This is a genomic window from Diaminobutyricimonas sp. LJ205 (assembly GCF_009755725.1).
Taxonomy (GTDB): Bacteria; Actinomycetota; Actinomycetes; order Actinomycetales; family Microbacteriaceae; genus Ruicaihuangia.
Genome location: NZ_CP046619.1, coordinates 2,166,797 through 2,220,944 on the forward strand (window position 1 = coordinate 2,166,797; position 54,148 = coordinate 2,220,944).

The 54,148-nt window shown below is 67.3% G+C and carries 64 protein-coding genes (1 of these 64 only partly in view); 20 read left to right on the forward strand and 44 right to left on the reverse strand.

What is annotated here, in order from left to right:
* Positions 1-23 precede the first annotated feature (23 nt).
* Genes GO591_RS10510 through GO591_RS10520 form a run of 3 tightly spaced genes read right to left on the reverse strand, consistent with a single transcriptional unit; the run spans position 24 to position 2,803 of the window.
* The gene (locus GO591_RS10510) at positions 24-1,556 is read right to left on the reverse strand and encodes a CoA-acylating methylmalonate-semialdehyde dehydrogenase (RefSeq protein WP_157156777.1); all 1,533 of its coding nucleotides are present in this window, start codon (positions 1,554-1,556) and stop codon (positions 24-26) included.
* 57 nt (positions 1,557-1,613) lie between these two features.
* Complete coding sequence (locus GO591_RS10515) at positions 1,614-1,835, reverse strand: hypothetical protein (protein ID WP_157156778.1); 222 nt, start codon at positions 1,833-1,835, stop codon at positions 1,614-1,616.
* Positions 1,836-1,891: 56 nt separating this feature from the next.
* The gene (locus GO591_RS10520; protein WP_157157875.1) at positions 1,892-2,803 is read right to left on the reverse strand and encodes a 5'-3' exonuclease; all 912 of its coding nucleotides are present in this window, start codon (positions 2,801-2,803) and stop codon (positions 1,892-1,894) included.
* 116 nt (positions 2,804-2,919) lie between these two features.
* Between GO591_RS10520 and GO591_RS10525 the strand changes: the two genes are divergently transcribed.
* Together GO591_RS10525 and GO591_RS10530 are read left to right on the forward strand one after the other, a co-directional pair.
* Entirely contained in the window at positions 2,920-3,477 is a 558-nt protein-coding gene (locus tag GO591_RS10525; RefSeq protein ID WP_157156779.1) for a P-loop nucleotide/nucleoside kinase family protein, read from the forward strand.
* A complete protein-coding gene (locus GO591_RS10530; protein ID WP_157156780.1) occupies positions 3,478-4,467 on the forward strand; it encodes a serine hydrolase domain-containing protein in 990 nt (329 codons plus the stop codon).
* Here GO591_RS10530 and GO591_RS10535 read toward each other — a convergent pair whose 3' ends face one another.
* Positions 4,468-4,866, reverse strand: a complete 399-nt coding sequence (locus GO591_RS10535) for a hypothetical protein (RefSeq protein ID WP_157156781.1) — start codon at positions 4,864-4,866, stop codon at positions 4,468-4,470.
* Positions 4,867-4,938: 72 nt separating this feature from the next.
* Between GO591_RS10535 and GO591_RS10540 the strand changes: the two genes are divergently transcribed.
* On the forward strand, positions 4,939-6,258 hold the full coding sequence (locus tag GO591_RS10540) for a DNA recombination protein RmuC (RefSeq protein WP_157156782.1): 1,320 nt from the start codon (positions 4,939-4,941) through the stop codon (positions 6,256-6,258).
* A gap of 97 nt (positions 6,259-6,355) precedes the next feature.
* On the opposite strand, the gene glpX is transcribed toward GO591_RS10540, so the two are convergent.
* Together glpX and GO591_RS10550 are read right to left on the reverse strand one after the other, a co-directional pair.
* The gene (glpX, locus tag GO591_RS10545; protein ID WP_157157876.1) at positions 6,356-7,294 is read right to left on the reverse strand and encodes a class II fructose-bisphosphatase; all 939 of its coding nucleotides are present in this window, start codon (positions 7,292-7,294) and stop codon (positions 6,356-6,358) included.
* Positions 7,295-7,453: 159 nt separating this feature from the next.
* Positions 7,454-7,771, reverse strand: coding sequence for a putative quinol monooxygenase (locus GO591_RS10550; RefSeq protein WP_157156783.1), 318 nt, complete (start codon positions 7,769-7,771; stop codon positions 7,454-7,456).
* Positions 7,772-7,944: 173 nt separating this feature from the next.
* On the opposite strand from GO591_RS10550, the gene fbaA reads away from it, so the two are divergent.
* A complete protein-coding gene (gene fbaA / locus GO591_RS10555) occupies positions 7,945-8,970 on the forward strand; it encodes a class II fructose-bisphosphate aldolase (RefSeq protein ID WP_157156784.1) in 1,026 nt (341 codons plus the stop codon).
* 80 nt (positions 8,971-9,050) lie between these two features.
* On the opposite strand, the gene GO591_RS10560 is transcribed toward fbaA, so the two are convergent.
* The 4 genes from GO591_RS10560 to GO591_RS10575 are packed head-to-tail and all read right to left on the reverse strand — an operon-like array spanning position 9,051 to position 12,964.
* Positions 9,051-10,193 carry a hypothetical protein gene (locus GO591_RS10560; protein ID WP_157156785.1) on the reverse strand — a complete coding sequence of 381 codons (1,143 nt, stop codon included), beginning with the start codon at positions 10,191-10,193 and terminating at the stop codon, positions 9,051-9,053.
* Complete coding sequence (locus GO591_RS10565) at positions 10,183-11,376, reverse strand: sensor histidine kinase (protein ID WP_157156786.1); 1,194 nt, start codon at positions 11,374-11,376, stop codon at positions 10,183-10,185. Before GO591_RS10565 ends, GO591_RS10560 begins: the two co-directional genes overlap by 11 nt.
* A 35-nt stretch (positions 11,377-11,411) precedes the next feature.
* A complete protein-coding gene (locus GO591_RS10570; protein WP_157156787.1) occupies positions 11,412-11,915 on the reverse strand; it encodes a DUF6264 family protein in 504 nt (167 codons plus the stop codon).
* Entirely contained in the window at positions 11,912-12,964 is a 1,053-nt protein-coding gene (locus GO591_RS10575) for a 4-hydroxy-3-methylbut-2-enyl diphosphate reductase (RefSeq protein WP_157157877.1), read from the reverse strand. Before GO591_RS10575 ends, GO591_RS10570 begins: the two co-directional genes overlap by 4 nt.
* A 127-nt stretch (positions 12,965-13,091) precedes the next feature.
* Between GO591_RS10575 and xseA the strand changes: the two genes are divergently transcribed.
* The 6 genes from xseA (at position 13,092) to GO591_RS10605 (ending at position 17,832) form a co-directional block, all read left to right on the forward strand.
* On the forward strand, positions 13,092-14,327 hold the full coding sequence (gene xseA, locus GO591_RS10580; RefSeq protein ID WP_157156788.1) for an exodeoxyribonuclease VII large subunit: 1,236 nt from the start codon (positions 13,092-13,094) through the stop codon (positions 14,325-14,327).
* A complete protein-coding gene (locus GO591_RS10585; RefSeq protein WP_157156789.1) occupies positions 14,324-14,536 on the forward strand; it encodes an exodeoxyribonuclease VII small subunit in 213 nt (70 codons plus the stop codon). The genes xseA and GO591_RS10585 overlap by 4 nt, the downstream gene beginning before the upstream one ends.
* Positions 14,537-14,549: 13 nt before the next feature.
* Positions 14,550-15,203 carry a DUF4245 domain-containing protein gene (locus tag GO591_RS10590; RefSeq protein ID WP_157156790.1) on the forward strand — a complete coding sequence of 218 codons (654 nt, stop codon included), beginning with the start codon at positions 14,550-14,552 and terminating at the stop codon, positions 15,201-15,203.
* Positions 15,200-15,883: a carbonic anhydrase gene (locus tag GO591_RS10595; protein ID WP_157156791.1), complete on the forward strand. Its 684-nt coding sequence runs from the start codon at positions 15,200-15,202 to the stop codon at positions 15,881-15,883. The genes GO591_RS10590 and GO591_RS10595 overlap by 4 nt, the downstream gene beginning before the upstream one ends.
* On the forward strand, positions 15,880-17,283 hold the full coding sequence (locus tag GO591_RS10600) for a class II fumarate hydratase (RefSeq protein ID WP_255446906.1): 1,404 nt from the start codon (positions 15,880-15,882) through the stop codon (positions 17,281-17,283). Before GO591_RS10595 ends, GO591_RS10600 begins: the two co-directional genes overlap by 4 nt.
* A 186-nt stretch (positions 17,284-17,469) precedes the next feature.
* The gene (locus tag GO591_RS10605; RefSeq protein WP_198295459.1) at positions 17,470-17,832 is read left to right on the forward strand and encodes an RNA-binding S4 domain-containing protein; all 363 of its coding nucleotides are present in this window, start codon (positions 17,470-17,472) and stop codon (positions 17,830-17,832) included.
* Positions 17,833-17,902: 70 nt separating this feature from the next.
* On the opposite strand, the gene GO591_RS10610 is transcribed toward GO591_RS10605, so the two are convergent.
* The 3 genes from GO591_RS10610 to GO591_RS10620 all read right to left on the reverse strand — a co-directional run bounded on the left by GO591_RS10610 (position 17,903) and on the right by GO591_RS10620 (position 21,337).
* The gene (locus tag GO591_RS10610) at positions 17,903-19,255 is read right to left on the reverse strand and encodes a PhoH family protein (RefSeq protein ID WP_232466140.1); all 1,353 of its coding nucleotides are present in this window, start codon (positions 19,253-19,255) and stop codon (positions 17,903-17,905) included.
* A gap of 175 nt (positions 19,256-19,430) precedes the next feature.
* A complete protein-coding gene (locus tag GO591_RS10615; RefSeq protein WP_157156794.1) occupies positions 19,431-20,555 on the reverse strand; it encodes an aminotransferase class V-fold PLP-dependent enzyme in 1,125 nt (374 codons plus the stop codon).
* A complete protein-coding gene (locus GO591_RS10620) occupies positions 20,552-21,337 on the reverse strand; it encodes an isoprenyl transferase (RefSeq protein WP_157156795.1) in 786 nt (261 codons plus the stop codon). Before GO591_RS10620 ends, GO591_RS10615 begins: the two co-directional genes overlap by 4 nt.
* A 116-nt stretch (positions 21,338-21,453) precedes the next feature.
* Here GO591_RS10620 and trhA point away from each other — a divergent pair, with 116 nt between their 5' ends.
* A complete protein-coding gene (gene trhA / locus GO591_RS10625) occupies positions 21,454-22,140 on the forward strand; it encodes a PAQR family membrane homeostasis protein TrhA (RefSeq protein WP_157157879.1) in 687 nt (228 codons plus the stop codon).
* 31 nt (positions 22,141-22,171) lie between these two features.
* Here trhA and GO591_RS10630 read toward each other — a convergent pair whose 3' ends face one another.
* Positions 22,172-22,441 carry a hypothetical protein gene (locus GO591_RS10630; RefSeq protein WP_157156796.1) on the reverse strand — a complete coding sequence of 90 codons (270 nt, stop codon included), beginning with the start codon at positions 22,439-22,441 and terminating at the stop codon, positions 22,172-22,174.
* A complete protein-coding gene (gene mca / locus GO591_RS10635) occupies positions 22,438-23,313 on the reverse strand; it encodes a mycothiol conjugate amidase Mca (protein ID WP_157156797.1) in 876 nt (291 codons plus the stop codon). Before mca ends, GO591_RS10630 begins: the two co-directional genes overlap by 4 nt.
* A 70-nt stretch (positions 23,314-23,383) precedes the next feature.
* Here mca and GO591_RS10640 point away from each other — a divergent pair, with 70 nt between their 5' ends.
* Positions 23,384-23,791 carry a DUF4307 domain-containing protein gene (locus GO591_RS10640; protein ID WP_157156798.1) on the forward strand — a complete coding sequence of 136 codons (408 nt, stop codon included), beginning with the start codon at positions 23,384-23,386 and terminating at the stop codon, positions 23,789-23,791.
* 62 nt (positions 23,792-23,853) lie between these two features.
* Positions 23,854-24,339: a transcription elongation factor GreA gene (greA, locus tag GO591_RS10645; protein ID WP_157156799.1), complete on the forward strand. Its 486-nt coding sequence runs from the start codon at positions 23,854-23,856 to the stop codon at positions 24,337-24,339.
* A 517-nt stretch (positions 24,340-24,856) separates the two neighbouring features.
* Here the strand turns inward: greA and ilvA are convergent.
* From ilvA to GO591_RS10675, 6 genes are read right to left on the reverse strand one after another with little or no spacing between them, the layout of a single operon-like run.
* Positions 24,857-26,092, reverse strand: coding sequence for a threonine ammonia-lyase (gene ilvA, locus GO591_RS10650; protein WP_157156800.1), 1,236 nt, complete (start codon positions 26,090-26,092; stop codon positions 24,857-24,859).
* On the reverse strand, positions 26,085-27,218 hold the full coding sequence (locus GO591_RS10655) for an AI-2E family transporter (RefSeq protein ID WP_157156801.1): 1,134 nt from the start codon (positions 27,216-27,218) through the stop codon (positions 26,085-26,087). Before GO591_RS10655 ends, ilvA begins: the two co-directional genes overlap by 8 nt.
* A 19-nt stretch (positions 27,219-27,237) precedes the next feature.
* Positions 27,238-28,269, reverse strand: coding sequence for an ABC transporter ATP-binding protein (locus tag GO591_RS10660; protein WP_157156802.1), 1,032 nt, complete (start codon positions 28,267-28,269; stop codon positions 27,238-27,240).
* Complete coding sequence (locus GO591_RS10665) at positions 28,266-29,072, reverse strand: ABC transporter permease subunit (RefSeq protein ID WP_157156803.1); 807 nt, start codon at positions 29,070-29,072, stop codon at positions 28,266-28,268. Before GO591_RS10665 ends, GO591_RS10660 begins: the two co-directional genes overlap by 4 nt.
* Positions 29,069-29,935, reverse strand: coding sequence for an ABC transporter permease (locus tag GO591_RS10670; protein ID WP_157156804.1), 867 nt, complete (start codon positions 29,933-29,935; stop codon positions 29,069-29,071). Before GO591_RS10670 ends, GO591_RS10665 begins: the two co-directional genes overlap by 4 nt.
* The gene (locus GO591_RS10675; RefSeq protein ID WP_157156805.1) at positions 29,935-31,062 is read right to left on the reverse strand and encodes an ABC transporter substrate-binding protein; all 1,128 of its coding nucleotides are present in this window, start codon (positions 31,060-31,062) and stop codon (positions 29,935-29,937) included. Before GO591_RS10675 ends, GO591_RS10670 begins: the two co-directional genes overlap by 1 nt.
* 220 nt (positions 31,063-31,282) lie before the next feature.
* Between GO591_RS10675 and GO591_RS10680 the strand changes: the two genes are divergently transcribed.
* Positions 31,283-32,482 carry a winged helix-turn-helix domain-containing protein gene (locus tag GO591_RS10680; protein ID WP_157156806.1) on the forward strand — a complete coding sequence of 400 codons (1,200 nt, stop codon included), beginning with the start codon at positions 31,283-31,285 and terminating at the stop codon, positions 32,480-32,482.
* Between the two features lie 61 nt (positions 32,483-32,543).
* Here the strand turns inward: GO591_RS10680 and GO591_RS10685 are convergent, their stop codons facing one another.
* Positions 32,544-32,849 (reverse strand): transcriptional regulator, encoded by a 306-nt coding sequence (locus GO591_RS10685; protein ID WP_157156807.1) that lies wholly within the window; start codon positions 32,847-32,849, stop codon positions 32,544-32,546.
* A complete protein-coding gene (locus GO591_RS10690; protein WP_232466141.1) occupies positions 32,842-33,198 on the reverse strand; it encodes a hypothetical protein in 357 nt (118 codons plus the stop codon). The genes GO591_RS10685 and GO591_RS10690 overlap by 8 nt, the downstream gene beginning before the upstream one ends.
* Before the next feature lie 201 nt (positions 33,199-33,399).
* On the opposite strand from GO591_RS10690, the gene GO591_RS10695 reads away from it, so the two are divergent.
* Positions 33,400-33,615 (forward strand): SCO4848 family membrane protein, encoded by a 216-nt coding sequence (locus tag GO591_RS10695; protein ID WP_157156809.1) that lies wholly within the window; start codon positions 33,400-33,402, stop codon positions 33,613-33,615.
* Between the two features lie 100 nt (positions 33,616-33,715).
* Here GO591_RS10695 and csrA read toward each other — a convergent pair whose 3' ends face one another.
* From csrA to GO591_RS10800, 21 genes are all read right to left on the reverse strand, one after another.
* The gene (csrA, locus tag GO591_RS10700; RefSeq protein ID WP_157156810.1) at positions 33,716-33,997 is read right to left on the reverse strand and encodes a carbon storage regulator CsrA; all 282 of its coding nucleotides are present in this window, start codon (positions 33,995-33,997) and stop codon (positions 33,716-33,718) included.
* 4 nt (positions 33,998-34,001) lie between these two features.
* Complete coding sequence (locus tag GO591_RS10705; protein ID WP_157156811.1) at positions 34,002-34,811, reverse strand: OmpA/MotB family protein; 810 nt, start codon at positions 34,809-34,811, stop codon at positions 34,002-34,004.
* Entirely contained in the window at positions 34,808-35,593 is a 786-nt protein-coding gene (locus GO591_RS10710) for a motility protein A (protein ID WP_157156812.1), read from the reverse strand. Before GO591_RS10710 ends, GO591_RS10705 begins: the two co-directional genes overlap by 4 nt.
* Positions 35,593-35,874, reverse strand: a complete 282-nt coding sequence (locus tag GO591_RS10715; RefSeq protein ID WP_157156813.1) for a flagellar FlbD family protein — start codon at positions 35,872-35,874, stop codon at positions 35,593-35,595. The genes GO591_RS10710 and GO591_RS10715 overlap by 1 nt, the downstream gene beginning before the upstream one ends.
* A 186-nt stretch (positions 35,875-36,060) precedes the next feature.
* Complete coding sequence (locus GO591_RS10720; protein ID WP_157156814.1) at positions 36,061-37,254, reverse strand: flagellar hook protein FlgE; 1,194 nt, start codon at positions 37,252-37,254, stop codon at positions 36,061-36,063.
* A gap of 31 nt (positions 37,255-37,285) precedes the next feature.
* Positions 37,286-37,711, reverse strand: a complete 426-nt coding sequence (locus GO591_RS10725) for a flagellar hook assembly protein FlgD (protein WP_157156815.1) — start codon at positions 37,709-37,711, stop codon at positions 37,286-37,288.
* Positions 37,712-37,725: 14 nt separating this feature from the next.
* Complete coding sequence (locus tag GO591_RS10730; protein ID WP_157156816.1) at positions 37,726-39,165, reverse strand: flagellar hook-length control protein FliK; 1,440 nt, start codon at positions 39,163-39,165, stop codon at positions 37,726-37,728.
* Complete coding sequence (locus GO591_RS10735) at positions 39,162-39,872, reverse strand: C40 family peptidase (RefSeq protein WP_157156817.1); 711 nt, start codon at positions 39,870-39,872, stop codon at positions 39,162-39,164. The genes GO591_RS10730 and GO591_RS10735 overlap by 4 nt, the downstream gene beginning before the upstream one ends.
* The gene (locus GO591_RS10740) at positions 39,869-40,294 is read right to left on the reverse strand and encodes a flagellar export protein FliJ (RefSeq protein WP_157156818.1); all 426 of its coding nucleotides are present in this window, start codon (positions 40,292-40,294) and stop codon (positions 39,869-39,871) included. The genes GO591_RS10735 and GO591_RS10740 overlap by 4 nt, the downstream gene beginning before the upstream one ends.
* Positions 40,294-41,592: a FliI/YscN family ATPase gene (locus GO591_RS10745; protein ID WP_157156819.1), complete on the reverse strand. Its 1,299-nt coding sequence runs from the start codon at positions 41,590-41,592 to the stop codon at positions 40,294-40,296. The genes GO591_RS10740 and GO591_RS10745 overlap by 1 nt, the downstream gene beginning before the upstream one ends.
* Positions 41,589-42,197 (reverse strand): FliH/SctL family protein, encoded by a 609-nt coding sequence (locus tag GO591_RS10750; protein ID WP_157156820.1) that lies wholly within the window; start codon positions 42,195-42,197, stop codon positions 41,589-41,591. The genes GO591_RS10745 and GO591_RS10750 overlap by 4 nt, the downstream gene beginning before the upstream one ends.
* Positions 42,187-43,206 carry a flagellar motor switch protein FliG gene (gene fliG / locus GO591_RS10755; protein WP_157156821.1) on the reverse strand — a complete coding sequence of 340 codons (1,020 nt, stop codon included), beginning with the start codon at positions 43,204-43,206 and terminating at the stop codon, positions 42,187-42,189. Before fliG ends, GO591_RS10750 begins: the two co-directional genes overlap by 11 nt.
* Entirely contained in the window at positions 43,203-44,792 is a 1,590-nt protein-coding gene (gene fliF / locus GO591_RS10760; RefSeq protein WP_157156822.1) for a flagellar basal-body MS-ring/collar protein FliF, read from the reverse strand. The genes fliG and fliF overlap by 4 nt, the downstream gene beginning before the upstream one ends.
* Positions 44,792-45,094 carry a flagellar hook-basal body complex protein FliE gene (gene fliE, locus GO591_RS10765; protein ID WP_157156823.1) on the reverse strand — a complete coding sequence of 101 codons (303 nt, stop codon included), beginning with the start codon at positions 45,092-45,094 and terminating at the stop codon, positions 44,792-44,794. Before fliE ends, fliF begins: the two co-directional genes overlap by 1 nt.
* The gene (locus GO591_RS10770) at positions 45,094-45,483 is read right to left on the reverse strand and encodes a flagellar basal body rod protein FlgC (RefSeq protein ID WP_157156824.1); all 390 of its coding nucleotides are present in this window, start codon (positions 45,481-45,483) and stop codon (positions 45,094-45,096) included. Before GO591_RS10770 ends, fliE begins: the two co-directional genes overlap by 1 nt.
* A complete protein-coding gene (gene flgB, locus GO591_RS10775) occupies positions 45,483-45,824 on the reverse strand; it encodes a flagellar basal body rod protein FlgB (RefSeq protein ID WP_157156825.1) in 342 nt (113 codons plus the stop codon). The genes GO591_RS10770 and flgB overlap by 1 nt, the downstream gene beginning before the upstream one ends.
* Positions 45,825-45,946: 122 nt before the next feature.
* A complete protein-coding gene (locus GO591_RS10780; protein ID WP_157156826.1) occupies positions 45,947-46,225 on the reverse strand; it encodes a hypothetical protein in 279 nt (92 codons plus the stop codon).
* Positions 46,218-46,634 carry a flagellar export chaperone FliS gene (fliS, locus tag GO591_RS10785; protein WP_157156827.1) on the reverse strand — a complete coding sequence of 139 codons (417 nt, stop codon included), beginning with the start codon at positions 46,632-46,634 and terminating at the stop codon, positions 46,218-46,220. Before fliS ends, GO591_RS10780 begins: the two co-directional genes overlap by 8 nt.
* Positions 46,634-47,938: a flagellar filament capping protein FliD gene (gene fliD, locus GO591_RS10790; protein WP_157156828.1), complete on the reverse strand. Its 1,305-nt coding sequence runs from the start codon at positions 47,936-47,938 to the stop codon at positions 46,634-46,636. Before fliD ends, fliS begins: the two co-directional genes overlap by 1 nt.
* Positions 47,939-48,065: 127 nt before the next feature.
* Positions 48,066-48,938: a flagellin N-terminal helical domain-containing protein gene (locus GO591_RS10795; RefSeq protein WP_157156829.1), complete on the reverse strand. Its 873-nt coding sequence runs from the start codon at positions 48,936-48,938 to the stop codon at positions 48,066-48,068.
* A gap of 109 nt (positions 48,939-49,047) precedes the next feature.
* Complete coding sequence (locus GO591_RS10800; RefSeq protein WP_370455277.1) at positions 49,048-49,848, reverse strand: sigma-70 family RNA polymerase sigma factor; 801 nt, start codon at positions 49,846-49,848, stop codon at positions 49,048-49,050.
* 377 nt (positions 49,849-50,225) lie between these two features.
* On the opposite strand from GO591_RS10800, the gene GO591_RS10805 reads away from it, so the two are divergent.
* The 5 genes from GO591_RS10805 to GO591_RS10825 all read left to right on the forward strand — a co-directional run.
* Complete coding sequence (locus GO591_RS10805) at positions 50,226-50,711, forward strand: flagellar protein FlgN (RefSeq protein WP_157156831.1); 486 nt, start codon at positions 50,226-50,228, stop codon at positions 50,709-50,711.
* The gene (gene flgK, locus GO591_RS10810; RefSeq protein ID WP_157156832.1) at positions 50,711-52,156 is read left to right on the forward strand and encodes a flagellar hook-associated protein FlgK; all 1,446 of its coding nucleotides are present in this window, start codon (positions 50,711-50,713) and stop codon (positions 52,154-52,156) included. The genes GO591_RS10805 and flgK overlap by 1 nt, the downstream gene beginning before the upstream one ends.
* Before the next feature lie 3 nt (positions 52,157-52,159).
* Positions 52,160-53,068: a flagellar hook-associated protein FlgL gene (flgL, locus tag GO591_RS10815; RefSeq protein ID WP_157156833.1), complete on the forward strand. Its 909-nt coding sequence runs from the start codon at positions 52,160-52,162 to the stop codon at positions 53,066-53,068.
* Positions 53,065-53,445 carry a flagellar assembly protein FliW gene (locus GO591_RS10820; RefSeq protein WP_157156834.1) on the forward strand — a complete coding sequence of 127 codons (381 nt, stop codon included), beginning with the start codon at positions 53,065-53,067 and terminating at the stop codon, positions 53,443-53,445. Before flgL ends, GO591_RS10820 begins: the two co-directional genes overlap by 4 nt.
* A gap of 226 nt (positions 53,446-53,671) precedes the next feature.
* Positions 53,672-54,148 carry the 5' portion of a flagellar motor switch protein FliM gene (locus GO591_RS10825; RefSeq protein WP_232466142.1) on the forward strand. It continues 453 nt past the right edge of the window, so 477 of the gene's 930 nt are visible here — the first part of the coding sequence; it begins with the start codon at positions 53,672-53,674; its stop codon lies off the right edge, out of view.

Genomic DNA, 54,148 nt, shown 5'->3' on the forward strand with positions numbered 1-54,148 from the left:
GAACCGGCTCTCCCGTGTACCGCCTACGTGTGCTGCGGGAAGCCCAGGTTGATGCCGCCGTGCGACGGGTCGAGCCAGCGGCTGGTGACCGCCTTCTCGCGGGTGAAGAAGTTCACCGCCTCGGGGCCGTACGCCTTGGCGCTGCCGAAGAACGAGTCCTTCCAACCGCCGAAGGAGAAATGCCCCACCGGCACCGGGATCGGCACGTTGATGCCGATCATGCCGACTTGCACGTCGCGCTGGAAGCGCCGGGCCACGCCACCGTCGTTGGTGAAGATCGCCGTGCCGTTGCCGTAGCGGCTCGCGTTGATCAGATCGACGCCGTCGTCATAGGACTCGACGCGCACCACCGAGAGCACCGGTCCGAAGATCTCGTCCTGGTACACCTTCGACTCGGTGGACACCTTGTCGATCAGGGTGGGCCCCAGCCAGAAGCCGTCGGTCGCGCCATCCGCTTCCACGCTGCGGCCGTCGACGACGACGGTGGCGCCGTCCTGGGTGGCAACGTCGAGGTAGCCGGCGACCTTGTCGCGGTGTTCGCGGGTGATCAGCGGACCCATGTCGCAGCCCCGGGTACCGTCGCCGACGGTGAGTCCCGACATCCGCGCGGAGATCTTCTGGATCAGGTCATCGGCCACCGGTTCCACCGCGACGACGACACTGATCGCCATGCAGCGCTCCCCCGCCGAGCCGAAGCCGGCGTTGACGGCGGCGTCGGCGGTGAGGTCGAGGTCGGCGTCGGGCAGCACCAGCATGTGGTTCTTCGCGCCGCCGAGGGCCTGCACGCGCTTGCCGTGCTTCGCGGCGGTCTCGTAGATGTACTTCGCGATCGGCGTCGATCCGACGAAGGAGATGGCAGCGACATCCGGATGCTCCAGCAGCGAGTCGACCGCCTCCTTGTCGCCGTGCACGACGTTCAGCACACCGTCCGGCAGTCCGGCCTCCTTCAGCAGTGCGGCCAGCCAGTTCGCCGCCGACGGGTCCTTCTCGCTCGGCTTCAGCACCACCGCGTTGCCGGCCGCGATCGCGATCGGGAAGAACCACAGCGGCACCATTGCCGGGAAGTTGAACGGGCTGATGATGCCGACGACGCCGAGCGGCTGGCGCAGCGAGTAGACGTCAATCCCGGTGGAGACGTTCTCGCTGAACTCGCCCTTCGCGTGGCCGGCCATGCCGCAGGCGAACTCGACGACCTCGAGGCCGCGGGCGACCTCGCCGAGCGCGTCGGAGGTGACCTTGCCGTGCTCGGCGGTGAGGATGGCGGCCAGTTCCTCCCTGCGCGTGCTCAGCAGCTCACGGAAGGCGAACATCACCTGTTGGCGCTTGGCCCAGGAGGTGTCCGCCCAGCCGCGGGAGGCGGCTTTGGCGTTCTGCACGGCGGCATCGACATCGGCGGATGTCGCCAGCCTGACCTCGCGCGCGACCTCGCCGCGCGCGGGGTTGTAGACGGGGCCGGTGCGCGTCGATTCGCCAGTGAAGGACGCGCCTCCAACCCAATGATCAAGTGTGGTTGTGGCAAGGCCGCCGGGGCGCGCCTCGCTCTCAAGGATGCTCATGGCGCCAACCATACTCCGGGAGATTCGGGGAGGAATTGGCGGTTTCGCGGGAGGTGCTCAGGTGGTTCCGCCGTCACCCATGCCGGCGTCTCCACCACCGGGGTGGCCGATCTGGCCGGTCGCTCCGCCGTACCCGAAATCGGTCATATCCCGGTACGGACGGGGTTTCGCGTCCGGACGGGCCTGCTCAGCCTGCTCGGCACGGTCACGGGTGAACGCGACGATGAACGCCACGACGACGGCGGTGATGATGACGGCCCATGCGAAGACGTCCAACATGGCCTCATTAGCTCACCTGAGAGCCCGCGGGTCAACACTGTCGCTCACGGCTGCCGCTAGCCCACACCGTCCAGCGCGGCAACGACGCGGGTTGCCGAGCTGCCGAGGCCCCACCGGGTCGTCAGCTCCGCGAACTCTGCGCGGCCGGCATCCGGAATCCCGATCGACGCGTCGACATCCGGCAACTCGAGGTCCACGGCTACCCGCACCACCTCTGGCGCTCGGGCCAGGTAATCGGCGGCCGCCCGGAACTTCGCGGTGAACGCCGACGAGAGTTGCGATGGCTCCCCCGTCGCCGCGGCGACGATGCTGTCGAGGTCGCCGTACGTGGCGAGCAGCGATGCTGCCGTCTTCTCGCCGATCCCGGCGACGCCGGGCAGTCCGTCGGAGTTGTCGCCGCGCATGACCGCGAAGTCCGCGTACTGCGACGGGGCGACGCCGTACTTCGCGCGCAGCACGTCGTCGGTGATGATCTCGAGCTTGCTCATCCCGCGCGCGGTGTAGATCACCCGCACGTCGCGTGCGTCGTCGACCACCTGGAACAGGTCCCGGTCGCCGGTGACGACGTCCACCGGCGTGGTGGCCGACGCGGCGAGGGTGCCGATGATGTCGTCGGCCTCGTAGCCGGCCTTGCCGACGATCGGGATGCCCAGAGCGGTGAGCACGTCGATGATGATCGGAACCTGCGCGGTGAGCCGATCGGGCACGACCTCGACATCCGGGCCCGCCTCAACCACCTCGGCCACCCGGTGCGCCTTGTAGCTCGGCAGCAGGTCGACCCGCCACTGTGGGCGCCAGTCATCGTCCCAGCAGGCGATCAGGTCGGTCGGATGGAAGTCGGTGACCAGCCGGGCGATGATGTCGAGCAGCCCGCGGACCGCGTTGATCGGCGTGCCGTCGGGAGCTTTGACCGTGTCCGGCATCCCGTAGAACGCCCGGAAGTAGAGGGCTGCAGTGTCCAGAAGCATCAGTCGGCGGTCGCTCACCGCTCCAGTGTGGCTGACCGCTGCCGCAACCGCACGGCGTTTCAAAGAGCCGCCTCGTGGCTCGTCGCTGCATGTAGCTGACCGCATAGAGTCTGATCGTGCGAAGTCCGACGAGTGTGGACACCGATCTGTCCCGGAACGCGCCCGCGACGACGCACTTGCTCTGTGGCTACAACGGCGCAGGCAAGACTTCGCTGGCTCGCGAGTTGGAGGCGGCCGGAGTCGTTCGGTTCAGCCTCGATGAATGGATGCTGCGCCTGTACCCGACCGTCCGGTTTGACGCCGACGAGTACGAGCCGCTCGCGGAGGCGTGCAGGAAGTTGATCTGGGACGTCGCGGTTCAGGTGCTGAGGGCCGGTCTTGATGTGGTGCTCGACTGGAATCAATGGGACCGGTCGCGCCGTGCGATGTGGCGAGACGCTGCACTGGCAGAAGGGTTTGCCGTCGTTCTGCATCACGTCGACGTGGATGAGGACGTCGCCGTTCGCCGGGCAACTCAGCGGGCGGCAGCAGGAACGGCGGGCTCTCACGCTCTCACCGGTGATGATGTTCGACACCTCGCCGCGCTCTTTGAGCGACCTGCGCCCGACGAAGGCATCCCGATCATTGTTCACCGAGTAACGAGCCCAGCGCCTACAGTCAGCACGGAGGGATAGATGAGCGAAGTGCTGGTGGATGCGGAGCTGACGTCCAGCATCAAAGCGCGCTTGGGATCGTGGCATCCGGTGTTCGCCGCAGCCGTGGTCGCACCGAGCGGCGTCCGGCTGGCCAGCACCGGAGCCGACCTCGACGCCGATTTCGAGCTGGCGTCGGTCTCGAAGGCGATCACCGGGCTGCTCTACGCGGATTCCGTCAGTCGCGCCGAGATTCGCCCCGAGCAGGCGCTCGGCGAATTGCTGCCGCTGGGTGGCGTTCCCGCTGCCGGCGTCAGCCTTGAATCGCTCAGCCGACACCGATCCGGGCTGCCGAGACTGCCGTCGTCGGCGCACCCGTGGCGGCGGAGCCTCGCGCTCATGCGGCACGGCACCAACCCCTATGGCGAAAACCTGGAGCAGTTGCTGACGCAGGCTCGGCAGGTCCGGGTGGGAAGGCCGCGGCCGCTCTACTCGAATTTCGGCTTCGAACTGCTCGGTCATGCGCTTGCGAGTGCAGCGGGGACGACCTACGCCGAACACGTCCGTGAACGGATCGCCCGCCCGCTCGGCCTCAGCTCCGTCAATGTTCCGGTTGCCCCCGAGCAGCTGCGCCCGCAGGCGCTGACCGGGCGAAACGCGAAGGGCCGGCCGCGTGAGCCGTGGACCGGCGAAGCAATTGGGCCGGCCGGCGGCATCCGCGCGTCCATCACCGACATGGCCAGTCTGACCACCGCGCTGCTCGACGGCACAGCGCCCGGGCTGCCAGCGCTGGACCCGGTCGCGCCGCTCGGAATCACCGGGCGGATCGGCGCGGCCTGGATCACCACGAAGGTCGCCGGGCGTGAAGTCACCTGGCACAACGGCCGATCCGGTGGCTTCGCGTCATGGCTGGGGCTGGATCGGGATGCCTCGATCGGCGTCGTGCTGCTGACCGCGACTTCCGCGAGTGTCGACAATGCGGGGATGGCCCTGTTGGTGGCTGAATCGGGCGGGTCGCGCCTAGCGACGTGACTAGCTCTCGATGAGCAGCAGGGCCACCGAGATCACCGCGGCGAGCACTCCCACCGCAGCGGTGATCGCCAGAAGCAGGCCGAGGATTTTCTCCCCCGCGCTCCGGGGGTGCAGGCGCATCCGCCCGGGCACGCGCCGCGAGTAGTAGACCTGGATCTTGTCCTTCCCCTTGATCTCATCGATCTCGTGCGGGTCCAGGGGGCGGTGTTCGACCGCGTCATCCGTCATCCAACGGGCGACGAGCCCGTCGTCCTCGGCGACGACGATCGCTTCGGTCTTCTCGTAGTCGCCCTCGGCGGATCGCCAGAGCAGAATCGCGAAGGCGCAGAGCACCGCGACACCGAAACCGATCCAGGTGAATAGCTCGAGGATCGACCCCAGCTGATCGCTCGTCACCATGGCGAAAATCCTATCTGCGCAGAAGCGGCGGGGGCGTCATCCAGTGTCGGATGCCGCTGAGACACTGAAGCCATGGACCTCCTCGCACTGCTCGTCGGCCTCGTCATCGGTGTTGTTCTCGGCGGGCTGACCGCGGTGCTGATGCTGCGGTCGCGGGCGACGGCCACCGGGGAGGACCCGGCGCTGACTGAGGCTCGGCACCAGGCGGAACTGGCCGGGGTCCGTGCGGCCGAGCAGCAAGCTCGGGCATCGTTGATGGCCGAACTGGCCGCGGTCGAGGCAACTGCTATCGCGCTCGAGAAGCAGGTCGGTGAGCTGCACACCCAGCACCGCGAATTCGTCGAGCGGCAGCGCGTCGAACAGCAGGCCCAAGCCGAGCGCGACCGCGCCGAGAGCAAGGTGCTGCAGGCGCTCACCCCTGTGCAGGAGAACCTGCGCGCCATGCAGCTGAAGGTCACCGAACTCGAGACGCAACGCAGCCAGCAGCACGGCGAGCTGAGCCAGCAGCTGAAGGCCGCCAACGAGTCCGAAGAGCGCCTGCGCGCGACCGCCGAGGCGTTGGCGTCGGCGCTCAAGAGCAACAGCACCCGTGGTGTCTGGGGTGAGACGCAGCTGCGCAACGTGGTGCAGGCGGCGGGGCTCATCGAACGGGTCGACTTCGACGTGCAATCGAGCATCAGTTCGGATGCCGGATCCGGCCGCCCGGACATGGTGGTGCACCTTCCCGGGGGCAAGAACATCGCCGTCGACGCCAAGGTGCCGTTCAACGCCTACCTCGAGGCCAGCCAGATTCCGGCGACGGCAACCGGCGAGGAGGCTGTGCGCCGTGAGCAGTTGCTGAAGCAGCACGTCAAGGCGCTGCGCCACCACATCGACGCGCTCGCGAGCAAGACCTACTGGGCCGGGCTGGAGGCCTCCCCGGAACTGGTGATCGCGTTCATCCCGAGCGAATCGCTGGTCTCCAGCGCACTCGAGGCCGACCCAGGCATCATGGACTACGCGTTCAGCAAGCGCGTTGCGCTGTCCTCGCCGGTGACCCTGTGGTCGGTGCTGAAGACTGTCGCGTTCAGCTGGCAACAGGACGTGCTCACCGAGGACGCCAAGGTGCTCTTCGACCTCAGCCGGGAGCTCTACACCCGCCTGGCGAAGCTGGCGGAGCACATCGAGAAGCTCGGCCGCTCGATCGAGAGCACAGTCAAGAACTACAACGCGTTCGTCGGCTCCATGGAACGACAGGTGCTGCCGAGCGCCCGCAAGCTGAACGCGCTTGATGAATCCAAGGTGCTCGGCACGCTGCCCGGCATCGAGGAGTCACCGCGCGAGCTCACCGCGTTCGAACTGACCACGGCAGGCGCCGAGCTCGCCGACGCGAAGGACGAGGACGCCGCTTAGCTGGCAGCTCCAGAGGAAAGGCCGCTCGGGAGGACGTTTCTGCTGAAACGTCCTCCCGAGCGGCCGAAATCCTTCCGAGGAGGGTTAGCTCAAGGTCTCAGTCGTCAAGCCACTTCGAGGCGAGGTGGTCGGCCGAGACGCGGCGGATCGTGCCCGAGCGCGAGCGCAGCACCACGCTTTCGGTCTTGATGATCGGCCCGGAGCGGCGCACGCCGGAGACCAGTTCGCCATTGGTGACACCGGTCGCTACAAAGAAGGTGTTGTCGCCGCGAACGAGCTCGTCGGCCTCATAGACGTAGTCGAACTTGAGTCCGGCGTCGGCACCGCGCTGCTGCTCGTCATCATTGCGGGGCGCCAGCCGGCCCTGGATGAAACCACCCAGCGCCTTGATGGCGGCAGCGGTGGCGACACCCTCGGGGCTACCGCCGATGCCGACGCACATGTCGATGCGGCTGCCATACCGGGCGGCGTTGATGCCACCGGCGACGTCACCGTCGAGCATCAACCGGGTGCCAGCCCCGGCTGCGCGGATCTCGTCGATCAGCTGCTCGTGCCGGGGGCGGTCGAGCACCGCGACGCGGAGCTCCGAGACATCCGTGCCCTTGGCCTTGGCCAGCGCACGCAGATTCTCGCCAATCGGCTGCCGGATGTCGACGACGCCGACACCCTCCGGGCCGGTGACGATCTTGTCCATGTAGAACACCGACGATGCGTCGAGCATGGTGCCGCGGTCGGAGACGGCGATCATCGAGATCGCGTTCTGCCGGCCGGCGGCGGTGAGCGAGGTGCCGTCGATCGGGTCCACGGCGATGTCGCAGGCGGGGCCGCGGCCGTTGCCGACATGCTCACCGTTGTAGAGCATCGGCGCCTCGTCCTTTTCGCCCTCGCCGATGACCACCACTCCGTCGAAGTTGACGGTGCCGAGGAACTTGCGCATGGCATCGACGGCGGCCTTGTCGGCGGCGTTCTTGTCACCGCGGCCGATGAACGGGTACGCGCGGATCGCGGCGGCCTCCGTCGCTCGGACGAGTTCCATCGCGAGGTTGCGGTCAGGCTGTTCGAAGAGGATTCCGGAATCCGGGGTCACGAGGCGTCCTTCCAGTAGGCGAAACAAGGTGGAGCACGCCGGGTGGTAGGACAGCGTTACCGGGCCCAGCTTAGTCGGCGGCTCCGCGAGGCTCTATTGCCCCAGTGCTCAGAGCAAGCCCTGCGCCTCGGTGCCCGCGGGGATCGGTGCCATGCGGGTGACCTCGACCGGGCGGGCGAGAAGCCCCTCAAGGGCCGCGTTCTGGGCGGCGACCGCTGCGCCTGCAGCGTGCTTGTCGAGCAACTCCTCGGTCTCCCACTTCTCGATCATCACGATCACCCCGTGCATGTCGTTGTGGATCGCGTACAACTCGCAGCCCGGTTCCTCGTGGACGGCGGCGATCGTGGGTTTCAGTGCCTCGACTACGGCGTCGTACTGGCCGGGCGCTGGCTCGAAGATGGCGGTGACGATGACGGGAGTGCTCATGTGCTCAATTATCGAGGAAGGCTTTCGGGGTTGAAGGTTTCGAGACGCGTCGCTCGCTTCGCTCGCGGCGCTCCCGGGCCACCGGAGGGGCAGGCACTCTCTGGGATGGATCAATAGACTCTGAGGGACGGCCTGAATGACCTGGCCGCGTCCGCGCCTGCAGAGGAGAGACAATGCCAATCGCGACCCCTGATCAGTACGCCGAAATGTTGGACAAGGCCAAGACCCGCGGTTTTGCCTATCCGGCGATCAACGTTTCCTCGTCGCAGACGATCAACGCCGTGCTGCAGGGCCTGTCCGAGGCAGAGTCCGACGGCATCATTCAGATCACGACCGGCGGTGCCGACTATGTGGCCGGCCAGAGCGTCAAGGCCCGCGCATCCGGCGCCCTCGCCTTCGCCGCGTTCGCCACCGAGGTCGCTAAGAACTACCCGGTGACGGTTGCGTTGCACACCGATCACTGCCCGAAGGACGCCCTCGACGGCTTCGTGATGCCGCTGATCGAGGCGTCGGAGTCCGAGGTCAAATCCGGCCGCAACCCGATCTTCCAGTCCCACATGTGGGATGGCTCTGCGGTTCCGCTGAAGGAAAACATCGAGATCGCCCAGGACCTGCTGCCGCGGATGAAGTCGATCGGCGCGGTGCTCGAGGTCGAGGTCGGCGTCGTCGGCGGTGAAGAAGACGGTGTCAGCCACGACATCAACGAGCACCTGTACACCACGCTCGAGGACGCCATCCAGATCGTCGATGCCCTCGGTCTCGGCGAGCAGGGCCGGTACATGGCCGCGCTTACCTTCGGCAACGTGCACGGCGTCTACAAGCCGGGCAACGTGAAGCTGCGTCCCTCGCTGCTCAAGGAGATCCAGGACGGCCTGCAGCAGAAGTACGGCACCGGTCCCAAGCCGCTGGACCTCGTCTTCCACGGCGGATCCGGGTCATCGGATGCCGAGATCGCCGAAGCCGTGGCCAATGGCGTCATCAAGATGAACATCGACACCGACACGCAGTACGCCTTCACCCGCTCGATCACCGACTACATGCTGAAGAACTACGACGGCGTGCTCAAGGTCGACGGCGAGGTGGGCAACAAGAAGCTCTACGACCCGCGCGCGTGGGGCAAGGTCGCCGAACGCGACATGGCTGCCCGCGTTGTCGAGGCGACGAAGCAGCTGGGCTCGGCCGGGCACTCCGGCAACTAAGCGTCAGTCGCTCTGGAGGGCGGGCAGCTGGAAGCGTAAGCGCAGCCGCTCGCCCTCTTGCCGTTCCCCGGCTAAGTCGCCTAGGTGCGGTTCGACGGCGGCAGCCGGAACCGCAGGTGCCGCTCGCGACCCTCGTCCCATTCGGCACCGTCCGTGACCGCCTGCAGAGTCAGGTAGAACGGCGCGAACAGTTCGACCGCCTGCTGGCTGTGCAGCTCGAGCGGCAGGGTGACCTCAAGCACACCGCCGTGCGAGGTGTCGGCCAGCCGCACCTCGATGCTGCGTCCCCACAGCACGGGGGCCGTCGCCGCTGTGCGCAGCAAGCCACGCAGGGCGGAACGCTGGGGTGCCGGCATCCGCTCGGCCAGCCGGTCCGGATCGCTCACCCGGATCGGGACCGAGCCGATTGCTGCGGTCACCAGGTCGTCAAGCCAACTGCTCTGCACTCGGCTGACCAGCACCGAACGAGCGGTGCGGGAGAGTTCTGCCGCCCGGTCACGGTCGGCTTCGCTGACCATGCCGACTCGGGCGATCCGATCGAGGAACGGAGTGACCTCTTCGCCGACGCGCCCAATCGCGCTTCGACGCAGGTGATTCAGCGACGTTTCGGCGGGTGTCGCCGCCGCCGCCGAAACCTGCCGGTCCCGCCAGACCATCACGCGCTCGGCCAGCACCAAACAGTAGATCGAGCAGGCGACACCCGCGACGATCGGCGTGGCCGCGCCGATCAGGGCCACCGCAAATTGGGTGCCGAACGCGTGCTCGGTCCACCCGTGCAGCGCCGCCACCCCGCAGACGACTGCGGTCAGTGCCGCGTAGACCACGTTGAGCGCGGCGGGGTTGCGCAGGCTCAGTGCGGCGAGGACGAGTGCGGCGGTGAACGGCGCCCACCAGATCGCAACTGCCACGAGGCCGGGGGCGTAACCGATTGCTGAGATGACAACGCCCGCCCAGCACAGGATGAGCGGAACCACCGCATGCCAGGCGCGGCCGGTGGGCCGGTTCGGCGCGGCGTTCCATCCGACGACGGTGAACGCCAACAACTGCAGGACGAACGCGATCACCTGCGGCAGCACTGGTGCCTCGGCCGGCCAGGTGAGGAGCATCACGATTCCCCCGCCGACCACCGCGAGCAGGGCGAACGCGGCAGGAAGGTAACGGTTCGCGAACCAACTCAGCGGGTCGGCCTGCTGCGGAGACAGCCACCAAGCGTCACGTCTCACGCGATGCCTCCACCGCAACCAGCGGCACCGACAGGATGGCACTCGTCCCGATGCCTGGTCGAGACCAGATCGTCGCGCGACCGCCCACACGGCGCAAGCGGCCGACGATCGAGTTCCGCACGCCGAGTCGGTCCGGCTCGATCGAATCGGTCTCGAAGCCAACGCCGCGATCCATCACCATCACCGTCGCCTGACGCTCATCGCTGTCGATGAACACCTCGGCCGCCGCGACCCCGGAGTGCCTCACGACATTGTCGAGACAGGCCCGGATGGCTGCCAGCAGCGCCTCCTGGCCGGCGTCATCAAGCTTCGCAAACACGGTGTCGTCGCCGCTGATATCCACCGCGAGATCACGGTCGGCATAGGCGCGCACCAGTGTGGTCAGCTCGCCAGAACTGGCGGGTGTCGTCGGGGACGCTCCCCCACCAGACAGGGTCGCCGAGCGCAGTTCGGTGGCATCCGCCCGAAGTCGCGCCCGCGTCGCGTCGTCCAGTGGTCCGGTGTTGTGCGACAGCGCCACCAGGTCCGCCAGAACCGTGTCATGCGCGATCGCCGCGAGCCGCCGTTCGGCATCGCGGTCGGCGGCCAGGCGGGCGCTCTCCAGGTCGAGTTGGCGGAGATCCGGCAACTGACGACGTTCCACCCGGCTGCTCAGCCAGCACGCGAGGACGGTGGCACTGAATGTGATCGCGGCGAGCGCGGGGCCGGCGCCGAGTCGCACATCGGCATCCAGCAGCAGGGAAGGAAGCAGGCTCACGATCGTCCCCGCGCCGAGCCCGGCGACACTCCAGCCGATCGTGCTGATCGGGTTGGTACCGACCCGCCCCAACAGGGTCAGCACAAGCGCGCCGCGAGAGACCAGCATGGCATTGTCGTCGAGGGTGGGCAGTTCAGCCAGCAATGACAGCTGAAAGCCTGCGACGGCGAGGGAGCCGACGAACAGATAGAGCACCGCGGTGTCACGCCTCGGGCGGGCGATGTACAGCAGATACATCGCCAGCTGGGCGAATAGGAACAGCAACGGGAGGGGCAGCACATCGAGCCGTCCGAGTCCGGCGAGCACGTCGATCAGCAGTGCCGCGCCGGCGAGCAGCCAGAACACTCCAGTCGCTCGGGTCGCCAGGGAGACCCCCCGGCGCATGGCAACGGCGACGAGGATCCGAGGCGGAACAGCCGAGTGCACATCGTGATCGTATCGGCGCGCGCCGACATCGCCGGTTACGGAGTCGTCGTAAGACTCGCGGCGAACCCGGGATCGGCCATGATGGCGATGCCAATCAGCACGGATGTCCCGACCACCGCGATCACCCCGGCAGTCAACGGCACCCACCACGACAGTCGGCCGGCGCGGATCAGCGCGACCGTGATGCCGAGCGCAGCAAGCCAGAGCACGATCTGGGTGATGAGGGCGGCGATGCCGAGCGCCGACGCCAATTCAACCGCCTGGAACTCGCCGACGCCGAGCTGGTCATAGGCCGCCTGCAGGCTGGCCGGCAGGCGTAGCCATCCGGGAATCCCGGTGACCACGTTGATGAATCCGAAGGCAAGCAGCGCAACGGCGGCGATCCGGTCGCCCCGCCGGGACTTCGACGCCTCGATCGGCGGCACCGCGGCCGGCGACATCACCTCGGGCGGCGGAAGCTCGGTGCCGCGTGCCAATGCCTGCTGCTCCGGCGTGGCGTAGGCGCCATACTGGGGCCGCTCAGGGGTGGCGTCGGTCACTGCGCCTGCCAATCAAGCTTGCGGGAGCGCCCGCCAAGGGCGCGAGCATCCTGCTCGCCCGTGATATCCCGACGCAATTCCTTCGGCAGCGAGAACATCAGGTCCTCCTCCGCGGTGACGATGGACTGCACATCGGCGTAGCCCGCGTCGGCGAGGTCGCGCAGCACTTCCTGCACGAGGACTTCGGGGACGGATGCGCCGCTGGTGACACCGACCGTGGCGACACCGTCCAGCCAGTCCTGCTGGATCTCACTGGCGTAGTCGATGCGGTACGCGGCCTTCGCCCCGTACTCGAGGGCAACCTCGACCAGCCGGACGCTGTTCGAGCTGTTCGCGGAGCCGACGACGATGACCAGGTCGGCGTCGGCGGCAACCTTCTTGATCGCCACCTGACGGTTCTGGGTGGCGTAGCAAATGTCGTCGCTCGGCGGGTCCTGCAGGTTCGGGAAGCGCTCCCGCAGCCGCCGCACGGTCTCCATCGTCTCGTCAACACTCAGCGTCGTCTGCGACAGCCAGACCAGGTTGTCGGGGTCGGTGACGTTGATCGTGTCGACCTCGTCCGGGCTATTGACGAGGATGGTGCGGTCCGGGGCGTGACCCATGGTGCCCTCGACCTCTTCGTGCCCGGCGTGGCCGATGAGCAGGATCTGCCGGTCCTGCTTGGCGAACCGCATCGCCTCGCGGTGCACCTTGGTCACCAGCGGGCAGGTCGCATCGATGGCCTGCAGGTTGCGGTCAGCGGCGCCCTGCACGACGGCCGGGGATACCCCGTGCGCGCTGAACACGACGTGCGAGCCCTCGGGTACTTCGTCGACCTCGTCGACGAAGATCGCGCCCTGCTTCTCGAGCGTGGAGACGACGTGAACGTTGTGCACGATCTGCTTGCGCACGTACACCGGTGAGCCGTAGTGCTCGAGGGCCTTCTCCACGGCGACCACCGCCCGGTCCACTCCTGCACAGTAACCACGCGGGGCGGCGAGCAGCACCCGCTTCGAACCCGCGACGGGGGTGTCCCGTAACCTGTTACGGACCGCCGGCACCCGCGGCACTTCGAGGCTGACGGGCGCCTGCCCGTTCGAGATCTGGCTCACGAGACCAGTTTAGGCGGAGCGTGATCAGCAAGCGCTGGGAGCACATTGATGAGCGGGCAGTGATGAGAAAAACTGAGGAGGACGGATGACCGACGCGCCACCCACCGTCGATGCCCCGTGGCCGGTGAGCCTGCTATCCAGCAAGATCAAGGGCTGGATCGACCGCCTGGGCACCGCGTGGGTCGAAGGCGAGATCACCCAGTGGGGCGTCTCGGGCGGCAACGTCTACGGCAAGCTCAAGGACCTCGAGGTCGACGCCACCATCTCGTTCACGCTCTGGTCGTCGGTGCGGGCGCGCCTGTCCGAGAACTTCAAGCAGGGTGACCGCGTGATCGCCCTGGTCAAGCCCAACTACTGGGTCAAGGGCGGCAGCCTCACCATGCAGGTGTACGAACTGCGGCACGTCGGACTCGGCGACCTGCTCGAGCGCCTGGAACGACTGCGCCGCACCCTGGCCGCCGAAGGGCTGTTCGAGCCCGGGCGCAAGAAGCGGTTGCCCTTCCTGCCCGGCTGCATCGGGCTGATCACCGGCAAGGACTCGGATGCCGAGAAGGACGTGCTGCGGAACGCCCAGCTGCGCTGGCCGGGCGTGCGGTTCCGGGTGCTGCACGCCGCGGTGCAGGGCGAGCGGACGGTACCCGAGGTGACCGCCGCGCTTCGTCAACTCGACGCCGACCCCGAGGTTGAGGTGATCATCATCGCCCGCGGCGGCGGCGACTTCCAGAACCTGCTCGGCTTCAGCGACGAGAGCCTGGTTCGGGCCGCGGCCGCCGCGACCACCCCGATCGTCTCCGCAATCGGCCACGAAGCCGACCGGCCGCTGCTCGACGAGGTCGCCGACCTGCGGGCGTCGACACCGACCGACGCCGCGAAGCGGGTGGTCCCGGATGTCGCCGAGGAACTCACCCGCGTGCAGCAGGCCCGCACGCGGCTCAGTTTGCGGATCACCTCGCGGATCACCACCGAGATCGACCGGATCGGCCAGCTGCGTTCCCGACCCTCGCTGGCGGCGCCCGGCTGGATCATCGACTCCCGCGCCGAAGAACTTACCCGGCACGTCGCCCGCGGGGCCGAGCTTGTCGACCGGGCACTGGAGCAGGGCACGCACAAGGTCCGCGAACTGCGCGGCCACCTGCGCGCGCTGTCCCCGCAACGCACCCTCGACCGCGGTTACGCGATTGCACAGCTGCCCGACGGGCACGTGCTCCGCTCCGCGGTTGATGCCCCTGCCGGCACACCACTCCTCCTCACCCTGGCCGATGGGAAGGTCGGCGCCACCGTCGATCCGGCGTCGGAGCCCGACATTAGGATTGACTCGTGACAACTCCCGCTCCCGATGTGTCCTCGCTCAGTTACGAGCAGGCGCGCGACGAACTCGTCCGTGTCGTGAACGAGCTCGAGCAGGGTGGGTCCACGCTCGAGGAATCGCTGCAGCTCTGGGAACGCGGCGAAGCACTCGCCAAGCGTTGTGAAGAGTGGCTGATCGGTGCGAAGGCGCGGCTTGACGCTGCCCGTGCCGCGGCTGAGTAGACAGCGACTGAGTATGAATGCACGAAAGTCATCCGGACCGCGCATCGTCGCAGAACTGGGGCGACCCGAGACACCGGACGAGACCGCGGCCCGCAAGGCGGAGAGCTCGCGAGTGCACCGCCAGTCCCAGACCGTGCGCAACCTCGTCGTCGCGCTGCTCGCATCCCTCGGCCTCGTGCTCGCGCTGGTGCTCGTGGTCGTCCGGCCGGACAACCCCCTGCACGCGACTGTTGACTACCAGGAGGTCGCGGCGGCGTCACAGCCCGCCGTCGAGCAGGACCTGCTGGCGCCGTCCCTGCCCGGCGGCTGGCACGCCAACCGGGCCGAGCTCACTCCCGGCACCACCGACGGAAGTTACACGTGGTACGTCGGCTTGATCTCTCCCGACGACGGTTTCATCGCCATCAACCAGGGCATCCAGCGGAACGAGGCGTGGGTCGCCGATCTGCTCGATCAGAAACGAGCAACCGGCGAGGTCACCATCGACGGCGTGACATGGCAGGTCTACGACCGCCGCGGCGAGCGCGACCCGGGCAATTTCGCATACTCGATGGCCACGAGCACGGATGCAGGCAGTGTCGTGCTCAATGGAACCGGTACCGACAATGAATTCGAACTGATCGCGCAGGCGATCGCCGCGGACATCCCCGGAGGCAACGACCAATGAGCCCGATGAGCACGCCGGCGAAGGTCTGGCAGGAGATGGCCCGCGGTAACGACCGGTTCGTGCGGGGTGAACCCCGGCACCCGCGTCAGGATGTCGAGCGCCGCGAGGAGCTGGCCTTCCTGCAGGACCCGCACGCGGCCCTGTTCGGCTGCAGCGACTCGCGGCTGGCGGCCGAGATCATCTTCGACAAGGGCATCGGCGACCTGTTCGTCGTGCGCAACGCCGGACAGGTGATCTCCGAGTCTGTGGTGGGTTCGCTCGAGTACGCGGTCAGCGTGCTGGACGTGAAGCTCATCGTCGTGCTCGGGCATGACCGCTGCGGTGCGGTCGCGGCGGCGATTGAATCCGCGGGTCCGGATGCCACGCCCCTGCCTCCGCACATCCACCACCTGATCGCACCGATTCTGCCGGCGGTGCGCCGCGTCGGCGGCGCCAGCATCGACAACCCCGCCGCAGTCGATTCGCAGGAAGTGCTCCGCGAGCACCTGAAAGACACCGTGCGCGAACTGCTCGAGTCCTCCGAGCTGATCAGCGATGCGATCGCCGCCGGTACGCTGGCTGTTGTCGCCGTTCACTACCGGCTCATCGAGGGCCGGGCTGAGCCTTACTTCGTCGTCGGAGACGTCGGCGAGGTCCGTATGAGCGAACCATCCGAGAGAGAGAAAGACACAACGCCGTGAGCCATTCCCCCGAGATCGAGTACCGGATCGAGCACGACACGATGGGCGAGGTGAGGGTTCCGGCATCCGCTCTCTACAGCGCCCAGACCCAGCGCGCTGTGGAGAACTTTCCGATCTCGGGAACCGGACTGGAGCCGGCGCAGATCGTCGCGCTCGCCCGGATCAAGCGCGCCGCCGCGATCGTGAACGGCCAGCTCGGCATCGTCGACCAGAAGCTGGCTGACGCCATCGTCGCCGCGGCCGACAAGCTGATCGACGGCGCGCACCACGACCAGTTCCCGGTGGACACCTACCAGACCGGATCCGGCACCTCGTCGAACATGAACATGAACGAGGTGCTGTCCACGCTCGCCACCGAGATCGCCGGCACCCGGGTGCACCCGAACGACCACGTGAACGCGTCGCAGTCGTCGAACGATGTCTTCCCGACCTCGGTGCACGTCGCGGTCACCGGTGCGCTGCTGGGCGACCTGATCCCCGCACTCGACCACCTGGCGAAGGCGCTCGAGGAGAAGGCGGAGCTCTGGAAGGATGCCGTCAAGGCCGGCCGCACCCACCTGATGGATGCCACCCCGGTCACCCTCGGTCAGGAATTCGCCGGCTACGCCCGGCAGGTGCGCCTCGGCATCGAGCGCATCGAGACCGCGATCCCCCGCGTGGCCGAGGTGCCGCTCGGTGGCACCGCGGTCGGCACCGGCATCAACACGCCGCTGGGCTTTCCGCAGAAGGTCATCGCGGTGCTCGCCGAGAACTCCGGCCTGCCCATCACCGAGGCGAAGGACCACTTCGAGGCACAGGGTGCGCGCGACGGCTTGGTCGAGGCATCCGGTGCGCTGCGCGTGATCGCGGTGTCGCTGACCAAGATCAACAACGACCTGCGCTGGATGGGCTCCGGCCCGAACACTGGCCTCGGCGAGCTGCACATCCCCGACCTGCAGCCCGGTTCCTCGATCATGCCCGGCAAGGTGAACCCAGTCGTCCCCGAGGCAGTGCTGATGGTGTGCGCACGTGTGATCGGCAACGACGCGACGGTGGCCTGGGCCGGGGCATCCGGATCCTTCGAGCTGAACGTGGCCATCCCGGTGATGGGCACCGCGCTGCTGGAGTCGATCCGCCTGCTCGCGAACTCCACCCGAGTGCTCGCCGACAAGACCGTGAAGGGGCTGGAGGCGAACCTCGACCGCGCACGGGCACTGGCCGAGTCGTCGCCGTCGATCGTCACGCCGCTGAACAAGATCATCGGTTACGAGTCCGCTGCGAAGATCGCGAAGTACTCCGTGAAGGAGGGCATCACCGTGCGCGAGGCCGTCGTGGCGCTCGGCTTCGTCGAGCGCGGCGAGATCACCGAGCAGCAGCTCGATGACGCTCTCGACGTGCTGAGCATGACCCACCCCAGCTGAGACAAGTTGTGCTGATGCGCTGATGCAGCTGATGCTGATGCTGATGCGCAGGCGCTAGCGAAACGGCCTCGCGCTGGTGAAACTTCACCGGCGCGGGGCCGTTTTGCTAGCGGCAGCTCCACGGGACGAGTGCCACCGGTTCCGCGAGCGCAAGCGGACGGAGGATCCGCCTCGTACACTCGTGGGGTGGAATCCGCACGCATTGACGCCTGGCTGTGGGCGGTGCGGGTGTACAAGACTCGCTCGCTTGCGACCGCCGCCTGTCGCGCCGGTCACGTGCGGCTGAACGGCGACCGCGCGAAGCCCGCCCAGACCGTGCGGATCGGCGACGAGGTGCGCGTGCGCATCGAGGGGTTCGACCGGATCCTTGAGGTCTCCGGGATCATCGTCAAGCGGGTCGGCGCCCCGGTCGCCGCGCAGAACGCCATCGACAAGACTCCTCCCCCGCCGCCGCGCACCGAGGTACCCATCACGGTGGTGCGCGACCGTGGCACCGGGCGTCCGACCAAGCGGGAACGACGCGACATCGAGCGGCTGCGCGGGCGTTAGGCGCATCCGTCCCTCGTTGGTCGAGCTTGTCGAGACCCGGGGTCTCGACAAGCTCGACCAGCGGCAGGAGCTAGGCCAGCTCAGTCCCCTCGAGCATCGAGGTGACCAGGGCGGCGATTGCGGAGCGCTCCGACCGGGTCAGGGTGATGTGTGCGAACAGCGGGTGGCCCTTGAGGGTCTCGATCACCGAGGCGACCCCGTCGTGACGGCCGACGCGCAGGTTGTCGCGCTGGGCGACATCGTGAGTGAGCACCACCCGCGAGTTCTGGCCGATCCGGCTGAGCACGGTGAGCAGCACGTTCCGCTCCAGCGACTGGGCCTCATCCACGATCACGAACGCGTCGTGCAGCGAACGGCCGCGGATGTGGGTGAGCGGCAGCACCTCGAGGATGCCGCGCTCCATCACCTCTTCGAGCACGTTCTCGCTGACCAGGGCACCCAGGGTGTCGAAAACCGCCTGGCCCCAGGGGTTCATCTTCTCGGACTGGTCACCGGGCAGGTAGCCGAGCTCCTGCCCGCCCACCGCGTACAGCGGCCGGAACACCATGATCTTGCGGTGCTGTTGCCGTTCGAGCACCGCCTCCAGTCCCGCGCACAACGCCAACGCCGACTTGCCCGTGCCTGCCCGTCCGCCGAGGGAGAGGATGCCGATCTCCGGGTCGAGCAGCAGGTCGATCGCGAGCCGCTGTTCCGCCGAGCGTCCGTGCAGGCCGAACACGTCACGGTCGCCGCGCACCAGCCGGATCTGGCCCTTGCCGACCACGCGGCCGAGAGCTGAGCCGCGATCCGACTGGATGACCAGGCCGGTGTTCACGGGCAGGTCGGCCGCTGCGCGGGTGCTCAGTTGCTCGTTGTCGTACAGGTCAGCCATCTGCTCCGCGCTGAGCGTGACGTCGGCCTGTCCGGTCCAGCCGGAGTCCACCGCCAGTTCGGCGCGGTACTCCTCGGCGGCCAGGCCGATCGAGGCGGCTTTCACTCGCAGCGGCAAGTCCTTCGACACCACCGTGACGTCCAGGCCATCGCCGGACAGGTTCAGCGCCACGGCCAGGATCCGCGAGTCGTTGTCGTGCAGCTGCAGGCCGCTGGGCAGCACCGCCAGATTGGAATGGTTCAGCTCGACGCGCAAGCTGCCGCCCTGGTCACCGACGGCGATCGGGAAGTCCAGCCGTTCGTGCTGAATCCGCAGCTCATCGAGAATACGCAGCGCCTGCCGTGCGAAGTACCCGATTTCCGGGTCGTTGCGCTTGGCTTCCAGCTCGGTGATGACGACAACCGGCAGCACGACGGAGTGCTCGGCGAATCGGTAGATCGCCTTCGGGTCGCTCAGCAGCACGGACGTGTCGAGCACGTAGGTGCGCTCCCCCGTCTTCTTCGCGGCTGCTGCCTTGCTGGACTTCGACTTGGGGGTTTCGAGCGCGGTCACTACCACTCCATCCCCGGGCGCGTGGCACCCGGATCCAGTCTTCTCGACGGCCATGGGCGGTTGCGAAACGAACTTGTGTGGCCGTCTCGACCAGGCGCTGTGCCTGATGGCTCGAAACTACGCGCGGATGCTGCGGAGCATCCGGCGACACGCCATCGGCGTAGTTACCGGCAGGTTAAACGTTGGTTGCGGTGGAGAACGACAGGAACGCTGCCCGGAGCATGGCGAGCGTCTCAGCGGTGGTGGTCGCGTGCGCCGATAGCCGCAAGGTGCCGTGTCGGAACGTGGCGCTGACGCCGTGATTGTGCAGGGATGCCGCCAGCACGGTGAGCTGGTCGGCGGCCGGCTCAAGCACAACTATGCCGGCGCGCTCGCGTTCGTCGCGGGAGGAGATCACCGGGATGGCGTACTCGTCGGCGATGTCGATGATCTGCGACACGGCCTCGGTCACCCGAGTCCGGATCGCACCAACGCCGACCTGGCCGATCTGCTCGAGCGCCGCGGCGAGCCGTGCCTGGGCGATGGGATCCGGTCTCGACACCGTGAACCCCTCGACCCCGCGGATCGGTGGGGCGATTCTCGGAGCGAACACATCGTCGGTGTCGGCGCCGGTGTGGCCGGACCAGACCGGGATCAGTTGCTCAGCGGCCCGATCGCTGAGGGCGAGGAATCCGGTTCCCACTCCCGCGCGCGTCCACTTGTACCCTGCGCAGGCGACCACGTCGGCCACCTCGATCGGTGCTTCGACCACGCCGAAGCCCTGGATCGCGTCGACGATCAGCATCCGATCGCCGATCACCTGCCGGATGCCATCGAGATCGGCGAGGTAACCGGTTCGGTAGTCGACGAGACTGACCGCGACGGCCACCGTGGTGGAGGTCAGCTGGTCGCGGATATTGCCGGGAGTCACCCGCCCGTGATCGGTCTCCAGCCAGATCGGCGACAGCACGCCGAGCGCCTCGGATGCCCGCTGGGCCGCGTAGGTGAGGCTCGGGTACTCGTACGGCGACAGGGCGATCGCCCCGGTCAGCCCGAACATCGCGTGCATCAGGCCTTCGCTGGTGTTCGGCTGGAAGACGACCTGATCCGAGCGGAAACCGGTGACCGCTGCGAGGGCATCGCGCATCCGCTCGTCCTGAGACATGAGGGATTCGAGCGACCCGAACCGCGCCCTCGACATGAGCGCCATCTGGCCGCTGACCTCCGCCTCGACAATCTGGCCGGGCGGCCCAAACCGGGCGAAGTCGAGATAGCCGGGTTCCTCGTCGAAGCTGGCGATGTACTCGTCGATGCCGCTCACGAGCCGTATCTCCGCTGCCGGCGGGCGTAGTCGCGCAACGCACGCAAGAAGTCCACCTCGCGCAGGTCGGGGCCGAGCGCTTCGACGAAGTAGAACTCGCTGTGGGCGCTCTGCCAGAGCATGAAATCACTCAATCGCTGCTCGCCGGAGGTGCGGATGACGAGGTCGGGATCGGGCTGGCCCTTCGTGTACAGGTGTTCGCCGATGAGGGCGGGGGTGAGCAGTTCGCCGAGATCCTCGAGGGTGCCGCCGGCCTTGGCATGCCCGGCGACGATGCTGCGCACGGCGTCGGAGATTTCCCGGCGGCCGCCGTACCCGACGGCGAGGTTCACGTGCAGGCCGGTCTTGTCGGCGGTGCGGGTCTCGGCGCCCTTCAGCACCTCGACCAGCGGCGTCGGCAGGCCATCGGCCGCGCCCACATGCTTGACCCGCCAGTCGCGGAACCGCGACAGTTCATCGGCCAGGCTGCCGATGATGTCGAACAGGCCCTCCAGCTCGTCGCTGCTGCGCGCCGTCAGGTTGTCGTTCGACAGCAGGTACAGGGTGGCGACGCCGATGCCGAGATCGTCTGCCCAGGTCAGGAACTCCCGAACCTTCGCCGCCCCCGCCCGGTGACCATGCGCGGCGGTGTCCAGGGCACGCTGCTTCGCCCAGCGTCGGTTGCCGTCGATGATCATCGCAACGTGGTGTGGCAGCGGCTGTCCAACTAGCTGTCGACGCAGGCGGTTTTGGTACAGACCGTAGAGAAAGCCTCGACCAAGCGGAATGCTCCTCGAATTCACGAGGCAACGTTAGCCGACGCAACCGTGAATCTGCGATCAGGGCATGCCGTTAGCATGTGGGGGTGGCAGACGCAGAGCAGCAGCAGGCATCGGTCGAATCTGAACCCGCTAGCGACCTGCCCAATGTGCCGGTTCTCGAGGAATCGCTCGACTACGACAAGGTCGAGCTCAAGCCGACCTGGCGCGGCTGGATCCACGCTGGGACCTTCCCGATAGCCCTCGCCGGCGGCATCGTGCTGGTGATGCTCGCCCAGGGCGCCACGGCGACGTGGTCGACCGCGGTCTACCTCGTCACGTCGGTTCTGTTGTTCGGCATCTCGGCGATGTACCACCGCTTCAACTGGAAGCCGACCACCAAGCGAGTCTTCAAGCGCCTGGATCACGCCAACATCTTCCTGCTGATCGCCGGCACCTACACGCCGATCGCCGCGCTCGCGCTGCCACCGGACAAGGGCATCCTGCTCCTGGTGCTGGTATGGAGCGGGGCGCTGCTGGGAATCGGCTTCCGGATGTTCTGGCTGAGCGCGCCGCGCTGGCTCTACGTGCCGCTGTATCTGCTGCTCGGCTGGGCGGCGGTCATGTACATGGGCGACTTGCTCGCCGTGAGCGTCACGATGATGGTGCTGGTGATCGTGGGCGGCCTGCTCTACTCGGCCGGAGCGGTCATTTACGCGCTCAAGCGGCCCAACCCGCTGCCGGGCGTGTTCGGGTTCCACGAGATCTTCCACACCCTGACGGTGCTGGCCTACCTCTGCCACTGGACCGCGATCCTGCTGATCGTGATCGACCCGCCGCAGTTCTGAGCCGCTAGGCCTCGTTGCAGTTCTGAGCCGGCTAGGCCTTATTGTCGTCGGGCCAGTCAGCCTCGAGATCGGTGTCGGCAGCGGCATCCGGCTCCTCGCCCGCCTCGGCCGCGCGCCGCTCAGCCTCCAGCTGGGCGCGAACCTGTGCGCGGTAGGTGTTCCGGCGGATCCGCCGGTTCATGTCGATCAGCAGCAGCACGATGAGAATGCCCACGCCGGCCGTCGCAAGGAATCCGATGACGCCGGGGGTCACCTGTTCCGGGTCGAATCCCTCGGCGAGCAAAACTGCGGGCAGCGTCATGCTGCTCCCTCCTCATCGTCGACTCCCGCGAACAGGTCGTTCTCGGGAAACTCGGTCTCGACCCGCGAGTGCGCGAGCCTGAAGTCTTCGTACGGCCACGCATCACGCTGCACGTCGTTCGGCCAGAAGAAGAAAGGGCTGGCCGGATGCACCTGACTCGCGTGTGACCGGAGCGCGGCGTCGCGCTGGTCGAAGAATTCGGCGCAGGGAACGTGCGTGGTGACATCGCTGTCGCGCGCGTCGAAACGCTCGAGGAACTCGCCGAGCTGGGTGGTGAGCGGGTCGGCGGGGTGCTCGGCGAGCATCCGCTCGTGCACCGCGCGACCGCGGGGGCCGTTGAAAGTGCGGTCGAAATAGAACTTCGCGGGCGACCAGGGCTGGCCGGCATCCGGATACTGCCCCGCGTCACCGGCCGTCTCATATGCGCGCATCGCGACCTCGTGCGCACGAATGTGGTCGGGGTGCGGGTAGCCGCCGTTCTCGTCATAGCTGACGATGACGTGCGGGCGGAACTCCCGAACCAGCCGCACCAGGGGCTCGGCCGAGATCTCGAGCGGAATCGCCGCGAACGACAGCGGCGAGACGCTCTCGCCGTCGTCGGGGAGCCCGCTGTCCAGGTAGCCGAGCCAGCGATGCTCAACGCCGAGCACCCGCTGCGCCCGCTCCATCTCATGCCGGCGGAGGCCGGCGATATCGCGTTCGGCGTGGGCGCGCGATGCGAGGGTGTCGTTCAGGATGCTGCCGGCCTCACCACCGGTGCAGCTGACGATCATCACCCGAGCGCCGCGGCTCAAGTAGTAGGCGGAGGTGGCCGCGCCCTTGCTCGACTCGTCGTCGGGGTGGGCGTGCACCGCGAGCAGGCGCAGGGTCACATCGCTCCTTGACAATCGAGGTTCAGGCGGAAGGTTTAGCCTTGTTCAAGACTAATCGCGAGGAGAACCGGTGGCCGACGAGAGCACAACGACACTCGACGAGCGCTACGGCCGCACCAGCAGCAAGACCCGCCGAGACCGAGTATGGCTGATCGCGGGCGGCTCGGCGGTTGCCGTGGTCGTGCTCGCCTGGGTGGTCTGGGCGAGCCTGCTGACGCCGGCAGCGTCGATCGAGGCGCGGGACACCGGGTACTCGGCGGTAACCGATCACGGCATCACGGTGGAGTGGAGACTCACCGTCGAGCCGGGCAGCGCCACCAAGTGCGCCGTTCAGGCACTGAACGATGGTTTCAGCGTTGTGGGCTGGAAAATTGTCGACGTACCCGCCTCGGATCAGCCGACGCGGGTGCTCTCGGAGAGCATCAGAACAACTGAACGGCCGAACACCGGCTTGATTTATCGGTGTTGGCTGGCCTAAGATGTGAGTTTCATCCACGGGACCGGCCACAACGGCCGGTCTCATTTCTTATGAGGAGCAGCATGTCTGACACTTCAGTCACCTGGCTCACACAGGAGGCGTTTGACCGCCTGAAGAGCGAACTCGATCACCTGAGTGGTGAAGGTCGCGCCGACATCGCGAAACGTATTGAGGCAGCCCGTGAAGAGGGCGACCTCAAGGAGAACGGCGGCTACCACGCTGCAAAGGACGAGCAGGGCAAGATTGAAGCCCGCATCCGCCAGCTGACCGAGCTGCTTCGCACCGCGAGCGTCGGCGACGCTCCCACCAGCACCGGGGTCGTCGAGCCGGGCACCGTGATCACCGCGAAGATCCAGGGTGACTCGACCAAGTTCCTGATCGGCAACCGCGAGATCGCCGGCGACAGTGACCTCGACGTCTACAGCGAGGCAAGCCCGCTCGGCACCGCGATCCTCGGCCTCAAGGTCGGCGACAGCACCAGCTACACGGCTCCGAACGGCAAGGACATCGCCGTCGAGATCGTCAACGTGGAGACTTACCTGGGCTAGAACGCCCTTCGATTTCCCGCTGGGTGGGTAGCGACTTCGCTACCCACCCAGCGGGTTTTTCGTTGTGGGAGCGTCGGTTCGGTTTGTGGCGAGCTCGCTCGGCGCCGCTCAAAGTTGCGAGCGCCGACGAACGTTCGCCCGCGCTCGCAACTTTGGCGGCGCGGCGACCTTCCCAGATTGGACCGTGCAACTCTGAGCCGCGCGCGCAGTCCTTAGTGGCGCACGTGCGTCGGCTAGGACCTGGGCAAGCGCTCGTTGGCGGATCCTCTTCAGCCCCATCGCCAACCGGTGTCAGGAATGGAGGATGAAGTGGCTTTCGGGCGCCGAATCTCCTCCATTTCGCGTTGATCGGCAGAAACATCCGTCATTCCGGATGCGCGACAAAGTGTTCGCCCCGTGATTCACCGAAATGGAGGAGAATCGCACCGCTGGACCAGCGCTCGACTGCGAGGGGTTTCGATACGCGGCGTCGCTCCGCTCCGTCGCTGCTCAACCAGCGGAAGGGTGGTGCCAGCGGCTACACGACCTCGGGGTGGTAGCCGGCTTCCCGCAGGGCGGCAAGCACGCGTTCGGCGTGCTCGGGGCCACGAGTCTCGATATGCATCTCAAGTTGCACATCGCTGATCTGCAGGCCGCTGCCGTGCCGGGTGTGCAGCACCTCAACCACGTTCGCGTTCTGCTCGGCGATGATCTCGGCGGTGCGGGCGAGCTGTCCCGGACGGTCCGGCAGCGGAATCCGCAGCTTCAGGTACCGCTCGGATGCCGCCAGCCCATGACTGACGACGCGTTCCATCACCAGCGGGTCGATGTTGCCGCCGGAGAGGATCGCCACCGTGGGGCCATCCGACTGCACCTTGCCGGCCAGGATCGCCGCGACCGACACCGCGCCGGCCGGTTCCACGACCAGCTTGGCCCGTTCGATCAGCACCAGCAGTGCCTTGGCGGTGACATCCTCGTCCACCGTGACGATGTCGTCTACGACGTGGCGGATGATCTCGAAGTTCAACTCCCCCGGCTTCGACACTGCGATGCCGTCGGAGATCGTGGGCTGCATGGTCACCTCGACCGGGTGTCCCTCGGCCAGCGAGGGCGGGTAGGCGGCGGCGTTCGCGGCCTGCACTCCGATGATGCGGATGTCGCGGCCGAGCTGCGCGGCGCGTTGCTTGATCGCGCTGGCGACGCCCGAGATGAGGCCGCCTCCGCCGATCGGGACCACGACGGTGGCGACATCCGGAACCTGGTCGAGAATCTCGAGGCCAAGCGTTCCCTGGCCGGTGACGACATCGACGTGGTCGAACGGCGGGATCAGCACCGCACCGGTTGCCGCAGCGAACTCGGCGGCGGCGCGCAGCGGCTCGTCAACGGTGTGCCCGCGCAGCACCACGTCGGCTCCGTAGCCGCGGGTCGCCTGCAGCTTCGGCAAGGCAACGCCGATCGGCATGAAAATGGTGGCCTTGACGCCCAGCTCGCGTGCGGCCAGTGCCACACCCTGCGCATGGTTTCCGGCCGAGGCGGCCACGACACCGCGGGCCTTCTCCTCATCGGTCAGGCGGGCGAGCCGGTTGTAGGCGCCACGGATCTTGTACGAACCGGTGCGCTGCAGGTTCTCGCACTTGAGGAACACCTGCGCGCCGAGCACCTCGGTGAGATACCTGGACCCCTCCATCGGGGTAACGACGGCGGCGCGGGAGACAGTCGAACGCGCGCTCTCGAAATCGGTGAGGGTCGGTCCGGGAACGGGGGCGTCAAGCATCCCTGGTTACATCCTTCAGGGTCGGGTGGGGGGTGGTTCGCCAGTGCCCGGAGGCAATGTACTTGACCATGGAGTTGAGGGTCGCAACGACCGGAACCGCGAACAGGGCGCCGGGGATGCCGGCAATCATGCTGCCACCGGCCACCGCGAGCACCACCGCGAGCGGGTGCACCTTGACGGCGGTGCCCATCACCAGCGGTTGCAGCACGTGGCCCTCGATCTGCTGCACGAGCAGCACGATTCCCAACATGATCAGCGCGATCCAGATGTCGTAGGTGATGAGTGCAACCAGCACGGCAATCGCACCAGTGACCACGGCACCGATGATCGGCACGAACGAGCCAAGGAAGACCGCGACCGCGATCGGGATGGCGAGCGGCAGTTGCAGGATCACCGCGCCGAGCCCGATGCCGACCGCATCGACGAAGGCGACGAAGATCTGCACCTTGACGAAGTTGGTGAGGGTGATCCATCCGGCCTCGCCGCCGCCCTGCACCGCGGGCCGGGCCCGCCGGGGGAACAGCCGCACGGTCCAGTTCCAGATACCTCGGCCATCGATGAGGATGAACAGGGTCGCGAAGAGCGTCAGCAGCAGACCAGTCACGAAATGACCGGCGGTGGCGCCGATCGAGGCTGCGCCGGAGAGGAAGAACTGGCCGTCACGCTGGAGGTTTTCCCACGCGTCGGCGATGTAGGTGTTGATGTCTGCCTCTGACAGCTCCAGGGGCGAGGTCAGCAGCCAGTCCTTCAGGTCCTCGAACCGTTCGAGGGCTTTCTCCTGCAAGGCGGGCACGCCCCGGGCGATCTGGTTGATCACCAGCCAGACGAGGCCGGTGACCACTGCGATGATCCCAACCTCGGCGACCGTCACCGCGAGCCACTTCGGCCAGCGATGCCGCTGCAGCCAGTTGCTGAACGGCACCAGCAGAGCCGACAGGAGCACGGCGATCATGAGCGGAATGACCAGGTAGCGCAGCTGGATGATCAGCCAGATGAACACGCCCACGACGCCAGCGATTGCCAGCAGTCGCCACGACCAGCCACCGGCGATCTGAATGCCGACGGGCATTGAATCCTGCACCCGGTCCGCGGTTGACCTCGTGTCGGTGCGCTTGCCCCATGCCATTGCACAAGTCTAGTGACGCTCAGACCGGAGACACGCTCACCGATGCGGCGGCGATCTGCAGGCTGACCGGCGCCCCTGGCTGCGGAACATCGGATGCCTCGTGCTGCACCTGCACGACCGTGTCGTCGCCCAGCCTGACCGCGGTGCGGCGCATCGAGCCGAGGAAACTCGAGGCGAGCACTGTGCCGGGGATGCCGTCCGCGGCGAACCGCAACTGCTCCGGACGCACCAGCGCCAGCACCGGGCCGTCCGCCGGGGCTGCCCCGTGCACGGCGACGTGCGCGCCGTGCAACTGCACGCTTCCGCCGACGACGGCGGCCGGCATCCGGTTGCTCAGTCCGATGAATTCTGCGACGAACGGCGTCGCCGGTGTCGAGTAGAGCTGCTCCGGCGTGCCGATCTGGTCGATGCAACCCGCGTTCATCACGGCGATCCGGTCCGCGACGGCGAGCGCCTCCTCCTGGTCGTGGGTGACGAACACGGTGGTGATCTGCAGCTCGGACTGAATGCGTTTGATCTCATCGCGCAACTGCACGCGCACCTTGGCGTCCAGCGCGCTCAGCGGCTCGTCGAGCAGCAGCACCTTGGGCCGGGTGACCAGCGCCCGGGCGAGGGCGACTCGTTGCTGTTGGCCGCCGCTGAGCTGGTGCGCGTATCGCACCGCGAGGTGGCCGAGGCCGACCAGTTCCAGCGACTCTTGAGCGCGACGGCGACGCTCGGCCGCCTGCACCTTGCGCATCCGCAGGCCGAACTCGACGTTCTCCTCGACGGTCAGATGAGGGAACAGCGAGTACTGCTGGAACACCATGCCGATGTCCCGCTTGTTGGTGGGGAGCTTGTGCACGTCGACGTCGTCCAGCAGGATCTGCCCGTCGCTGATCTCCTCGAGGCCGGCGAGACTGCGCAGAGCGGTGGTCTTCCCGCAGCCGGACGGACCGAGCAGCGCAATGAACTCCCCCGGCTCGATAGCCAGGTCGATGCCGTCGAGCGCGCGCTGACCGGCGTAGTCCTTGACGACGCCGCGCAGCTCGACACGGGTTCCGATGGTCATGAGGTTCTCCGTCCTCGCCGCGCGGAACTCGCGCGGCCGATGATCAGCAGCAGGATGAAACAGAAGATGAGCGCGAGCAGGGCGAAGATCACGGCCACAAAGGCGTCGGACTTCGACACCTGCACGATCGCGGTCTGCAGATTCTGCCGGTTCAGCAGCGACGCGATCGTGTACTCGCCGAGCACCACGGCGACCGAGATCAGCGAGGCAGCGAGCAGCCCGCGGCGCAGGTTGGGCAGGATGACGCCAACCAGCACGTTTGCCCAGCTGGCGCCGAGCGCCCGGCCGGCTTCGGCCAGGGTGCCGACGTCGACCGAGTCCAGGTTGGACTGCAGCGCCCGGTGGGCGAACGGCAGCACGGTGATGCCGTACGCGAAGGCGAGGGTCCAGGAGTCGCTGCCGAACACGTCGACGACCACCCCGTAGACCGGGGCGAGGCCGACCACGAGCACGATCGCCGGCACCGTGATCGGCACCAGGCAGATCAGCTCGAGTGCGCGTTCCAGGCGCGGGAAGCGCAGCCGGACGAGCACCATGGTCGGCACCAGCAGCACCAGCACGATGGCCACCGTCACCACCGCCAGCACGAGCGAGTTGGTGACGCCTTCGAACAGGCCGCGGTAGACGCGCTCCCTCTCCGGATCGAAGATCGCAGTCCAGTGGTCGAGGTTGTAGCCGCCCTCAAGGCCGGCGCGCAGGGTGAACTCCACCATCGCCACGATCGGGATGGCGAAGATCACGCCGATGATGGTCAGGATGACGCCCTGGACCAGGCGCGAGGGGGCGGTGCCGAGCGGGTTCATCGCTGCCACCGTCTCGTGCGGTTCTGCAGCAGGGCGTACCCGGCCATCAGGACGACCATGACCAACAGCATCCCGAGCGCCAGCGCTCCTGCGAGGTTCTCCCTGCCCAGCACGGTCTCGCTGACCAGGGCGGCACGGATCTGCAGCGGCACGATCTGCGAGCCCTGACTGATCAGCGCGGCCGCCGTGGCGTACGACGAGAACGAGTTCGCGAACAGCAGCAGCAGGCTGCCGAGGAATGACGGGGCGAGGATCGGGAAGGCGATTCGAGTCCAGTAGTGACGGCGGGCGGCGCCCAGGGTCGCGGCCGCTTCCGCCCACTGGGTCTTCAGCCCCTCCATCGCCGGCATGAACGTGATCACCATGAGCGGCACCTGGAAGTAGAGGTAGGGAAGCAGGAGACCGGGCACCTGATACAGCCAGACTCCGTCGGCGAAGATGTCGATGCCGAAGGCGGTGAGCAGCCACTGGGTGATCAGGCCTTGAATGCCGATCGTGGCGATGAACGCGAAGGCGAGCATCACACCGCCGAACTGGGCGAGCACGCCGCTCACCGCATCGACCAGGCTGCGCAGTCTGCCGTCGGAGCGGCTGCCGAGCAGCGCGAAGCAGACCAGTGCGCCGATCACCGAGCCGGCGATCGCGGTCACGAGCGACACCGTGAACGAGGCAGCGAAGGTGTCCAGGACGACCGGGTCGCCGAGGGCGGCCAGGTTCGCCCAGGTGAACTCGCCGTCGCCGTCGAAGAACCCGGTGGCGATCGCCAGGACCGTCGGCACGGCGAGGAACAGCAGGACATAAACCGCGAACGGGGCGAGCCCAAGAAGGGCCCACCCCGATCGCTTCGTGCGGGATGCACTCATTACTGGATAGCCGCTGCCCACTTCTCGGCGAGCAGAGCCGAAGCCGCCTCGGTCTGCTCGGCGGTGAACTGCACGAGGTCCGCGGGGGCCTCACCGACCGCGTCGAGCGCATCCTGGTCGACCGTGCCGGCCTCAACCATGGCGGCCAGGCGCACGGGGTAGGCGCCAGCCTCGAGGTACAGGTTCTGCGCCTCGTCGCTGAAGATGAACTCCTGCCACAGGCGCGCCGCTGCCGGGTTCGGGGCGTCCACGTTGATGGCCTGGTTGTAGTAGCTGCCCACAGCGACGCCCGGGAGAACGGTGACCTGCCAGTTGCGCTGGCCTTCGTTCGCCTTCTTCTCGGCGAGGTTGTTGTAGCTCCAGTCGAAGACGACGGGGGTCTCACCCGACGCGATCGTGGCCGGCGCCGGGTCGACCGGCAGGAAGTTGCCGGCGTCGTTCAGCTGCTCGAAGAAGTCGATGCCGGGCTGGATGTCGTCGGCGGAGCCGCCGTTCTGCAGCGCGACCAGGTTGACCGCGGCCGCGGCAGCACCTGCCTGGGTCGGGTCGCCGTTGATGGCAACCTTGCCCTTGTAGTCGGCGCCGAGCAGGTCCTCGAGGCTCTCCGGCGCGGGAACCGCGTCGGCGTCGTAACCGATCGACATCAGGCCGGTGTAGTCGTAGACCCAGAGGCCGGACTCTTCCTTGTAGTCGGCCGGGATGTCGTCCCAGGTCTCGACCTTGTACGGCGCGAAGTACTCGAGGGAGTCGAGGGTGACCGCGGAACCGAGGTCGAAGACATCCGGAGCGGTGTCCTGGCCCTTGAGGTTCTCAGCGGCCTGGATCTCCTCGGCGCTGGAGACGTCGGGGTTCGAGGAGTTGACGGTGATGTCGTACTTCTCTTCGAACAGCGAGATGAGCTTGCCGTAGTTGGCCCAGTTCTCGGGCAGGGCGATGACGTTCAGTTCGCCTTCGGCCTCAGCGGCCTTGACGAGGCCGTCGAAACCGCCGAAGTCGGCGACGCTGGTCGCGGTGGCGGCGTCGACGTCGCCGGATGCGGCGTCGCTGGAACCGGCAGAGCAGGCGGAGAGCGTGACGGCTACCGCGGTGGCGGCGGCCACGCCGAGGATGGCGCGCTTAGTGAACAAGGGGTACCTCCAATGGGCTGCACAGGCCGCCCGGGCTGTGATCCGGGCAGAGGGTCACCGGTGACAGCCATCGGTGACGGTACGCACGGGCGGTGGCCCTGCGGCGTCCCCCGGCTGAACCCGCGGTGAACAACTCGCTCGCGCTGATCGAGCCTGCCGAGATCTCGCTAGCACGATCAGCGGAGAGGGGTTGTCGGTGGCTCGCGATACTGTCGTGTCGATGTTGGACTCCGTCTCTGGCGCGCAGGCGCGCCGCATTGCCCTCGCCGCTCAGGGTTTCGGCGTCGCGCCGCGGGTGACCGTGGGCACCCGCCAGTTGAACCTGCTGATCGAGCGGCTCGGACTGCTGCAGCTGGATTCGGTGAACGTCTTCGAGCGCAGCCACTACCTGCCGGTGTTCGCCCGGCTGGGTGGCTACGACAAAGCCCTGCTCGACCGGCTGACCTTCAGCCGCAAGGGCCGCTACGTCGAGTACTGGGCGCACCAGGCGGCGCTCATTCCCGTCGCGGACTGGCCGCTGATGCGCTGGCGGATGCGGCGTTACCTCAACGAGCGCGAACGGCACTGGTACGAGAAGCATCAGTCGCTCGTCGAGTGGCTGCGCGCAGAACTCGCCGCCAAGGGCCCGATGCGGGCCAGCGCGATCGAGCACGACGCGCACCGGCGCACCGGACCGTGGTGGGACCGCTCTCCGGTGAAGGACACCCTGGACGCGATGTTCGTCCGCGGCGAGCTTGTCACCGCGGGCCGCAAGACGTTCGAGCGCACCTATGCCCTGCCCGAGCAGGTACTGCCCGCCGAGGTGCTGGATCGCGACGTGTCCGAGCCGGACGCACAGCGTCAGCTGATCGCGAAGGCTGGTCGTGCGCTCGGGATCGCCACCGCCGCGGATCTCGCGGACTATTACCGGATGCGCCGTGACGACACCGCGGCGGCCATCCGGGACCTGCTCGATGAGGGCATACTGCGACCGGTCACGGTCGACGGGTGGAAGCATCCGGCTTACCTGCACCGCGACGCCCGCGTGCCGCGGCGGGTGGAGGCATCCGCTTTGCTGTCACCCTTCGATCCGGTGGTTTGGTACCGCGACCGGGCGCTCCGAATGTTCGACTTCCACTACCGGATCGAGATTTACACGCCCGCGCCGAAGCGGGTGTTCGGCTACTACTCGCTGCCGGTGCTGGTCGACGACAAGCTCGTCGGCCGGGTTGATCTGAAGAGTGACCGGCAGGCGTCGGTGCTGCGGGTTCAATCGGCGTGGCGAGAGGCGCACGCACCGGTGGGCATCGAAGAACGGATCGTGCCGCTACTGGAAGCAGCACGCACCTGGCAGGGACTGGACGGGATCGAGATCGTGGATCGCGGTGATCTCGCGCCGGCGTTGGCGGGTGCCTTGGGATCCCGCTCCGCCGTTGGTTGAAAACCAACTACTCGCCGGTCAGTGACGCGGGTAAGCAGAAAACTCCGGAAACGGTCGCACGTCAGGCGGGTGTCCCGGCGATCTGCTGTAGTGCACGCACGTGCGCGTCGAAGGCAGATCGTCCCGTCGGGGTGAGTGACAGCCAGGTGATTCGGCGTGCGTCGCCACGGCCAGCGGACGCGGCTTTGCTGGAGGAGACGTAGCCGGTTGCGGCGAGAGTCTTGAGATGTTTGGAGAGCGTGGCGTCCGACACATTCAGTGCGTCTCGCAGCACGGCGAAGTCAAGTTGAGCGACCGGGCGAAGGAGTCCGCAGATACGTAGCCGCACCGGTGCGTGGATGGTCTCATCGAACCGCGCATCACTCATGGCGCAAGCTCTCCACTGCTGAGCGATAAGCGACGCCGGCCAGCCATGTCGTCGCCGCGAACGCGGCCAGGCTCGTTAGTGCGACGGCCCAGTGCAAGCCGAACGACACAAGACCGAGAGAGACGCTGAAGAGCAGGAGGCAGGCAGCGACAATTCCGGTCATGGCCCAGCCTGCACGAGCGCCCATCGCCCGGAAGCGAATGCCGGTCTCACGCTGGATCAGGTAGACGATCACTAGTGCGCTGACCAGGGCGAGCCAGCCCGAGGATCGTGCTTCGTAGTTCTCACCCGGGTTGGTGGCTGCCGCAGTGGATACCCACCAGGCACCCACGCCTCCCAAAGCAGCCATCAGTGCTCGCGGAACGTGGACGCTCGCGGCCAGGCGTCCTCTGTCGGTGGACAGCGTATTCAGGACATCTATGGCTTCGTCGGACGTCGGGGCTTCAGCTTGACTTTCCATAACGGAAAGCATAATTGATGATTTTCCGAGTCGGCAAGTGACTTCCTACACAGCGAGACCCCGTTCCACAGCTGAAGTAATGTTGGCCGGATGCTCGTCGTCCTCGCCATTGCCCTGCTCGTGAACGCCGTCTTCAACGTGGTGGTCTGGCCGCGGTTCCTGAAACGGATCGCCGCGGACCCGCGCGCTCGCGATGCGAACGGCAAGCGCACGGCGTTTTATCGCGTGCACGCGGTGCTGATCGGGATGGCGCTCGTGATCGCCGTCGGCTCGGCCGTGCTGGGCATCTGGGCCCTGGTCGCTTAGGCCTGAGGCACCCTGAGCTCGACGGGTGGCTGAGCTTTCCGTCGATGGCCACGGTTTCAGCATGCGCCATCGGCAGAAACCCCGGCCATCAGCGCGGGGGCTACTCGACGGGCGCGGACTCGACTTGCGGCTCGACCGGCGGGACTGACGGGGCGGCGGTACCGAGCAGCGCCCGCAGTCGTGCCTCGGCATCCTCGTCCGTCTTGGTCGCCTCGACATTTGCCTCGCCGACGGCCTTGACGATTTCGCCGCGCTGAATCTTGATGCCGCGCGGGGCGTCGATGCCGATGCGCACTCCGTCGCCACGGGAGTCGAGCACCGTGATCACGATGTCGTCGCCGATCAAGATCTGCTCACCGGACTTACGTGTGAGGACGAGCATCCGCCTAACCTACCGCACTGATCTCGGCCTGGACGGTCGCGAACAGCTCGCGCACCGTCTCCGGCTGGGCGGACAGGACCATGATGTCGACGCGCCGGTTGAGCGCCAGCTCTTCCGGCGAGGCACCCGCCGCTTCCGGACGCGAGTCACCGAAGCCGACTGAGGCGATCCGGTTTCCGGCGATGCCGCCGCTTTCCACCAGGTGCCGGAGCACCGAGGTGGAGCGCGCCGAAGACAGCTCCCAGTTGGTTGGGTAGGGGAATCCGGATGCCCGGTGGTCAGCGTGACCCTCAACCGAGAGCTCGTACGTGGTGGCGGCGAGGGTCGGCGCGATCGCGTTGAGCACTTGTGGGGCGATGCCGATCAGCTCGGCACGGTTCGACTCGAAGTAGGTCTCGGAACCGACCAGACGCACGGTCAGCCCGCGGTCGGTCAGCTCGAACGCCACGGCGTGCTGCAGTCCCTGCGCGGTCAGCGCATTGGTCAGTTGCTCCTGCAGCGCGTGGAGGTTGTTCACCTCGAGGCGGGCGAGTTGCAGGTCGGTGAGCGCGCCCTCCTCTCCCACCCGTGCCGGTTCCACGATGATGCCCTCGGCGGTATCGATTGTGTCGCTCGATTCCACACCGAACCCGGTGGCGAGCGAGTCGCGCAGCTGCTCGAACTTCTTCTGGTCGACCGTGGACATCGCGAACAGCACGATGAACAGACACATGATCACGGTGACCATGTCCATGTAGGAGGCCATCCACCGCTCGTCGGGGCCGTCGTGCCCCTCGTCCTCGTGGGCTAGCGAGCGGCGGCGCCGGGCGCTCATGCCGCCTCGGCTTCTTCCTTGGGCGCCTTGGGCAGCGCGTGCGCCGGCACCATCGCGCGCAGGCGTTCGCCCAGCAGTCGAGGCTGGCTGCCCGCTTGCACCGCAAGCATGCCTTCCATCACGACGGTCATCCGCTCAAGTTCGAGTTCGCTGATGCGCTTCAGTCGGGTGCCGACCGGCAACCACATGAAGTTCGCCGAGATCAGGCCCCAGAGGGTGGCGACGAAGGCGGCGGCGATCATGTGCCCCAGCTCGTCGGGCTTCGACAGGTTCTCGAGCACATGAGTGAGCGAGACGACGGTTCCGATGATGCCGATCGTGGGTGCGTAACCGCCCATCGTCATGAAGAACTTCGAGGCCGTGCGATCGGCCTTGGCCTTCGTATCGATCTCGTCTTCGAGCAGGATGCGCAGCTCGTCACTGTCGGTGCCATCGGCGATGTTCTGCAGGGCGCGCTGGACGAATGGATCGTCGGCCTCGTCTGCCTTCTGCTCCAGGGCGAGCAGGCCCTCGCGGCGCGCCACCTCGGCCAGTTCCACGATTTGGTCGATGGTCTCCTGCATCGCCGGGACCTTGCCGCGGAACGCGCGCGGGATCGCCTTGACGGCCAGGACGGCGTCGCGGATGGTGCCGCTGGCGATGCCGACGGCGATGGTCGCGCCGAACACGAGGATCATCGGCGCGGGCAACAGGATCGAGGTGATGCTCGCGCCTTCGAGCAGGATCATCGTCACCACGGCGCCGAACGCCACGACGATGCCGATTAGGGTTGCGGGATCCATCAGTTCTTCCTCGGGTGCGCGTGCGTGTGTTCAGGGTCGAAGGCGGACACAAGTCCGAGGTGCACTGGCTCTTCACCGACCGCGGGCAGGTCACGCGCGGTGGCGAGGACCCGGGCCCGGTAGGTGATGATCCGGTTGATGACCTCTTCGAGAGACTCGGTGACGATGTACTTCGCCCCGTCGACCATGACGAGGGTGGTGTCTGGATTCGCGTGGATGCGCTCGATCAGGTCGCAATTGACTGCGAACTGACTGTCGTTCAGTCGTGTGACAACGATCATGGGCCCATCCCTGGTCTGTTAAGTCAGCCCTTCCGTGGGCTGTCGGTAGGCACTATCGGTTGCGGCGCCGATTTCGTTAGGGGCGGATGCGGCGCGGCGCAGCCGAGCGGGGGCCCGCTGCCACTAAACAGACGACTCCCCGCGCCGGCTAGCGGCGCAGGGAGTCGGGCTCTGGTGCCGGAAGGGTTAGCGCTTCAGGTTGGTCAGCTCCTGCAGCACCTCGTCGGAGGTGGTGATGATGCGGGCGTTCGCCTGGAAGCCACGCTGGGCAACGATCAGGTTGGTGAACTCCTGCGACAGGTCGACGTTCGACATCTCGAGGGCGCCGGTGAGCAGCGATCCCATGCCGGCCGAACCCGGAGTACCGATCTGCGCGGCGCCCGAGTTGAAGGTCGCCCGGTAGGCCGAGGAGCCGGCCTTCTCGAGACCGACCGGGTTGACGAAGGTCGCCAGCGCGATCCGGCCGACGGCTTCGGATGCCCCGTTGCTGAACGACCCGATGATGGTGCCGTCCTTGGAGAGCGTGAACGACTCGAGCGAGCCCGCGGTGCGGCCGTCCTGGCTCGTGAAGGACACGGTGGTCATGCCGGCGAAGCCGGACAGCGCGGAGAGGTCGACGTTGTTGACGGTGACTCCGCCGGAGGTCAGCGTGGCGGGGACCGTATTCGTTGTGAGTACACCGTCGACGAAGGTCAGCGAACCGAAGGGTGCAGCCGGAGCCGGCACCGCCGGGTCGCGCACGTCCCACCCTGCTGCGGTTCGTTCGAACAGGAGGGTGAAGGTGCTGGAAGCGCCAGTGGCGTCGAAGACTTCGATGTCGCGGGTCAGAGAAGTACCCGGGGTGGCGTCGTCGGGCAGATTGCCGCCCACGACAGCCTGGGTCGTCGCGCTCGCCGGCGCAATCGCCTCAAGCGGCAGGGTGATGGGACCAACCGCACCGCCGGTGTTGACAACGCCACCGGTCGCATTCCAGCCCTGAACGATGGCGCCATCGGGCGAGACCAGCCGGCCCTGCGAGTCGAAGTCGAACGACCCGGCACGCGTGTACAGCGTCTCCCCGCCGAGGCTGGTGACGAAGAATCCGTCGCCGGAGATCATCATGTCGGTCGAACGCCCGGTGGCCTGGGCGGATCCCTGCGCGAAGTTGGTGGTGATGCCTGCGACCTGCACGCCGAGGCCGATCTGGGCGGGGTTGGTGCCACCGACCTGGGCCTGCGGGGCGCCGGCGCCCTGGGTCATCTGCGACAGGGTGTCCTGGAACTGGGTCGACGAGCCCTTGAAGCCGGTGGTGTTGACGTTGGCGATGTTGTTGCCGGTCACGTCGAGCATGGTCTGGTGGGAGCGGAGTCCGGAGATCCCGGAGTAGAGCGAACGCAGCATGGCGAAGCCTTTCGGTTGAGGTGTCTGAAAACTAGGAAGCTGTGGAGGGGGTGGTCACGCCGGAGATGGCGTCGAGTGCGACATCCGTTCCTCCGACGGTGACCTGCGGGACCGGACCAGCGAACGAGACCGCGGTGGCGATGCCGGTGACGGTCTTGCCGTCCGCGCCGGTGTAGCTGACCTCCTGGCCGATCAGCGCGGCCGCGGCCGAGCGCATCTGCAGCGAGAAGTTCTCGTCGTTCACGGTGGAGAGCTTGGTGAGCTGCTCCATCATCGCGAGCTGGGTGGTCTGCGCGATCATCTGGTTGGTGTCCATGGGCGAGGACGGGTCCTGGTTGCGCAGCTGGGTCACCAGCAGCGACATGAACACTTCGTTGTCCATGACCTGTTTGGGCGCGCGGGTGGGCGCGCTGGTGTGAATGCCGCCGCCGGTGGCGGTGATCGCGTCTACTGGCATCGGTTCTCCTTCTCTCAGGCCATCACGTCGATGGTGGGCGTCCCGCCGAACACGACAGGGGCATGGTGGGACGGGACGGGCTCGGCAGTTCGGCCGTCGGATGTCGCGGATGGCTGGTTGCCCGCGGCACGTTCACGGCCCGGCGCATCCTCGCCGCGCTCCGCCGGGGCGTTGTCGCTCGACAGGTCGAGGCTCGCGGACATCCCGGTCGCGGCCAGGTCGCGGCGCAGGTCGGGCATGATCGCGCGCAGGGCGTCGCGGCCGGCATCGGTCGGCGCGAACAGTTCGACGCGCACGGACTCCGCGCCGACGACCGCGCGCACGGTGACCGGGCCGAGGTTCTCGGGGGTGACGGTGACCGTCATCACGTGTTCGCCCTTGCCGGCGCTGGCAAGGCTGAACACCGGTCCGGCCACCTGCGTGGCATAGGTAGGTGCCTGCGTCGGCGCGGGTGCCGTGGTTGGGATGGGTGGCGTCACCGGCTGGGTCGGCGCGACGGATGCCGGAGCCTGCGCCGGAGCGACCGCCGACGCCGCTGCGGGCGACACGGCTGGGGCTTGCGTCTGGCCCGCATCCGCGTTGGCGGCGCCGGCACCGCGGGCAGCTCCTGCCGCCAAGCCGTCGGTGCGGAGGGTCGCGAACTGCTGCGATTGATCGTCCGACAAAGTCGTTTGCGACCCTTCGAGGGGGTTCGCCGCGGTCGCACCAGCTGGTGCGAGCCCCTGGCGGACAGCGCCGCTCTGCGCCGTGCCCAGATCTGTGGGTGTTTCGGCGCCGACACCCACCGAATTGGGCACCTCAGCGGTGTGAGCGTCGGCGAGGGTGGTCGGTGTCGTGGGGGCGGTCGGCCCTGCGGCTGCGGCAAGGGTTGAAGTCGTCGGCGCGACTGCTTCGGAACGAGTCGCCGCGGCTGCGAGGTCAGCAATCTCGCCGCCTGCGGCGGCTTGGTCTCCCGCGAGCAGAAGTGCGTCGGCGGCGTCGTCTTGCGCCGCGACTCCCGTCTCCCCCGCCGCGCCGCTGGGCACATCGGTCCCGCGAGCCGTCGCAAAATCGGCCAATGCGGCATCGAAAACACCGGTTTGCGACGTCTCGGCGGCGATTCCGTCGGCCAAGAGGGCCATCGCCAGATCGGTGGCGTCGGTGGCGTCGGTCGCGTCGGCCCCGTCGACCGCTGGGAGCGCTGCACCCAGACCGGTTGCCACGGGCAACCCGACCGGCGCACCTTGCTCGGCTCCGGGGCGTCCGTGCGCGGCTGACTCGGAGCGATCGGTCGCCGACGCGGATGCTTCCGTCGGACCCTGGTCCCTCGCAGACGGCTTCTTGTCGGACCGTTGGCTGGCAACAGTTCCTTCCAGTACCGATCCGAACGCGGCGCCACCGTCGGACGTACCGGGCTTCCCGCCGCGGGCCGGTGCTGCGACCGGAGCCGGCAGCGTGCTGATCGGGGCGCTCATCGGGTCTGTCCCGCGAGTAGGGCGGCCTGAGCCGACTGGGCTGAAGCGATCAGGTCGGTGATCGAGGGCGAGCCGGTTCCGGTCAGGCCCGAGGCTCCGAGGCCGGACAACCCACTCAAGCCAGACAAACCAGGGAATCCGCTCAGCCCGGACAACGCGGTGGATCCGACGACCGGAGCCGGGGCATCCGGAGCCACCCGGCGGATCGTGACGATGTCGGAGTCGTCGAAGTAGACATCGACGATGCGCACGTCCTTGCCGGGGCGCGGCGCGTGGATGATCTTGTCGTCGCCGAGGTAGATCGCGATGTGCTCGCCGCCGCGAGTGATGATCAGGTCGCCAGGCTTCGCCTCGGCGAGCGACGGCACCTCAGTGCCGAGGGTGGACTGGCCGGAGACGAGCCTGGGCACATCGACGCCGAGGTCGGCGAGCGCGCGCTGCACGAGCCCGGAGCAGTCCATGCCGGTGGCGTCCTCGCCGCCGAAGACATACGGCACGCCGAGATACTGCTTGGCGGCGGCCACGATGGCGTCGCCGGTGAGCGCCCCGGCTCCGGGCAGCGCCGCTCCGGTCGCTGTCGTCCGCGAGGCCGGCCCGGCGGCGGCGAGCGCGTCAGCGAAGGCGAGGGCTCCGGTGGGCTTCGGTGACAGCTCGGCGATGGTGGCCTGGATCTGCTGCACGCGGCCGATGGCCTCGGTCATGCTCATCGTGCGTGCTCCCGGTGCCAGGCGACGGAGGCAAGCTCGTCGATCACGGACTGTTCGGTGTGCAGTTCCTCGGCGGCCGCGGCTGCGGTGTGCCGACCGTGCAGTTTCTCGAGCCCGATCGACTGCGCGCGCGCCTCGGCGAAGGCCTGCTCGGCCCGCTGGGCTTCGGCCTGCTGCTCGGTGCGCAGTGCTTCGAGGTCAGCGAGCATGCTGCGGGTGGACGCGCGGGTGGCGGCCAGCGCGTACAGCGTCTGCGTTGAGGTGGCCTCGGTCGGGGTGCCGCCGAGCGCGGTGCGCGCCCGAGCCGCCTGCACGCTGCTCTCGCCGAGACGGGAGTTCGCGGCCGCGAGGGTTGACGCCGCCTGCTCTTCCTGCAGGTGGCGCAGCCGGAGCAGTCCGGCCAGCGGGAACAGTCGTGCCATCAGCGTCCTCCTAGTGCCTGGACGAGACGGGTCAACCGCTCCCAGGTCTCGTCAGCGGGGGTCTGGTCGTCCATCCGTTGGGTGAGGAACGCGCTGATCGCGGCGTCGTGCTCCAGCGCGGCGTCCACGAGCGGGTTCGACCCCTGCTGGTAGGCGCCGACATCGATCAGGTCCTGCGCGCCCCGGCGTGCGGCAAGCACCTTGCGCAGGTACCCGGCGAGCTGGGTGCGTTCCGGCGGGTTCACGCGAGAGGCGACCCGGGAGACCGAGCCGAGGGCGTCGACCGACGGGAAGTGCCCGGTGACCGCCAGCTTGCGGTCGAGCACGACGTGTCCGTCGAGGATCGAGCGCGCGGCATCCGCGATCGGCTCGTTGTGGTCGTCGCCGTCGACGAGCACCGTGTACATGCCGGTCACCGAGCCGATTTCACCGGTTCCTGCCCGTTCGAGCAGTCCGGCGAGCAGCGAGAATGTCGACGGCGGGTAGCCACGGGTTGCCGGCGGCTCCCCCACCGACAGGCCGATCTCGCGCTGCGCCATCGCCACGCGGGTCAGCGAGTCCATCATCAGCATCACGTGCGTGCCCTGCTCGCGGAACGCCTCCGCGATCCGGGTGGCGACGAACGCCGCCCGCAACCGCATCAGGGCGGGCTCATCCGAGGTGGAGACCACGACGATCGAGCGGGCGAGGCCTTCTTCGCCCAGATCGTCCTCAAGGAATTCCCGCACCTCGCGGCCGCGTTCGCCGACGAGGGCGATCACGGATACCTCGGCCTCGGTGCCGCGGGCGATCATCGACAGCAGCGACGACTTGCCCACGCCCGAGCCGGCGAACAGGCCCATGCGCTGGCCACGGCCCACGGTGGTGAGCGAGTCGAGAACCCGCACGCCGAGGTGTAGCGGGGTGTCGATCCGCGCCCGCTGCATGGCCGAGGGGGTCTCGTTGTCGAGCGACACCATGCTGGTGGCGCGGAGCGGGCCCTTGCCGTCGATCGGCCGGCCGAGACCGTCGAGCACCCGGCCGAACAGCGCGGGCCCGGTCGGTACCAGCACCGGGGTGCCCTTTGACCGTGCCGGCGCTCCGGCGTTCACCCCGTTGAGGCGGCCGAATGGCATGCAGCGCACCCCCTCGCGAGTGGTGGCAACGACCTCGGCGTCGACACCGGGGCCGTCGCCGATGGTGACGAGGTCGCCGATGGCGCAGTCCAGGCCGGCGAGTTCGACGCCGAGCCCGACGACCGAGGTCACGGTGCCGACCCGTTCGGGCCGGGCGGCGCTGAGTGCGGTGGCTAGTCTCACTCGGCCACCTCCGCGAGCAGGGCGGCCTTCGCGCGCGCCAGGGCGGTGCTGATCCGGGCGTCCAGGTAGCCGTCGGCGAATTCGGTGATGGCCCCGCCGGCTTCGATCGCGGGATCGGCGACGAGTTCGATGCCGGCTCGATCACCGGTGCCGGCGTCCAGGCGGGCAAGGTCGGTCGGATGCATCCGCACCCGGTGTGCCGTGGCGACATCGACCGGGCTGAGGGCGCGGTCCAGCGCTGCGCGCGCGGTGCGCTCGCCGTGCTCCAGTTCATAGCCGAGGATGGCTTCGGCCAGTTCGATGGCGGCTTCGGCGAGGGTCCGCTGCACGTCGGCGATCACCGGCACCGTCGCGGCATCCAGCGCGCCGGCGGCGCGGGCGAGCATCATCTCGGCGCGATCCCGTTGTTCTCGGGCGCGCTGCTGCTCCAGCAGGTTCTCGGTGGCCAGACGGTCCTTGAGCGCGGCCACCTCTGCCTCCGCGGCGCGCAGGCCGTCGGCGTACCCGGCGGCGTGGCCGCGGGAGCGCGCCTGCAGTTCGATGCGCTCGCTCTGCGGGTCGGCCAGCGCCGGGAAGGTGAGCTTCGAGAAGACCTCAGTAGACATACTCGTCCTCGTCGCCGCGCTGCACGGTGATGCTGCCCTGCGCTTCCAGGTCGCGGATGGCGCGCACGATCTCGGAACGGGCTTCCTCCACTTGAGACATCCGCACCGGTCCCAGGTTCTGCGTCTCGTCGTCGAGCACGGTCCGGTTGCGCTCGGAGAGGTTGGTGCGGATGGTATCGATGACGGTCTCGCTGGAACCCTTCATCGCCGTCGCCAGCACGACCGGGTCGATGCCGCGCAGCACCTGCTGCACGTCGCGAGCCTCGAGCTTGACGATGTCGGCGAAGGTGAGCATGCGCGAGCGCACTTCTTCGGCCAGGTCGGGGTCGCGTTCCTCGAGTCCGTCGAGCAGCGCCTTCTCCGTGGCGACATCCGCACGGTTGATGATCTCGACCAGTGGCTGCACGCCGCCCACCACCTCGGTGGGTTCGTGGGAGCCGACGACGGCGCCGGCGCGGATCTTCAGTGTTTCGGCGACGACGCCGACCGCTTCGGGTGTGGCGCTGCCCATGGTGGCGATGCACTGGGCGACGTCGGTGCGAACCGGGTCGACCAGGCCGGTGAGCACGCTGGACGCCTGGTCGGGGCGCAAATGGGCCAGCACCAGGGCGACGGTCTGCGGCAGTTCGCCATCGAGCAGGGTCTGCACCTGGCCCGGCTCGGCGGTGTCGAGGAATTCGAATGCCTTGCCCGCCATCGAGGAGGCGACGCGGTCCATCAGGCCGGCGGCGCGTTCGGCGCCGAAGGATGCCTCGAGCAGGCCGACCGCGACATCCCGTCCGCCGCGCGCCGCACGCGCACCGCTCAGCGTGAGGTCGTAGAACTCGGAGACGGCCTTCTCGGCGAGCGCTGAGTCGACGCGGCGCAACCGGATGATCTCGGCGGCAATCTCCTCGGCCTCGGTCTCGCTGAACTGCTTCATCACCTGGGCGGCGCGCTCGTTGCTCATGTTCATGAGCACCACGGCGACCTTCTGGGTGCCGGTCAGTTCGGTGATCGTGTCGGTCATGCCCGCTGCCTGTCGTCCATCAGCCCGCGCAGGACTTCGGCGGTGCGGGCCGGGTCACGCTCGGCGAGCGATCCGATCTCGGCGCGCTTGCGGTCGATGTCGGTCGGTGCCGGTGTCGGCAGTGGTTCGAGCACGGCCGTCTCGGCGGGTGCTTCGAGCTCGATCGGCAGGGTCATGGCATCCAGGGCCGAGTGGGTCTGGTGCAGTTCGCCCAGTTCGATCGCCTCACGCTGCTGGTTGCGGTTGCGGCGCGCGTAGAGGATCAGCGCGAGCACGATCGGCAGGATGATCGCCAGCGCGATGATCGCGGTGCGCACGATCGACATGATCTGCTCCATGGTGGCCGCCTCTTCGGCAGCCTTGAGCGCTTCGGCGGCAGCCTCGGCACCGGCCGTGTTGAACGGCACCACCTCGACGGTGACCTCGTCGCCGCGGGCCGCGTCGATGCCCGCCGCCGCCGCGACCAGGTCGCTGACATTCCGGACGCTGACATCCCCGGCGACAGCTTCGTTGAGCGCCACGGACACCGACTGCCGGTTGATCGCGCCCGCCGGGATGACCCGGGATTCGGTGATCTTGTTCACCGCGTTGTTGCGGGTGGAGGTCTCGGAGTTGAAGGTGCCCTGACCGTTTCCGCCGTTAGGCACGGCGATGTTGTCCGGTCCGAGCACGCCAGCGGCAGTGCCACCGCTGCCCTCGTACGACTCCACCGTGCTCGACTCGTTCAGCGCCGGGCCGTTCTCGGGGGTGGTGAAGGACTCCTCGATGCGCTCAGCCGACTCGGTGCTGACATCGGCGGCGACCACGACGGTGGCGTTGCCGGGGCCGACGACCTGGTCGAGCATCGCCTGGACGGCGCCGCGCACGCGCTGCTCGTAGTCGGTGGCCTGCTTGTCGGCACCGCCGACGGCGCCGACTCCGACCGCGGAAAGCACAGTACCGGCCGCGTCGATGACCGCGACGTTCTCCGGAGTCATCCCGTCGATCGAGGCGGAGGTGAGGTGCACGATGGCCTGGACCTGGTCGCTGGACAGGGTGACGCCGTTCTGTGTCTGGACAAACACCGAGGCGGTGGGTGCGGTCTTCTCGGAGACGAACACCGTCTCTTCGGGGATCGCCAACCGCACCGACGAGGTCTTCACGCCATCCAGCGCCGAGATGGTCGCGGCCAGCTCACCCTCGAGGGCGCGCTTGTAGGTCACCGACTGCTGGAACTCGGAGGCGGTCACACCCATTTCATCCAGCAGCGAGTATCCGCCGTTGGACGAGGACGGCAGTCCAGCCGCGGCAGCCTTCAGGCGCTGGTCGTAGACGCTTTCCTCGGGAACGAGAATGGTGCCGCCACCGTTGGTGAGCTCGTACGACACCCCGTCGGCGCGCAGCTGCTCGACGATGGTGTTGGCGTCCGACCCGTTCAGACCCGAGAACAGCGGCGTGTACGCCGGCTTCGCAAGCCACGTGGTGAGCGCGGCGATGCCGAGCACCAGCACCGCCAGGCCAATGAGCGCGATGGTGCGCTGGGCGACGGTGAACTGGCGGATGCTCTGCCCGAGCCGGGCGAAGAACGACGTGACTTGCTGGGGCATTACGCCTGCATCCTCATGATCTCGTTGAACGCGTCAACACCCTTGTTCCGCACCGCGGCGACCAGTTCCAGGGTGACCTGGGCGCGGGTGGAGGCGAGGGTGGCGTTGTGGATGTCGGAGAGGTCCCCGGTCACCGCCTGGATGGCGAGCTCGTTCGAGGTGGCCTGCAACGACTGCGCGTTGTCGATGGCGCCGGTGAGGGCACTACCGAAACCCGCACCGTCGGTCTCACGAACCGGCTGCGCGGCAGGCAGGTAACCGGTTGCGGTGACACCCGCGACGGAGGGAATGGAGAAAGCCATCAGTTCTTTCCGATCTGCAGTGCTGCCTGGTAAGTCTCACGAGCCCGGTCGACCACGGCCGCGTTGGCCTGGTAGCCGCGCTGCGCCATGATCAGTTGCCCCATCTGGGAGGCCATATCGATGTCGGGGTACCGCACGTAGCCGTTCTCGTCGGCGAGCGGGTGTTCCGGCTCGTGCACCATCCGGCCTTCGGCGTCGCCGAATGCGGCGCCGGAGACATAGACGCCGCCTCCCTCGCCTTCCTGGGCGACGATGTAGCGGGCTTGGAACGCGGCGCCGTCGGTCGAGGTGGCGGTATTGACGTTGGCGAGGTTGTCGGAGACCGCGTCCAGCCACTTGCGGTGCACGGTCAGGGCGGTGCCGGCGATGCCGATCGCGTCGAAAGTCATCAGTTCGTCCTCATCGCTGTGCGTAGTCCGGTGAAGGTGCCCTCGACGGCGCGCGCGGCGAACTGGTAGCGCAGCACGGTGTCGACATTGGACAGGGTCTCGGTGTCGAGGTTGACGTTGTTGCCATCCAGCCGGGTCGGCTCAAGCGAGCGCTCGACGGTGGCGTTCGCGGCGCCGTTGCCGGCGGCCACCGAGCGGGCGATGGCGTCTTCGAATTGCACGCGCTGGGCGGTGTAGCCGGGCGTGTTGACGTTGGCGATGTTGTTGGCGATCATGCGCTGGCGCAGCGCGAGGCCGTCGAGCGCGCTGGTCATGGCGGCGGACGTCACGGAATCAAGCAACGACTGTTCCCCTGTTGTCGTGGCGGATGGCCGATCCCTGGCCTGTGCGGTGAGCGATCCCTGCTCTCTACCTGCGACTGTCGGCCACCCCAAACGATTCGTTAGGGATTATTCGAATTTCCTCAGCCGGTGACGTCGAGGTAGACAGATCGTTCGGAATCGTGTGCCGACGGCACCGATTTGACCGCGTTCAAGTGCCGGCCGATCTGCTCGCGTTGCTCGGTCATCAGTGCGATCGCGTCGCGCTGGGCGTCGAGGAGCCCGCGGGCGCGGGCCTCGAGTTCGGGCGGGATGGGGCCGAGGTCCTCAGGCGGTGTCCAGTCCGAGGCATCCGGATGCCGCAGCTCACGCTCGAGTTCATCCAGCGCGTCGGACCAGGTGTCAGGCCGGGTCTCAGGCAAAGTTGACGTTTCCGGTGACCCGAGCAGGCTGGGCTTCGGAGGCCTCGTGCCAGGCCTGGCGCAGCGGCTCGAGCAGCGCGATGCTCTCGCGGGTGCGCTCGACGTCGCGGTTCACGTTGGCGTTCACGAGCGCGGTGGACACGTAGGCGTACAGCGCGCGCAGGCCCTGTCCGCCGTCCCACGCGTCGACATTCAGCGAGCTGGTCAGCTCGGCGATGATCGCCTGGGCGTGCAGCAGGTTCTCGGATGCCACCGGCCACTGCCCATTCAGCTGGGCAGCCTCGGCGCGGCCGAGGTCGACCAGCAGACGGTCGTAGAGCATGGTGAGCAGGCGGGCCGGGCTGGCTGAGAGGATGGCCTCGCGGTTCAGCTGGGCGCGCTTTTGGGCGGCGTTCACGATCATGGTCATTACTTGTTCGAGTTCGGCTTGGGCAGTGCGGCGAGCTGCGAACTGAGCCACGCGGACTGCGAGTTGAGCGCGCTCATCTGTACTTCGAGGGCGGAGTAGGTGCGCTCGAGTGTTGCCTGGCGGGTCGAGAGTCGGCGGTCCCATTCCATAACCTGATCGCTCATCCGGCTGATCATCGACTCTTGGCCCTTGATCCGGGAGGTGATCTGGCCGTCGTACTTGTCGGAGAGGTTCGTTGCGGCGGCGTCCAGGCGGGAGGCGATCTCCTGCAGCGTTGATTGAACGAAGGCGGGGTCATCCTTGAGCGCTTGCTCAAACTTCTCGGCGTTGAACTCGACCTTGCCGTCCTTGGTGATGACGATGCCGATTTCAGAGGGCGAGCGTCCGGCGACTGGGCTCGTGGCCGCCGAGAGGATGCTGCGGGTCACGTCTCGGGCGGTGCTGTCTCCAGTGAAAACGCCGCCCTTGGTTGCGCCTGTGGCGCTCGTTGAGACGGACGAGTTGACGGCGATGAGCGACAGCACGGAGTTGATCGACGCGACCAGGTCTTGGCCAACCTTGGTGGTTGCTTCGGAGTCGCGCGCGACGGACAGGGTTACCGCGGCGGTCGGCTTGCCGGAGATGGTGACGTCGACGCCGGGAAGCAGGTCCGCGAAGGTGTTTGTGCTCGAGGTGATGACCTGCGCAGCAGGGGTGTTTGCCCAGAGGGTGACCTCGGCGTCCAATGCCTCGGATGCTTGGTTAGTGGTCGTCGTCCCCGACATGCTGAACGTGTTCGCCGCGCCCGTTTCGTTTGCGCTGAACTGCACGCGGAAGAGTCCACCGCCGGCAGCGACCTTGGTCGCGGTGATTCCGATGTCTGCGGAGTTGACGGCGGAGACGACGTCGTCGAGGGAGGTCGAAGCCGCCGTGATCGTGGTGTCTACGCCACCTTTGGTGATGACAAACGACGACTCATTCCAGGCGCTCACCGGGTCAGACACTGTGACCTGTCGCTGAGCGAGCTGCTTGACGGCGATGTCGATGGAGCCTGCTGCGGCTCCGCTCTTGGTGGTCGCGGTGACCATCTCGGAGCTGCTGGTCCCGCTGAAGAGATCGAGCGAGGTCGGCTTCGCGGCCTTCTCCGCGAGCTCACCGAGACTGGCAACGCGGGTGTTCAGCGCCTGCAGGGCAGACACCATAGTTTGCGTCTCGCTGATCCGGTTTTTGATCAGGTTCTGCGGGATCGCTTCGATCTGCATGAGGGAGCGGATGAGTGCGGAGGAGTCGAGTCCACTAGCCAGTCCGGGCAGTGCGATTGCCATTTTCTGCTCCCCTTGAATTCGTACTATCTGTGAATGCTGCGAACGCCCGGTGGCAGCCGCGCGGCGAGGTCCAGTTCACCGTTCGGCCGCCACCAGGCGCCGTTCGCTACAGCAAGTTGGCTAGGTCTTAGCCGAGGAGCTGCAGCACACCCTGGTTGGACTGGTTCGCCTGAGCGAGCATCGCGGTGCCGGCCTGCGACAGGATGTTCGCGCGGGTGAAGTTGACCATTTCGCCAGCCATGTCGGTGTCGCGGATGCGCGACTCAGCAGCGGAGAGGTTCTCGCGCGACACGTTGAGGCTGTTGATGGTCGACTCGAAGCGGTTCTGAATCGCACCAAGGCCGGCGCGGGCCGTCGAGATTCCCGTAATCTCGGCGTCGAGGAACGCGATGGACGCGGCTGCGTTCGCTGCCGTGTCGAACTTCAGTTCGGACGGTCCACCAGCTGCGAGCTTTGCGGCGACGGCGGAAACGTTCGCGTTGGTGAGGTCGACGTTGATCTGGTCGTTGGCCGCAACGCTCCCGGCTCCGACGTGGAAAGTTAGCGACGTCTGGGCACCCGCTGTGACGCTGTCAACGTCACCGCTCAGGAGGCTGATTCCGTTGAAGTTGGTTGAGCTCCCGATACGAGTGAGCTCGCTGACGAGCGCGTCCGACTCGGTCTTGATCGCTGCGCGCGACTCGACGTTGTTCGAGTCGTTACCGGCCTGGACGGCGAGGTCACGCATGCGCTGCAGGATCGAGTGGACCTCGGTCAGGGCGCCTTCCGCGGTCTGGATGACCGAGATGCCGTCCTGGGCGTTGCGAGCGGCAACGGTGAGGCCGTTGACCTGCGAACGCAGGCCCTCGGAGATCGCCAGGCCGGCCGCGTCATCCGCTGCACGGTTGATACGCAGACCGCTCGACAGCTTCTCGAGCGACTTCGACAGGTCGTTCTGCGTGTTGGACAGGTTGCGGTGAGCGTTGAGCGCCGCAATGTTGGTGTTGATCTGCATACCCATGATGAATTCCTCCGTGATTGGGTCTGATACGCCGGCCCATCCATGGGCTGACACTGTGAGCTATCGGCAGCGGAGCGGCCACCGTTAGCAAAGCTGTGAAATTTTTTTGTCAGGCAGGAACGCGGAGCGACGCGCTGCCGAGCTGGGCGAGGCCCGATGCTGCGGATCGCATCGCCGCGGAACTCGCACCGAGGCGGTCGAGGTAGGCAGAGCGGCTCGACGCCGCGATGCGCGACTTGGTCTCTGACTTGTCGTCCGGGTCATCCGCGTAGTGCGTGACCAGGCCGTCGTGCAGCAGCCGGATCGCCTCCGAACGCTGCTGCGACACCGCCGAATGAGTGATGCCGAGCTCGTCGGCGATCTCCTTCACCGAGCGGTCGTGGAAGTACACCGCCTCGACGATCAGCCGCATCCGCTCCGGCAGGGCGTGCACTGCCGCCCGCAGGAATGCGAACCTCTCAGCGGTGAGAATGCCTTCCTCGGGCAGCGGGGCATCGGCGGCGAGGATGTCGGCGGTCGCCTCATCGAGGGTGGACACGACGCGCGAAGCATCCGACAGTCCGGCGGCGGCCGTCTCACGATCAACGCCGAGAGCTGCCGCGATCTCATCGACCGAAGGGGCGCGGCCCAAGGCAGCGGACAACGTGTCCTGTACCGCCTGGGTCTCCTTGATCCGACGGCGGGTAGAGCGGCTGGCCCAGTCGCTGGAGCGCATCTCGTCGGCGAACGCACCAACGATGCGCCGGCGGGCAAAGGCCCCGAACGGGATGCCGAGCTCGGCCTTGTAGGAATCGGCGGCAGTGATCAGCGCGACGGAACCGGCCGAAGCGAGGTCCTCACGACTCAGGTGAGTGGCACGACGGGCCACTTCGCTGACGAGATATCCGACGAGCGGAAGATTCTCGACCACGAGCTGATTACGTTCTACACGATTCACTGGCTGGACCCCCGGAACACGTTCTTTGACTGTGGTGCGCGTTTCGGGTTCGCGGCATTGAATTACGGGGTAAGCAGTTTGTGGTGCGGGATGTGGATTCAGCGAGAGGGAAGCTCGCGTCTTCGTGTTCTCATCGTGCACTAAAGCCTGTGATCGATTCCATGCCGACTCACCCCCCAGTCCGGGTATCCCCCAAGCGGGTGTCGGCTATTTCTGTACCCCGTCGCTAACGGCTCGTCCGACCCTGCCGATAGTGCTCATCAGCAAGGCGAGGGCTGGGTGTCCGAGGACATCCAGGGGAAGTTCGGCGCCGAAACAACAGAAGCCATGACAACAGAGTCGGAGGACACGTGAGCGCCCAAGATCTATCGGCGTTGCTCTGGCGCGAACGGGAGTTGCTGGAACTCCTCACGTTCAAGCTCGAGGAAGAACAACTCCTGCTCACGGCCGGAAAGACCAAGTGGCTTCCGCATGCAACCCGTGAGGTCGAGCAGGTGATGGACCGGCTGCGGGAGGCTGGTCTTGGCCGCTCGATCGCTGTGTCGGCGCTCGCCAGGGAATGGGGCACCGACGAGAACGCGACCCTGCGAGAACTCGTGGCGCACGCCCCGCTCGGCCCCTGGTCGGACATCTTCACCGCCCACCTGCAGGCGATGACCGATCTCGCCAACCAGATCAAGCAGCTGCGCGATACCAACGAACAGTTCCTTCGGGCCGCCGCGCGATCCACGCAGGAGACCCTCGCTCGGCTCAACGTCGAGGCCGGCACCTATGACGCGCATGGCACCGCGGGCTCGGATGTCGGGACCGCCCACCTTGTCGACAGGAGTCTGTGATGAGCACGTTCAGCGGATTGAACACCGCCTACACCGGCCTTGTCGCCGCCCGCAAGGGACTCGACGTCGTCGGCCAGAACATCGCCAATGCGACCACGGACGGTTACACCCGCCAGCGGGTGACCACGTCGTCGATCGGTTCGCCGGCCCGCGTCGGCATGTTCACGACACCGCTTACGGTCGGCCAGGGCGTCACGGTCGACGGCATCGCGCGACTGGGTGACGTGTTTCTCGACGCGCGGGTGCGCAGTTCGGCCGCGTCATCCGGCTACTGGGCAGCGCGCGCGAACGTGATGACCTCGCTCGAGTCGACCCTGCGTGAGCCTGGCGAGAATGGCCTTTCGAATCAGTTGCAAGAGTTCTGGGCTGGCTGGCAGAACGTCGCGAACAAGGCAGGCGACCCGGCTCCGGCTGGTGTGCTGCTCGAGGAAGCCGGCGTTCTGGTCTCGCAGATCGCCGCGGGTTACCGCGAGGTCGAGGGCTTGTGGACGCAGGTGCGCAGCGAGGTCAACGGCATGGTTTCCGAGCTCAATGATGCCGGCGCCCAAGTGGCCGACCTCAACGCTCGCATCCGATCGACCCTGCAGGCGGGCGGCAACATCAACGAGCTGCTCGATAAGCGCAGCACTCTCACCACGAGCATCGCGTCGCTCGCGGGCGGCACCGCTCGGGAGCTCGAGGACGGCACCATGGAGGTGCTGATCGGTGGCAATGCACTTGTGTCGGGCGACATCTTCCGTCCAGTGCAGGTTGCGGGTGCCAACACCATGTCGGAGCTCAATCCCGCCCCGCCTGCGCCTCCGCAGCCCGTGCTGTTGGAATGGGCGCACCGACCCGGTTCTGCCGTCGCGATGGATGGCGGGAACATCGGCGGTGCTCTGTCCACTCTGGCGCCAGCAGGCATCGGGCCGAGCGCGGGAACCGGAGGCGTTTTGGCCGAGGCCGCGGTCTCGTACAACAAGTTCGCGACCGACCTGGCTACCAAGGTCAACCTTGCGCACAGCGGCGGTTTCACCGCCGGTGGAGCCGCCGGCGGGCCGTTCTTCGCCTTGGACCCCAACAATCCCGCCACGACACTTTCGGTGGTTCCCACGGATGCGAGCGAGATCGCCGCGAGCGACGGCACCGGAGCGCTGAGCGGGTTAAACGCAGACAAGGTCGCTCAGTTGGGAACGGGTCCGGACTCGCCGAACAACACTTGGTCCGACTTCGTCACCTCCCTCGGTGTCACCACCCGCAGCAACCTGCAGCAGGCGACGCTTGCCGGAATGGCGACGACGTCGGCCGTGAACATGCAGCTCGCGAACGCTTCGGTCGACATGGACGAAGAGAACGTCAACCTGCTGACCTTCCAGGTCGCTTACCAGGGTGCGGCGCGCGTGCTGACCGCGGTCGACGAAATGCTCGACACCCTGATCAACCGCACCGGGATTGTGGGAAGGTAACCGATGATCACGCGCACCACGACGAGCCTGATGATGCAGTCCGCACAGCGGAACCTGAAGTCGAACATGCAGGAGCTCGCGCGACTGCAGGAGCAGGCAACCAGCCAGAAGGCCATCACCCGCCCCTCCGACGACCCGACCGCGACCGCCGATTCGCTGCGCATCCGCGCGGAGCAGCGTGCCTCGGAGCAGTACGGCCGAAACATCGACGACGGGCTGGGTTGGCTGACGGTGATCGACTCGACGCTGGCCACCACGACCGGGCTGATGAACCGCGTGCGCGACCTCACTGTGCAGGGCGCAAACGATGGCTCGATGTCACCGACGGCGAAGCAGGCCATCGTCACCGAGCTCACCCAGCTCAGGGATGAACTGCTCACGCAAGCGAACACCCAGTACCTCGGGCGCACCGTCTTCGCGGGCAACTCCGACACGGGAGCGGCGTTCGATTCGACGCCCCCGTACGGCTATACGGTGGCCGGCGGCGGAACCGTCGACCGTCGAATCGGCGCCGGCTCGACGATCCGCGTCGACGCCGACGGTGTGGCAGCGTTCGCCAGCGGTCCTGCGAATCCGGCGGGCAACACCACCGTCTTCGCGCTGATCGACGACATCGTCGCGGACCTGAACGGCGGCGTGAACATTGGCACGCGCATCGGCGCCGTCGACCAGCACATGATCGCCATCCGTGAGCAACAGGCCATCGTCGGCACCCGCCACGCCCAGATTCTGCGAGCCGAGGAGGCGCACATGGAGAACACGGTTTCCCTTGAGGGCCAGCGCGCCGCCGTCGAAGACATCGACCTGGCCGAAGTGATCCTCGACCTGCAACTGCAGGAGGTCGCCTACCAGTCCGCCCTTGCGGTCACCGCCCGGGTGCTGCAGCCGACCCTGATGGACTTCCTCCGATGAGCCAGAGCTTGAGCTTCGTCACTCCCCCGCCCGGACTGGAGCGCTTCAGCGACTTCAGCCTCGACGAGATCGCCGGCGCCGACGGGCTGTACGCCCTACGCGCGACCGAGGACAGCGACATCCGCCTGTTCGTGATCGATGCCGCCGTGCACCTGCCGAACTACCAGCCCGTCATCTCCGACGAGCAGAGCGCGAGCCTGGGTCTCACCGACCCTGACGAGGCCGCCGTGCTTGTGGTGGCGAATCCGCAGGCCGAGCGCACCACCATGAACCTGATGGCGCCGATCGTGGTGAACCGCAGCAGCGGACGCAGTGCCCAGCTGATCCTCGAGAACCAGGACTGGCCGCTCCAAGCGGAACTCGCCGCCCGCGGCTGAGTAGACGCCCGCCAGGCCACACCTTCACCCGCGCGCGCGGCGCAAAGTTGCACGCAGGCATCCATCCTACGGGCGCGCGGCCGCAAGTTGCGCAAGCGCCTGAACGTTCATCCGCGCCAGCAACAACGGGCAGCGCGCCCGGATCGGCCGCAGCCCCCGCGCAACTTTGCGCCGCGCGCGCGGTCGAAGGCTAACGCGCAGGCCCGGCCGGCCGATAGTGCCTGACGTGACGGTCCAGGAACATGTGCGTACGAACGCGCCCACGCGAAAAAACGTGGACGTCTATGACTTCAGGCGTCCGACGACGCTCGCCCGCGAGCACTCGCGGGTGCTGGAGCTAGCCTTCGAGACGTTCGCCCGCCAGTGGGGAACGCAGCTGACCGCGAAGGTTCGAGTGGTCTCGCACGTCACCTCCGAGCAGGTGAGCATGGCCACCTACGACGAGTACGCCGCTTCACTTCCGCCGACCACCGCAATGGTGCTCTGCGAGTTCGAGGGGAACGCCGCGAAGGCGGTCATCCAGTTCCCGACATCCGCTGCCCTGTCCTGGGTGACCTATATGCTCGGCGGCAACGCCTCGCACAAGCTCGACGACCGCAAATTCACCCAGATCGAGCAGGCGCTCGTGCGCAAGCTGATGGAAGACGCGCTCGAAGACCTGCGCTACTCGCTCGGCCGCCTGCTGGTGACCTCGATCTCGATC

What these genes read in the sequence shown, in the direction of transcription:
- fliF (WP_157156822.1), bottom strand. Translation starts at nt 44,792, where the DNA reads ATGCCCCAGCAAGTCACGTCGTTCTTCGCCCGGCTCGGGCAGAGCATC.
- GO591_RS10725 (WP_157156815.1), bottom strand. Translation starts at nt 37,711, where the DNA reads ATGCCAGTAGACGCGATCACCGCCACCGGCGGCGGCATTCACACCAGC.
- GO591_RS10695 (WP_157156809.1), top strand. Translation starts at nt 33,400, where the DNA reads ATGCTCGTCGTCCTCGCCATTGCCCTGCTCGTGAACGCCGTCTTCAAC.
- GO591_RS10665 (WP_157156803.1), bottom strand. Translation starts at nt 29,072, where the DNA reads ATGAACCCGCTCGGCACCGCCCCCTCGCGCCTGGTCCAGGGCGTCATC.
- GO591_RS10740 (WP_157156818.1), bottom strand. Translation starts at nt 40,294, where the DNA reads ATGGCACGACTGTTCCCGCTGGCCGGACTGCTCCGGCTGCGCCACCTG.
- GO591_RS10735 (WP_157156817.1), bottom strand. Translation starts at nt 39,872, where the DNA reads ATGAGCATGACCGAGGCCATCGGCCGCGTGCAGCAGATCCAGGCCACC.
- GO591_RS10710 (WP_157156812.1), bottom strand. Translation starts at nt 35,593, where the DNA reads ATGGATCCCGCAACCCTAATCGGCATCGTCGTGGCGTTCGGCGCCGTG.
- fliD (WP_157156828.1), bottom strand. Translation starts at nt 47,938, where the DNA reads ATGGCAATCGCACTGCCCGGACTGGCTAGTGGACTCGACTCCTCCGCA.
- greA (WP_157156799.1), top strand. Translation starts at nt 23,854, where the DNA reads ATGTCTGACACTTCAGTCACCTGGCTCACACAGGAGGCGTTTGACCGC.
- GO591_RS10510 (WP_157156777.1), bottom strand. Translation starts at nt 1,556, where the DNA reads ATGAGCATCCTTGAGAGCGAGGCGCGCCCCGGCGGCCTTGCCACAACC.
- GO591_RS10685 (WP_157156807.1), bottom strand. Translation starts at nt 32,849, where the DNA reads ATGAGTGATGCGCGGTTCGATGAGACCATCCACGCACCGGTGCGGCTA.
- fliG (WP_157156821.1), bottom strand. Translation starts at nt 43,206, where the DNA reads ATGACCGACACGATCACCGAACTGACCGGCACCCAGAAGGTCGCCGTG.
- GO591_RS10730 (WP_157156816.1), bottom strand. Translation starts at nt 39,165, where the DNA reads ATGAGCGCCCCGATCAGCACGCTGCCGGCTCCGGTCGCAGCACCGGCC.
- xseA (WP_157156788.1), top strand. Translation starts at nt 13,092, where the DNA reads ATGACCGACGCGCCACCCACCGTCGATGCCCCGTGGCCGGTGAGCCTG.
- GO591_RS10795 (WP_157156829.1), bottom strand. Translation starts at nt 48,938, where the DNA reads ATGGGTATGCAGATCAACACCAACATTGCGGCGCTCAACGCTCACCGC.
- csrA (WP_157156810.1), bottom strand. Translation starts at nt 33,997, where the DNA reads ATGCTCGTCCTCACACGTAAGTCCGGTGAGCAGATCTTGATCGGCGAC.
- fliS (WP_157156827.1), bottom strand. Translation starts at nt 46,634, where the DNA reads ATGACCATGATCGTGAACGCCGCCCAAAAGCGCGCCCAGCTGAACCGC.
- GO591_RS10750 (WP_157156820.1), bottom strand. Translation starts at nt 42,197, where the DNA reads ATGTCTACTGAGGTCTTCTCGAAGCTCACCTTCCCGGCGCTGGCCGAC.
- GO591_RS10770 (WP_157156824.1), bottom strand. Translation starts at nt 45,483, where the DNA reads ATGACTTTCGACGCGATCGGCATCGCCGGCACCGCCCTGACCGTGCAC.
- GO591_RS10540 (WP_157156782.1), top strand. Translation starts at nt 4,939, where the DNA reads ATGGACCTCCTCGCACTGCTCGTCGGCCTCGTCATCGGTGTTGTTCTC.
- GO591_RS10715 (WP_157156813.1), bottom strand. Translation starts at nt 35,874, where the DNA reads ATGATCGTTGTCACACGACTGAACGACAGTCAGTTCGCAGTCAATTGC.
- GO591_RS10550 (WP_157156783.1), bottom strand. Translation starts at nt 7,771, where the DNA reads ATGAGCACTCCCGTCATCGTCACCGCCATCTTCGAGCCAGCGCCCGGC.
- GO591_RS10655 (WP_157156801.1), bottom strand. Translation starts at nt 27,218, where the DNA reads ATGGCATGGGGCAAGCGCACCGACACGAGGTCAACCGCGGACCGGGTG.
- GO591_RS10670 (WP_157156804.1), bottom strand. Translation starts at nt 29,935, where the DNA reads ATGAGTGCATCCCGCACGAAGCGATCGGGGTGGGCCCTTCTTGGGCTC.
- flgK (WP_157156832.1), top strand. Translation starts at nt 50,711, where the DNA reads ATGAGCACGTTCAGCGGATTGAACACCGCCTACACCGGCCTTGTCGCC.
- ilvA (WP_157156800.1), bottom strand. Translation starts at nt 26,092, where the DNA reads ATGCTTGACGCCCCCGTTCCCGGACCGACCCTCACCGATTTCGAGAGC.
- GO591_RS10520 (WP_157157875.1), bottom strand. Translation starts at nt 2,803, where the DNA reads ATGCTTCTGGACACTGCAGCCCTCTACTTCCGGGCGTTCTACGGGATG.
- glpX (WP_157157876.1), bottom strand. Translation starts at nt 7,294, where the DNA reads ATGGAACTCGTCCGAGCGACGGAGGCCGCCGCGATCCGCGCGTACCCG.
- GO591_RS10630 (WP_157156796.1), bottom strand. Translation starts at nt 22,441, where the DNA reads ATGACGCTGCCCGCAGTTTTGCTCGCCGAGGGATTCGACCCGGAACAG.
- flgL (WP_157156833.1), top strand. Translation starts at nt 52,160, where the DNA reads ATGATCACGCGCACCACGACGAGCCTGATGATGCAGTCCGCACAGCGG.
- GO591_RS10660 (WP_157156802.1), bottom strand. Translation starts at nt 28,269, where the DNA reads ATGACCATCGGAACCCGTGTCGAGCTGCGCGGCGTCGTCAAGGACTAC.
- GO591_RS10680 (WP_157156806.1), top strand. Translation starts at nt 31,283, where the DNA reads ATGTTGGACTCCGTCTCTGGCGCGCAGGCGCGCCGCATTGCCCTCGCC.
- fliE (WP_157156823.1), bottom strand. Translation starts at nt 45,094, where the DNA reads ATGGCTTTCTCCATTCCCTCCGTCGCGGGTGTCACCGCAACCGGTTAC.
- GO591_RS10595 (WP_157156791.1), top strand. Translation starts at nt 15,200, where the DNA reads ATGAGCCCGATGAGCACGCCGGCGAAGGTCTGGCAGGAGATGGCCCGC.
- GO591_RS10690 (WP_232466141.1), bottom strand. Translation starts at nt 33,198, where the DNA reads ATGGCTGCTTTGGGAGGCGTGGGTGCCTGGTGGGTATCCACTGCGGCA.
- GO591_RS10515 (WP_157156778.1), bottom strand. Translation starts at nt 1,835, where the DNA reads ATGTTGGACGTCTTCGCATGGGCCGTCATCATCACCGCCGTCGTCGTG.
- GO591_RS10530 (WP_157156780.1), top strand. Translation starts at nt 3,478, where the DNA reads ATGAGCGAAGTGCTGGTGGATGCGGAGCTGACGTCCAGCATCAAAGCG.
- GO591_RS10720 (WP_157156814.1), bottom strand. Translation starts at nt 37,254, where the DNA reads ATGCTGCGTTCGCTCTACTCCGGGATCTCCGGACTCCGCTCCCACCAG.
- fbaA (WP_157156784.1), top strand. Translation starts at nt 7,945, where the DNA reads ATGCCAATCGCGACCCCTGATCAGTACGCCGAAATGTTGGACAAGGCC.
- GO591_RS10535 (WP_157156781.1), bottom strand. Translation starts at nt 4,866, where the DNA reads ATGGTGACGAGCGATCAGCTGGGGTCGATCCTCGAGCTATTCACCTGG.
- GO591_RS10705 (WP_157156811.1), bottom strand. Translation starts at nt 34,811, where the DNA reads ATGAGCGCCCGGCGCCGCCGCTCGCTAGCCCACGAGGACGAGGGGCAC.
- GO591_RS10820 (WP_157156834.1), top strand. Translation starts at nt 53,065, where the DNA reads ATGAGCCAGAGCTTGAGCTTCGTCACTCCCCCGCCCGGACTGGAGCGC.
- GO591_RS10590 (WP_157156790.1), top strand. Translation starts at nt 14,550, where the DNA reads ATGAATGCACGAAAGTCATCCGGACCGCGCATCGTCGCAGAACTGGGG.